Genomic DNA, 56,744 nt, shown 5'->3' with positions numbered 1-56,744 from the left:
CAATCACCTGGGCGATGTCAGTGGGCGTTGCACCCGCACGCGTCGTGAACACCGCGCTCCATTCGGCGCCCTCGGGGCCCGGCCCCTCGGCGTTGATCCAGATGCAGGGTGCCTGGATCGACATCAGGACGTGCCCCAGGGCGGCGATGTCCTGACTCCCCAGGACCAGCACGGCGCGGGGGCTCAGTCGTGCGAGGCGGGAGGCTGCCAGGTCTGGGGTCATGGCCAAGGCCGGGAGACTGGCCACCAGGCCCTCGACCTCGCGGTCATGGCCGCAATCGGTGGCGCCCAGGGCCACGGGGCCGACCTGGTTTGCCAGCTCGTGCAGCCAGTCGGTGGCTGCTTGCAGGGTGGCCCCTGGCGCCAGGATCAGAATGCGCCCACGGCTGTCGTCGGGGACGGAGCGGGCGGTGATCCAGGCTGACAAACGTGCGAACATGGCGGGCTGTTATCCGGTGGGCAGTAAGCGGCGCATTATACGAGCCGGTGTGCCGCGCCCGCCATGTCCGGGCTTTACGTCTTCAAGGGGAATCGCGCGATGCACTTACGCTGGATCATCGGGTTGGTGGCGATGGCGGTCATTATGGCTCTTGCGATGTGGGTCTATTCCAATCCGGGCGGGACGCGCACCCAGCAGTTCTCCGATCTGCCCTGGCAGATCGAGGTCGGTGATCGCCAGCGCACGCGGGTCATGGGGATCGTCCTTGGCGAGACCACGATGGCCGATATGATGGGCCGTCTGCCGGTGCCGGATATCCGCCTGTTCGTGGATGCCGACGGCTCGCGCTCGGTGGAGGCCTACTACTCGAACGCGCGTATCCCGCCGTTCGAGGCCAACCTGATCCTGCGCCCAGACCTGGACGAGGCGGCGCTGGACCGGATCGAGTCGGAGACGACCTCCGTGCGTCCGATGCCCAGCGGCGCCCGTCGCTACGGCCTCAGTGATGATGCCCTGACGTCGCTCGGCAATGTGCCGGTCGTCGAGATGAGCTACATCCCGCGAGCGCATTGGACTGAGGATGTGATCACCCAGCGTTTCGGCGAGCCGCGCGAACGCATGCGTATCGATTCCGATCACAGCTACTGGCTTTACCCCGAGTACGGGCTGGCCATTCTGGTCCCGCGGCGCGGCCGTGTGTTGATGCATTACGTCACCCAGGCACGCTGGGGGCAGACGGTAGAGCGCCTGCACGATGAGGGCCGTCGCCGTCTGGGCGAGGATCACGGGGATCATGAGTGAGCAACGCGCCCCGGGCCCGGACCGGCCATTCTGGGAGCGTCCCCTCGACACGCTGACGCATGTCGAGTGGGAGGCGCTCTGCGATGGTTGCGGGCGTTGTTGCCTGCATAAGTTGGAGGACGAGGACTCGGGCGAGCTGGCCTTCACCTGGCTGGCCTGTGATCTGCTGGATTGCGAAAGTGGCTACTGCTCGAACTACGAAAACCGCCGTGAGTTCGTACCGGATTGCATCCAGCTCACCCTCGAAGACCTGTCGCAGTACAACTGGCTACCGCCGACCTGCGCCTACCGGCTGCGCTTCGAGGGCAAGCCACTGCCCGCATGGCATCCCCTTCTCAGCGGCGATCCGGACAGCGTGCGCGCGGCGAGGGTCTCGGTGGCCGGTCGCGTGATCGGCGAGAGCGTGGCGCCCGATTTGCCGCTGATCGACTACGTGGTGGACTGGCCGGGACAGGAGCCGGAATCGGCTCGTCGCTGGACCCCAATGGTTCGCCAGCCGCAGGAGTAGCCGTGTCGCGGGTGGTGGACCTGTTCGTTTACGGCACGCTCAAGCGTGGCTTGGCGAATCACCGCGCGTTCTGCGCCGAGGCCGTGCGCATCCAGCCCGCGACGATCATCGGGCGGTTGTATCACCTGCCTGTGGGCTATCCGGCCGTGCAGATCCCGCCAAGCCAGGTCCTGCTGGAAGCTAGCCCCGACCCGGCGCGCGACGCGGGCCGACAGCACCGACCCCCTAAGCCTGCGTCTCCCGAGGCTCCGGAGGCCCACTGGGGTGCCATCCACGGCGAGTGGATTCGCCTGCCCGATCCTGCGCGGACCCTGCCGCCGGTGGACACCCTTGAAGGCGTGCGCCCCGATGGCCGCGGGGAGTACCGCCGGGCGCTGGTGTCGGCTCGAACCGAGGGTGGCCCGAGAGCCTTGTGGGTGTACTGGATGCCGCAGTTGCCATCTGGCGCGCGTTACCTTCCCGAAGGGACATGGCCGCCAAACGCCTGACCCGGTCGTGGCGCTTACCGCGTTCCCTCTTGATCCCGGCCGCCGGTGAACGGTGCGTCTCGCTTCCCTCGACCGCACCCTGAAACGCCGAAACAGGGCCTTCCTACCCGGCGGCGGCGAGGAGTTCGCGGGCGTGGGTCCGGGTGGTCTCGGTGAGCTGACTCCCACCGATCAGGCGCGCCAGGGCCTCCACACGGTGCTCGTCGTCCAGGGGCTGGATCGCGGTGCGGGTCCCGTTCTCGGCGTGGGTCTTTTGCACCTCCAACTGGTGATGCGCCTGCGCGGCGACCTGGGCCAGGTGGGTGACGCAGAGGACCTGATGGCGCTCGCCGAGGGTCCGCAGTTTGCGCCCAACCACCTCGGCCACCGCGCCGCTGATGCCGCTGTCCACCTCGTCAAAGATCAGGGTGGGCACGGTCTGTTGCTGACTGGCCAGAACCTGAAGGGCCAGGCCGATGCGCGAGAGCTCGCCGCCGGAGGCGACCTTGGCCATCGGCTGCGGTGCGCTGCCCGGGTTCGCGGCCACGCGGAACTCGATCTGGTCGAGACCGTGCGCCTGCGGCTTGTCGGCGGGTTCGATGCCGATCTCGAAGTGGCCGCCGGCCATGCCCAGTTCCTGCATGGTGTCGGTGACTGCCTGGCCGATGTGCTCTGCCGCGTGCTGGCGGGCTTGGGTAAGTGCCGTAGCGGCGGTGTCGAAGGCGCTGCGGGTCTCCTGTTCGCGCGCCTCCAGCGCCTCTACGGTCTGGCCGCCGTTCTCGAGGGCGTCCAACTCCGCCTGGAGTTCGTCGTACAGGCCTGGCAGGGTCTCGGGGTCTACGTGGTGCTTGCGCGCCAGGCGCAGGTATTCGCTGACCCGGGTGTCCAGCTCGGCCAGGCGCTCCGGGTCCAGCTCGACGCTGTCCGCGAGGCGTCGCAGGGTGTCGCCGGCCTCGTCGATCTGGATGCGGGCGGACTCCAATAGTTCGACTGCCGGCTGGATCCGTTCGTCATGTTGCACGGCATCCTGCAGGGCATGCAGGACCTGACTGAGCTGGGTGTCCAGCCCGCTGTCGTCCTCGATCTGCTGGCTGGCCGTTTGCAGGGCGGTCAGGACTTCGGTGCCGTGGGCGAGCTGGTTTTGCTCGCTCAGGAGCCGTGGGTACTCGTCGGCGACCGGCGCCAGTTCGGCCAGCTCGCCGGTCTGGAAGCGCAGCAGGTCGAGACGGTCGGAGGTGTCGGCCTGGGCCTCGCGTGCCTGTTCCAGCGCCCGGGCGGCCTCGCGCCAGGCGCGGTAGGCATCGCGCACGGTCGCGACCGGGTGGCCCTCGAGAAAGCCGTCCAGCCAGTGGCGTTGGGTGTCGCGCTGCAACAACTGCTGGTGGGCATGCTGGCCATGGATGTCCACCAGCCATTCGCCCAAGGTGCGTAACTGGCCAACGGCGACCGGGCGTCCGTTGATCCAGGCGCGGCTCTTGCCCTGGCGGGTGAGGACCCGGCGCAGAAGCACGTGGTCGTCCTCGTCGGCGCCCAGCTCCTGTTCGGCCAGCCAGGCGGTGGCCGGGCCCTCGTCGGGCAGGGCGAATTCCGCGGAGAGATCGGCCTGCTCGGCGCCCTCGCGCACCATGCCGGCGTCCGCGCGGTCGCCCAGCAGCTGCCCGATCACGTCGATCAGGATGGACTTGCCGGCCCCGGTCTCGCCGGTCAGGGCGCTCAGGCCCGTGTCCAGCTCCAGTTCCAGCTGGTCGATGATCGCGAAGTCGTGGATGCTGATCAGGCGCAGCATGAGATCAGGGTTGCTCGCCCCAGCGCAGCTTGGTGCGAAGCACGCGCAGGAAGTGATGTTCGCGGGGATGGATCAGCGTCAGCGCTTGCTCGCGGCGGTGGATGCGGAGCAGGTCGCCGGGGGCAAAATCCACGTTCTCCTGGCCGTCCAGTGCGATCTGGGCCGGCGAGCGGCTGCCACTGGACAGTCGGATCTCGATGGTGGAGCGACCGCTGACGACCAGCGGGCGATGGTTCAGGCTGTGCGGGCAGACCGGTACGAGCACCATCGCGTCCAGCTGTGGGGTCAGGATCGGCCCTCCGGCGGACAGGGCGTAGGCGGTGGAGCCGGTTGGGGTGGCCACCACCAGACCGTCGGCGCGCAGACGGCCGACATCCATGCCGTCGATGGCGGTGTCGAATTCGATGATGCGCACCACGCTCAGCACGTGCAGGACCACATCGTTCAGGGCGATGCCGCGGTGGATGGTGACACCGTCGCGGATTAGTTCCGCCTCCAGCATCGCGCGCGGTTCGCGCTCGAAGGCCCCATCGAGGACCTCGCCCAGCTCCTCGGGGGCCGTGTCGGGGGAGACGTCCACCAGGAAACCCAGTCGACCCAGGTTGATCCCCAGCAGCGGCGTGTCGGCGTCGGCCACCTCGCGGGCGGTGGCCAGCAAGGTCCCGTCGCCACCAATCACGATCAGCAGATCGACCGCCTGGGCCAGCTCTTCCAGGGGCAGCAGGTCGACGTGGCCCGGGCGCTCGAAGCCGTCGATCTCCTGTTCCATGAAGACCTGGCGTCCGCGTTCCTGCAGCAGGCCCACCAGCGTCGCGACCAGCGGCGCGGTGCGCGAATCGCTGGTCTTGCCGACCAGTCCGACCTTGTTGAAGTCTGGCATCATGCCGGCATTATCCGGAAAAGGGCCCGCGACTGCATCCGGGGTTTACAGGGACACATTAATCGGTGTTTCCCTTGACGTACTTCCGGCACCATCCAAGACTGTACCTTTGTAGCACTCGACCGAGTGGAGCGCTGACGATCCATGGAAAACGCAACGATCAATCTGGACGCCAGGGCCCGCACCCTGCTGCGGACCCTGATCGAGAGCTATATCCGGGATGGTCAGCCCGTCGGATCGCGCACCCTGGCCCGAACCTCCGGGCTGAGCGTGAGTGCCGCCACTGTGCGCAACGTGATGGCGGATCTCGAGGATATGGGGTTGATCCACTCGCCACACACCTCGGCCGGTCGTATTCCCACACCGGCCGGTTACCGGTTGTTCGTCGACAGCCTGCTGGAGGTGCGTAACCCGTCGCCGGAGGACATCCGTGCGATCCAGTCCGGGTTCGACCCGAATGCCAGCACCCAGGACCTGATGGATGCCACCAGTAACCTGCTCTCGAGGGTCACCCGCATGGCCGGGATGGTGCGTCTGCCTCGGCATCGCAACGTGGCGCTCAGTCAGATCGAGTTTCTGCGTCTCGGCGAGGGCCGCGTCCTCGCGATCCTGGTGATTGATGGTAAAGAGGTGCAAAACCGGGTCCTGGAGCTGGAGCGTGACTTCGACCAGGACGAGTTGCAGCGCATGGCGAACTACCTGAACGCCCATCTGGCCGGGAAGAGCCTGCATACGGTGCGGGCTGAACTCCTGCGCGAAATGCGCGAAGTGCGCGACGACCTCGACGCGATGATGCTGGCCGCGATCGACCTGGGCGAGAAGGCGGTCGGCGACGAAGATCCGGACGACGTGGTCGTGGCCGGCCAGACGCATCTGCTCGGCTACGAGGAGCTGGCGGATATGGCACGCCTGCGCCAGTTGCTGGAGGCCTTCAACGAGAAACAGGAGATCCTTGGCATCCTCGACCAGTGCATCCGCAGCGACCGAGTGCAGATCTTTATCGGTCGCGAATCAGGGCTCGACTGGTTCGAGAACTGTTCGGTGGTAACCGCTCCCTACAGCGTGGATGGTGAAGTGGTCGGCGTGCTGGGGGTCATTGGGCCCACGCGCATGTCCTATGACCGGGTGATCCCGATTGTGGATGTGACCGCCCGGTTGCTCGGTTCGGCGCTGGGCGATCCGGCCAACGATGCGAAGAAGTAGTTCCGCGCCCTTGAAACCACTACGCGTGCCCCCAAACTTCCGCTAGACAACCCGAATTCACCCTGCCTGCCGGTCGTACACCGGGCGGGCGGTCCCATTTTTTTCGATTCGCGAGGCCATCATGTCCGAACAGCGGGAACCCCAGGAACAGCCGGAAGAGCTCGAGAGCCGACACGAAGAGTCGCCCAGTGCCGATAGTAAGGGCGACGGCGGCACGGACGATCGGCTGCAGGAGCTTGAGGCCCTGGCCGAAGAGCGCCGCGATCAGGCCCTGCGCGCGCAGGCGGAACTGGAGAATCAGCGCCGGCGTTTCGAGCGAGAGCTGGAGAACGCGCACAAGTACGCGATGGAGAAGTTTGCCTCCGAGATGCTGGAGGTGTGCGACTCGCTGGAGATGGGCCTGCAGGCCGCGCGCGAGTCCAAGGATGTCGAGCGCATCATCGAGGGCGCCGAGCTGACCCTGAAGAATCTGACCCGCGTGTTCGAGAAGTTCGGCATCCAGTCCGAAGACCCGACCGGCCAGCGTTTCGACCCGGAACGCCACCAGGCGATGTCCATGCAGGAAGATCCGGAAAACCCGCCGAATACCGTGGTCGCCACCATGCAGAAGGGCTTCCTGCTGCAGGGCCGTGTATTGCGCCCGGCCATGGTGGTGGTCTCCAAGGCGCCGACCTCTCCGAATATTGACGAGAGCGCCTGACGCCGTGTTTCCGGGACGGGTTTCGGGGATATCGACACGGTCCCCTTGAAAACCCGGCCCGAGGCCCCAGATTCCCGTACAAGTTGGCAGACGAACACGTGCTGCCGGAAAAAATTTTTCGCATCAGGAGATTTCAGTCATGGGCAAGATCATTGGTATTGACCTCGGTACCACCAATTCCTGTGTCGCCGTCATGGAAGGCGATCAGGCCAAGGTGATCGAAAACGCCGAAGGCACCCGCACCACTCCGTCCATCGTCGCGTTTAGTGACGACGGCGAGGTGCTGGTCGGCCAGTCCGCTAAGCGTCAGGCGGTCACCAACCCACAGAACACCGTGTTCGCGGCCAAGCGCCTGATCGGGCGCAAGTTCGAGGAAGACGAGGTCCAGAAGGACATCAAGCTCGTCTCTTACAACATCGTGAAGGCCGACAACGGCGACGCGTGGATCGAGGTGCAGGGCAAGAAGATGGCCCCGCCGGAGATCTCCGCGCGCGTGCTGCAGAAGATGAAGAAGACCGCCGAGGACTACCTGGGCGAGACCGTGACCGAGGCGGTGATCACCGTCCCGGCCTACTTCAACGACTCCCAGCGCCAGGCGACCAAGGACGCCGGCAAGATCGCCGGGCTCGAGGTCAAGCGCATCATCAACGAGCCGACCGCGGCCGCACTGGCCTACGGTATGGACAAGCAGCGCGGGGATCGCAAGATCGCCGTGTATGACCTGGGTGGCGGCACCTTCGACGTCTCGATCATCGAGATCGCCGAGGTGGATGGCGAGCACCAGTTCGAGGTGCTGGCGACCAACGGTGACACCTTCCTGGGTGGCGAAGACTTCGACAACCGCCTGATCGACTACCTGGTCGAGGAATTCAAGAAGGATCAGGGCATCGACATCAAGGGCGACCCGCTGGCGATGCAGCGCGTTAAGGAGGCCGCCGAGAAGGCCAAGATCGAGCTGTCCTCCAGCCAGCAGACCGAGGTCAACCTGCCGTACATCACGGCCGACAACACCGGGCCCAAGCACCTGGCGCTGAAGATCACCCGCGCCAAGCTGGAGAGCCTGGTCGAGGACCTGGTCAAGCGCTCCATCGAGCCGTGCAAGGTCGCGCTGAAGGATGCCGGCCTGTCCGCCTCCGAGGTGGACGACGTGATCCTGGTCGGCGGTCAGACCCGTATGCCCAAGGTGCAGGAGGCGGTGCAGGCGTTCTTCGGCAAGGAGCCGCGCAAGGACGTGAACCCGGACGAGGCCGTCGCCGTGGGTGCCGCGGTCCAGGCCGGCGTGTTGGGCGGCGACGTCAAGGACGTGCTGCTGCTGGACGTGACCCCGCTGTCGCTCGGTATCGAAACGATGGGCGGTGTAATGACCAAGCTGATCGAGAAGAACACCACCATCCCGACCCGGGCCAACCAGGTGTTCTCCACCGCCGACGACAACCAGACCGCGGTGACCGTGCACGTGTTGCAGGGCGAGCGCGACATGGCCAGCGCCAACAAGTCGCTGGGCCGCTTTGACCTGCAGGACATCCCGGCCGCGCCGCGCGGTGTGCCGCAGATCGAGGTCACCTTCGACATCGACTCCAACGGCATCCTGAACGTCTCGGCCAAGGACAAGGCCACCGGCAAGGAGAACAAGATCGTGATCAAGGCCTCCTCCGGCCTGTCCGACGAAGAAGTCGAACAGATGGTCAAGGATGCCGAGGCCCATGCCGAGGAAGACAAGAAGTTCCAGCAGCTGGTCGGTGCGCGCAACCAGGCCGATGCCCTGGTGCACTCGGCCGAGAAGTCGCTGAAGGATTTGGCAGACCAGGTTTCCGACGAGGAGCGCACGGCGATCGAGTCGGCCGTGGCCGAGGTCAGGACCGCGATGGAAGGGGACGATCCCGATGCCATCGAACAGGCCACCCAGAAGCTGGCGGAGGCCTCCGGCGAGCTGGCCGAGAAGGCCTATGCCCAGGGTGCGGATGCCGCGGGCGAGGCGGGGGCCGAGCAGGCCGATAGCGGCCAGCAGACCGACGACGTCGTGGACGCCGAGTTCGAGGAAGTCGACGACGACCAGAAAAAGCAGGGCTGATGCCGCAGCCGGTGGGGCGCCGCGTCCCGCCGGTACTGCTCGGACGCCGCGCCCGGGGTACCAGGGAAACACTGATTAATGTACACACTCGCGTTGGCACCCCAGGTTTTCCGAGACAAGGCGCGTCGCGCAGCGGGTAGTGGTTCTACCCGCAAGCGGCGCAACGCAGGATCGGGGAACCTGGGGTGCCAACCCCACAAATCATCCAATGCAGGGGCTCGGCCGCTTTTGCGCGCGCACGGCGTTGCGGTTCCCTTGTGCAGAATGACTGCACGGCAGTCACCGCGCCTTGTTCGCACGCAAAAGCGACTCGAGCGCGAGCGTGTACATTAATCAGTGTTTCCCTCATGACCCCGGGCGTTTGCGTGAAGGCGTTGTGCGTTCGCGCAAACGATTTAGCAGGGAATGACCATGTCTCAACGCGACTACTACGAAGTGCTGGGTGTCTCCAAGGACGCCTCGGCCGCCGATATCAAGAAGGCCTTCCGTCGCCTGGCGATGAAGTACCACCCGGACCGCAACCCGGGGGACGAGGAGGCCGAGGCCAAGTTCAAGGAGGCGCGCTCCGCCTATGACGTCCTCAGCGACGATCAGAAGCGCGCGGCGTACGACCGCTACGGCCACGCTGGGGTGGATGGCAGTGCCGGCGGCTTCGGCGGCGGGGCTGGGGCCTCCAACTTCAGCGATATCTTTGAGGATATCTTTGGGGACATCTTCGGGGGTGGCGGGGGCGGCCGCGGCCAACGGGCCTACCGGGGCTCCGATCTGCAGTACAACCTGGATCTGAACCTGGAAGAGGCCGTATTCGGCACCGAGGTGAAGATCCGCATCCCGACCACGGTGAGCTGCGAGGCCTGCGACGGATCCGGCGCCGAACCGGGGACCTCGCCGGAGACCTGTCCGACCTGTAATGGTGTGGGGCAGGTGCGCATTCAGCAGGGTTTCTTCTCGGTGCAGCAGACCTGCCCGCGTTGTGAGGGCTCGGGCAAGATCGTCTCCAGCCCCTGCAAGTCCTGCCACGGCAAGGGCCGGGTGCAGGAGCAGAACACTCTGGATGTGAAGATCCCGGCCGGAGTGGACAATGGCGACCGGATCCGCCTGGCCGGCCAGGGCGAGGCGGGCATGAACGGGGGCCCGCCCGGCGATCTCTACGTGCAGGTGCGGGTTAAGCCGCACAAGCTGTTCCGACGCGACGGTTCGGACCTGCATTGCGAGGTCCCGGTCTCGTTCGCGACGGCCGCGCTAGGGGGTGATCTTGAGGTCCCGTCGCTGGATGGACGGGTCAAGCTCAAGGTTCCGGCGGAGACCCAGACCGGCAAGCAGTTCCGGGTTGAGGGCAAGGGCGTGAAGTCCGTGCATGGCGGCGGGGTCGGTGACCTGATCTGCCGCGTGGTGGTGGAAACGCCGATCAACCTGACCAAGGAGCAAAAGCAGCTCCTGCGCCAGTTTGATGAATCGACCCAGGCCGGTGGCACCAAGCACAGCCCGCAGGAGCAATCCTGGCTGGACGGCGTGAAAGGCTTCTTCGAAGACCTGAACTTCTGGTCGAAATAGCCCCTTCCCGAAATGCTCTCGCTGTTCCGCACGGGCCCCGGTTTCCGCCGGGGCCTGTTGCGTTGGGGTGCCTTCCAGGGCGGGGGCTCGTGGATACTAGGTCAAGGGCGGTTGGTTGACCACGAAGCGCACGAAGACACGAAGGAAGGGCTGAGGGCGAACTCACTATGGAGGACACGGAGTTCACGCAGAATGGCCGGGCTTGTAGTGGGGTGCTGGAGGTCAGTGCGAAGTCGGATACGAGAACCGTGACCGGCAAACGAGGTTCTTCGTGCCTTCGTGCGCTTCGTGTTGAACAGTCCTTTGCCCTTCTCCGTGTTCTCTGTGCGCTCTGTGGTGGAAAGTGGAGTGCGTGCGCGCGGGGCTCAGGTCGAGGAGAAGTCGAAGGTCGGTGCCGTCATGGGGGCCTGCAGGAAGTAGCCCTGGACGAGGTTCACGTTCAGGCTGTAGAGCACGGCCAGTACGCTGGCGTCCTCGACATAAGGGACGATGACCTGCTTGCCTTTGGCGTGCGCCGCCTCGGTGTATTCGCGGATGACCTGCTGGTTCTCGTCGCTTTCCGCCAGGTTCTTCACATAGGACGGGTCCAGTTTGATGTGGTCCGCCTCCAGGTGCTGCAGCAGCTGGAATGGGTTCAGGCCGTTACCGAAGTCGTCGATGCACAGGTGGCCGTGCATTTCCTGGAGCCCGCGAGCGACGTGCATGGACGGTTTGAGGTGGGTGACGACGGTTGGCTCTTTCAGCTCGACAACCACGTTGTCGGCCGGGACGCGCAGGGTATGCAGATCGTCGTGTAGCCAGCTGACGACCGAGGGGTCGCCCAGTGAGCCGGTGGTCAGCTTCAGGAAGAACTGAGTACCCGGATCCTGCTTGAGCTGTTCCGCCAGGACCTGCAGCGCCGTCTTCAGGATCCAGCGATCGATGGGGGTGGCCATGTCGGTACGTTCGGCGCTGGGCAGGAAGGCGTCCGGTTCGTGGACATGCCCTTCGGCATCACGCAGACGCACGAAGACGGAGTAACGCGGTCGATCGGCCCCGTGAAGGTTTACGATCGGCTGGTACAGCAGTTCCAGGCGGTTGTGATCCAGGGCATCCTGGATGCGCAGCTTCCACTGCTGGTCGGCCTGGGCCTGATTCATCTCGCCTTCCGCTGGGCGGAAGAAGCGGTGGGCTCCGCCGCCGACCTCCACGGCCTTCTGCAGCGCGCGGTCTGCCTGAGCGAGCAGTTCCTCGGCGTTCGCTGCGGCCTCGTCGGCGATCACGACCCCGGCCGACAGGGTGCAATTGGTGGAGGCATTGCTGAGTTCGAAGACGCGCCCGGTGACGGCCTCCATCAGTCCATGAATGCGGGATTCGACCTCGTTGCGGCGGGTGTCGGGAATCAGGATGCCGAAGTGCTCGCCATCCAGGCGGGCCGCGATCGCGGGTTCGGCGAAGTGGTCCTCGATCAGCTTGCCGATATCGGCCAGTAGTAGGTCACTGGCGGACATCCCGACGTTGGCCCGGATATCGGTGAATCGGTCCACCGCCAGGGTCACCAGGGCAAATGGTTTCTCCGACTGGGCGGCCTGGGTCTGAGCGGCCTCGATCATCCCGGTGAAGTGCTGACGGTTGTACAGCCCGGTGACCAGATCGCGTTGCGACAGGTAGTCGATCTTTTCCGCCAGCTCCGGATCTTCCTGGGCCGAGTCCAGCAGGACCTGAGTGCAGGCCTCGCCCTCGACGCTGGCGGTGGACAGGCGCAGGTTGGCCTCGAACGGGGTGCCGTCAAACGACTGCAGCTGGAAGGCCTGGTGCGCCTGCTCGCCCTCCTCGCCATTCTGGAAGCGTCGCAGCAGGGCCTTCAGTTCGTCCCGGCTTTCCGGGGCGATCAGGTCCATCAGGGGGAGGCCGTCAATCTCTTCGGGATCGGCAATCCCGAACCGCTCGCGCCAGGAGGCATTCGCGTAGATGTGCATGCCCTCATGCACGTAGGCGATCGCGTCGCGCGAGTTATCCAGCAAAAGCTGACAGCGGCGCTCCGATTCCTGCAACGAGGTGTCGATACGCGCCATCTGCTGGCGCAGCTGGAATTGCTCGGCGGCGCGAACGGTAAGGATACTGGCGAGCTCGTTCAGTTCGTGGTCCACAACGGCATAGGCACCCGCCTCGTAATCATCCAGCCGCTCCGCCTCAGCGCGTTCAGTCAAAACGATGACGGGCGTGCGGCGGCCGGAGGCCAGCAGGGCCTCGTCGATGTGTTCCCGGGTCAGGCCGAGGCCAGGTTCGATGAGTACGAGTACATCGAAGCGCCGGTTTTCCAGCGCCTCGGCCAGGGCGTCCGTAGTAGAGACCTGTTCCGGGCGAATCGCGTTACCGCGAGTGCGTATGTTGCTGATGACCTCTTCCGCCCGATTGGGGTTGCTGGTGACGAAGAGGGTGCGAATGGTCTCGTTCATGGGGCTTGATCGTCGCGGTTGCGGGTCGTGAATGGCGGTCCGTCGTCATTCTCGAGGGCGGGTCCGTTGTTGACCCCAAAATCCTCGTCGGGCGGCTTGGTGACCTCCAGGGCGGTCATACGGCAGCCCACTTCGGTGAACAGCGTAGTGCCTGTGCGCTCATTGTCCAGCTCGAGGACACGTGCGCGGCCGTTCAGCCAGCAGACGACGTGTTTCTCATGGTCGAACACCTGCGCCGGGAGGAACAACGCGGCCCCTTCGGCATCGGTGCGTTGTGGGGCAAAAAGGCCGGGGTGCGGTACCCCGGCGGCAATGCCATTGCGGTAGTCCTGAATCTGCATCGGCAGGCAACGGTTGGCCAGGTGCTCCACGCCGATGCTGATACGGGCACCACTGTCGTTGTCGGGGGCGTCGTCGTAACGGATCCAGCGCAGCACGCCCACCGTCCAACGGTGCCCGTCTACCGCGCGCAGTCCGACCAGGTCGCCGATTAGCAGGGGTTGCTGGGGCGCGTCCAGGTTCAGGCGAACACCGCCGGCACCGACGTCGTCGACCCGCCAATGTTCCGGGGGGTGGCGCTTGGTGATCGGACCCTGTGGATCGTTCCGCGAAGAGATCTCGAGCCCCCGACTGACGTCTTCCCAGGCCGTGGCGCTGCCGCTTGGGGTGTCGTCCATCAGGGGGCGAAGGTCCTGGGTACGACCGGTTGACTGCGGGCTGTCGGCCAGCGCGAGATCCGAGCCGCGCAAGGCCGCCTGGGACATCGCAAAGACGCTGACCCCGCGGTCGCGTTGTTGCAGAGATTGTGGTCGACCCTCATCCGGATCGCCTTCTGTGGGCGCTTCCCGTTCCTGGCGCTGGGTCTCCATGTCGGCCAGCAGGAAACCGTGGATCCGCTCCAGCCCGAGGACACAAACCCGTTGCTGATCCTGGGTGCGTTCACGGCTGTGACGGCGGGTGGGCAGATGCGACCACAGTCGAAGGAGGTGCTCAGCCAGGGGGCTTGCGTCCTGGTGGGTACCGGGTTCCAGGCGATCCGGATGTTCGCGCAGCTCTTCCAGAACCGGCGCCAGTTCGACGAAACAGGCGGAGTCGGTCGGGGGGCTGCTGCGCAGGACCAGGCCTGGGGCATGGTCGCGATCGAGATCGCAGCGCAGAACCGGGAGTTCCGGATGCTGAGTGGGGTCAGGGGCGGCGCGGCACTGCATCGGGAGCTTGTCGATCCAGTGGGCCAGGATGTCGATCTCACCCATCTTTAGGGCGTTCGTGTCCGTGTTGCTCAATACCATCAGGCGTGCCACCACGCTCTCGATGGTGTCGACCGACAGGGGGCCAAGACGTTTCTGCGTGGCGGCCGCTTCGTTGGCCAGACCCTGGGATCGGGCCAGCCGCAGCAGGTCGAAGAGTTGTTGCCAATGCCCCGAAGGCATTGGCTGGTACAGTCGCCAATAGTGCACGCTCAAGGCGGCGAGCAGGGTGACGGCCGCTTGCAGGTGGGGCGCCACCCGCTCGCGATGGCGAGCGTCGACGGTGTCGATGCGTTCGCGTACGACCAGCAGCTCGGCCTGGACCAGGGCATGGAGCACGGTACTGTGGCTTTCGGCGCGCTCCCGGCTGCGGTCGCCTAGCGGGAGTGGACGCTGGCGCAGCAGGCGCTCCAGCGCCGGCAGCAGGGGCAGTAGATGGTCTTCCAGGATCTCCAGCAGCGAGGCCCGCAGACCGGGGCGCAGGGCGGTGGCGTTGAGTGTGTTCACCGCGTCCCCCAGCTGTCGGATGCCGAGCTCGGGCTCGCTGCCGGGTAGCGCTTCGCACCAGGCCCTCAGCGCCTGCGGGGTCTGGTGAGGAAAGCTGCCAGGACCGGCCGGTTGGGCGGGCAGCTCGGGCAGGGCTTGCAGCATGGGCATATCCAGTGGTTGCTGGGAAGATGCTGGCCTTAAGGTCTTCGCGGGCATGAGAGACGATAAAGCTGGCGCTACTTTAGCAGCAAACCGTGCAAACGGTGTGGTCGCTGATGAGCTTCATTCACGACCGGGAAACGGTGCCAGGAGCGTCTTTCCGGGGGCGCCGGAGATCTCGCGCGCCAACCGAGGAACCAGGTAGCCTGGCAGGCGGGCGTGCAGTGCCTGGTACAGCGCGTGGGCGCGCGCGTCCGGGACCTCGAAGTGCGCGGTGCCGCGGGTGCGATCGAGCTGGTGCAGGTAGTAGGGAAGCACGCCGAGGCGAAAACCGGCCTCCTGGAGTTCGACCAGGGTCTCGACATCGTCGTTGACCCCCGCGAGCAGGACGGCCTGGTTGAGCAGGGTGATCCCGGCCGCCTGCAGTCGCCGCAGGGCCGCATCCGCCGGTGCGGCGAATTCGCGCGGGTGGTTCGCGTGCAGCACCAGGATGTGCTGCAGGCGCCCCTGCCCGAGCCAGGTCAGCAGGGCGTCGTCTACTCGCTCCGGCAGGACCACGGGCAGACGGGTGTGAATGCGCAGACGCTGGAGGTGGGGGATGGCGGCCAGGCGTTCGGCAAGGCGCTTTAGCCGGACGTCACTAAGCGCTAGCGGGTCTCCGCCGCTGAGGATGATTTCGTGGAGTTCCGGATGGCCCGCGATATAGTCCAGCGCGGGCTCCCAGTCGTCCTGGGCAGGATTGTGTTCGGCGTAATCGAACTCGCGGCGGAAGCAGTAGCGGCAGTGGATGGCGCAGGCCCCAGTGGTTAGCAGTAGGGCCCGGCCATGATATTTGTGCACCACGCCCGGCGCCGCCAGGGCATCGTGATCCCCCACCGGGTCGCTGACGAAGCCGGGAAGCTCATGGGTCTCTTCGTTGCGCGGCATGGCCTGCCGCAGCAGCGGGTCATCCGGATCGCCCGGACGCATGCGCGCCAGGTAACTCTCCGGGATGCGGGTGCGGAACAATCGATGCCCCGCCTGCGCGCCCGGCAGCGACGTGGAGGGTAGCCCGAGCCTTTGCAGAAGCGTCTCCGGGTCCTTGATCGCGCGTGCCAGCGCCTGTTGCCAGAGCGGTGTGGTGCGCGGCCCGGTCGTTGTGGATGACTGGGTTCCGCGCGGCGCGCGCGTTATCATGACGGGCTTTGTGGGCATGGATCGTTTCCGGACGGGGCGGCGTGTCCGCGCCACGCATCTTTGAGGACAGCGCGCAATGGCAACCTACAGTACCAACGAATTCAAGGCCGGTCTCAAACTCCTGTTGGATGGCGATCCGCAGTCCATTGTCGAGAACGAATTCGTCAAGCCTGGCAAAGGGCAGGCCTTCAACCGGGTGAAGCTGCGCAATCTGCGCACCGGCCGGGTACTGGAGAAGACCTTCAAGTCCGGTGAGTCGGTTGAGGCCGCCGACGTAATGGATACCGAGATGCAGTATCTCTACAACGATGGCGAGTTCTGGCACTTCATGGTGCCGGACACCTTCGAGCAGTACGCCGTTGGCGAGGCCGCGCTGGGGGATTCCGGCCAGTGGCTGAAGGAGCAGGACACCTGCACGGTGACCCTGTGGAACGGCGAACCGCTCTCGGTGGTGCCGCCGGCCTTTACCGAGATGAAGATTACCCAGTGCGATCCGGGTTTGCGTGGGGATACCGCGCAGGGCGGCACCAAGCCGGCCACGCTGGAGAGCGGGGCAGTGGTCAAGGTCCCGTTGTTCGTGGAAGAAGGCGAGACGATCAAGGTCGATACCCGCAACGGCGAATACGTCTCGCGCGCCTGACGTCGCCGGCCCCAACGGTATGCGCGACTGGCGTCCGGGTGCGGCCGAGGCCCGCACGGCCCGCGCCCGCCTGCTGGCCGGGCTGCGGGCATTCTTCGCGGAGCGCGAGGTGCTTGAGGTGGAGACCCCGATCCTGAGCCGAGGGGCGCCCCTGGACCCGATGCTGGAGAGCTGGGAGGCACAGGCCCCTGGCGGTGAGCGGGGCTATCTGCAGACCTCGCCAGAGTTCCCGATGAAGCGCCTGCTCGCGGGCGGGGCCCCGGATATTTACCAAATCGCTCGGGTCTTCCGCGGCGGCGAAACGGGTCCCCGCCACAACCCCGAGTTCACCCTGCTGGAGTGGTACCGCCGAGACCTGGACCACCATGCACTGGCTCGCGAGGTGGTCGCGCTGATCGTGGACCAGGCGTCCCGGTCACCCGACTGGCGGGCACCCAGCGGCTGCGAAGAGATCGCCTACGCGGACCTGTTTCGTACCACCCTGAATGTGGACCCCGTGCGCGCGGATGCCGCGGAACTGGAACGGGTGGCGGTGGATCACGGGCTCAGCATTCATGGTGGCCTGGACCGGGATGGCTGGCTGGATGCCCTGATCAGTCTGGTCATCGCACCACGATTCCCGCCGGACCGGCTGACGATCTTGTTCGACTACCCCGAGAGCCAGGCCGTGCTCGCACGCCCCTGCGTCGACCGGCCGGACTACGCCGCCCGTTTCGAGCTCTACTGGGGCGACCTGGAATTGGCCAACGGCTATTTCGAACTGACAGATCCCGAGGTGTTTCGCCTTCGCCGGGAGCGGGATATGGCGATCCGGCGCGAGCGCGGCCAGACGCTCCCGCCACCTGATCGGCACCTGGAGGCGGCCCTGGATGCCGGTCTTCCAGACTGTGCCGGCGTGGCCCTGGGTGTGGATCGCCTGCTGATGTGTCTGCTGGGTGTTTCCCGCATTGACGAGGTGCTCGATTTCCCCTGGTCACGGATGTAAACGGGGCTTGTCGGGGAGGGCGCTTGAGACCAGTATAGGAAGCTGTTCATCACGCCTTCTCAGGATGGTTCGCCGCATGTCTCCGTATCGCTCTTTGTGTCGCCAGGGCCGCCCTTGGGGGCGCTGGTTTTTGGGTGGTGGTTATCTGTGGTGGGTTGCGCTGTTTTGGTTGGCAGCGCCGGTTGCACAGGCCCAGTTCGAACATCTGCCCGGTCCGTTGCAACAGGCGATCGAAAGCCAGCGGCTGCCGCCGGAGAATGTCGGGTTGTGGGTCCAGCGGATGTCCGATGGTGCGGTGCTGGCGCGCCTGAACGTCGATCAGTCTTACAACCCCGCCTCCACCATGAAGCTGGCGACTTCGCTGGCCGCCCTGCACGAACTGGGCCCGGATTACACCTGGACCACCGAGGTATGGGCGACGCGTCCGGTGCGCGACGGTGTGCTGGGGGGCGATCTGGTGATTCGAGGGACCGGCGATCCCGGCATGGTCAGCGAGGAACACTGGCGCATGCTGGGACAGCTGCGCCAGACCGGGCTCCGGCGCATCGAGGGCAATGTCATCCTCGACGCCTCGCATTTCGAGCTAGCCCCCGAGGATCCGGCGGCGTTCAATGACCAGCCGCTGCGCGCCTACAATCAGTTGCCCTACGCCCTGCATGTGAATGCCAACGCCCAGCGCTTTCGGGTTCGCCCCGAACGTCGCGGGGACGGCATCGACGTGACCGTCGATCCGCCCCTGCCCGGGCTGGAGATCGTGAACCGCTTGCAACCAACCCGTGGCAGCTGTGGGGCCTGGCAAAGGGGGATCCGCTTCAACGCCAACCCAGAGGCGCAGCGGGTCACCCTCGCTGGCGAGTATCCGGTCAACTGTGGCGACTACGAAATGCTGCGCTCGGTGCTGTCGCCGGAGGCCAATCACGCCGAGATGTTCCGCCTGCACTGGGAACAATGGGGCGGTGAGTTGACCGGCGAGATTCGCCCTGGTGTCCTGCCCGTCTTGTATGACGAGCCGATCCTGCGCCATACCTCGCGGCCGCTGGCGGATCTGATTCGGGTCTCCAACAAGTGGAGTTCCAACGTGATGACCCGCCACCTGCTCCTGACCCTGGGGGCTCGCCATTTCACCCCGCCCGCGACCCTCGAGAAGGGGCGTGAAGCGTTGCTGGAATCGCTGCGAGGCATGGGGGTTGATGTGGGGGGTATGGTGGTCGACAACGGTTCCGGCCTGAGTCGGAACACCCGGATGACGGCACGCCAGTTGGGCGGCATCCTGGAGGCGGGCTGGAAGCACCCCCACCGTCCAGAGTTTCAGTCCTCATTGGCGCTGGCGGGGCTGGACGGGACGCTTCGCAACCGTTTCCGTAATGGCAGCCAGCGCGACTTACGCGGGCAGATGCACCTGAAGACCGGGCATCTGAACGAGGTCTCGACGGTCGCCGGCTATGTGCGCACTCAAGGCGGAGATGACCTGGCCGTGGTCGTGCTGGTCAACGATCCACGTGCCCATCTCGGCATGGGCCGAAACCTCCAGGATGCGGTCCTCGAATGGGCCCACCGCCTCTGACCCACCCGCGGGCCTCCATGGCAAGGACCTTTAAGGAGACGCTGGTTTAATCGCACGTCCGCGTTGGTGCCCCCTGTTTTCCGAGACAAGGCGCGTCGTGCAGCGGGTGGTGGTTCTACCCGCCCGTTTCTGATGGATTCGGGGCGCAACGCAGGATCGGGGAACAGGGGGCGCCAACCCCACAAACCATTGGAAGCAGGGGCTTGGCCGCCCGTTGTCGATCAAAAACGGGCGCGCGCACAGCGTTGCGGTTCCCTTGTGCAGAATGACTGCACGGCAGTCACCGCGCCTTGTTTGCACGCAAAAGCGACTCGAGCGCGGACGCGCGATTAAACCAGCGCCTCCTTAAAGCAAAAAGCATCGACAGGAAGGCAAGAAGATTGGGAGAGGGGTAGTGATTTAGTAGCGGAACCCATCGCTGCCGCCCTCGTTGCATTCCTTCCGGTCTTCGAGCCTGCCTGTAAATGAATTTCAGGTTTTAGGGAGGCTCTACGTGCCAGTTGGAGAGGATTGGGGGGCGCGAGACGTCGATCTCCAGCGCCTGTAGCCAGCGGGCGACCATGCGGTTGGAATTGTTGAGTAGTGTGTAGGACTCCGGGTGTTCGACGAAGGCCATGTCCCACTCGGTGGACTGCGCCCGGTCGTCGTTGCCGGTCTCCCAAATGGCCTCCAGTTCCTCCCGCAGCCGTGTGACCCGTTCCCGAGTGACGATTAGCGGATAGAGCTCTTCCAGTGGCACCCGAAGTTGATGCTCCACCGCGCCCGCCAGTTCGGGCCCGGTGAGCGTCTGGCGTCCCAGTCCGCCACGTGTCGGCAGGAAGAGCCCGGCCAGGCCGACCAGGGGGCCTGTGCGCCGTTCAACGTAAAAGGCCCAGTCACCATAGGAATAGCGGCGCCAGATGTCGGCATTCTCGGTTGGCAGGACCAGGCTGGAATGACGGCCATGGTCCAGAAGCGCGACGGTCACGGGGTCGTCCGGTTCCGGTGGCGCCTGCACCGTGACGGCGGCGCAGCCCTGGATCAGCGACAGAGTCAGTGTAACCAGTGCCAGGCGGAGGGCCAGCGCTCCGCGAGGGGCGGGGAGGCGCTGATGAGCGGGTGGCCGCATGGGCGGATCAGTGCTGCTCGAGCTTGCCAAGCTCTGCAAGGATAGAGAGGACCAGTGATTCGCCCTGGGCGCCCATACCCCGGCACAGCGTCTCGGGGTCGCGCTCGCCGTCCACCAGGCGCTTGGTAATGCCACCGAGGAGAGCCATGTCACCGCCAGCGCGGCTCATCTGCTCGGCCATCTGCGACAGCCAGTGCAGGGACTGGACATCGCCGCGGGCCGCACCGTGAATCATCTGTGCGAGGCCGGGCGCCGCCTGCGCGGGGTCGCCGCTTTGCTCGGGGTCGGGCAAGGTAGACGGGTCCTGCAGTCCGGACAGGATTGCTGTCAGGATCACAGTGTCTTCATCGTCCAGGCCGTGCAGCAGGGCCGGGTCGCGTTCGCCTTCAAGCACGCGGCGGATGCGCAGGATCAGGTCGCCCCATCCGGCCTCGTGCGCCTGGTTCAGTACCGGCTCCAGTTCACGGCGCGTCTCGGGGTTCTGCGTGGCCTGTACAACCAGGTTGATCAGGCCGGCCTGCGCCTGACGGATTTGTTGCGCGTGTTGCGGGTCAATCATGTTGGGACGGGCTCGCTCATGCTGGGACGAATGGTTCGAATGCAGGACATTGCTGCGACGTCCGGCTTCGTTCTTGAGGCGAGGTTAGCATGCCCGGAAGTGCGTTCGACCAGGGGCTGCGGCACAATGGCCCTTACATTTTCAGAGGATGTCGTGGTGGAAGAGCAGACAGCAGTCGGACTGTGGGTGGCCCTCGGGATTCTGGCAATCGTGGTGGCCGGCCTGGTGGGGTTCTGGGTCGGTCGCGTGACCAGTGACGAGCGCAAGCTGATCCGCGAACTGGAAGAAGAGCTGGATAGGCGCATGCAGGAGCTGACCCGCTACCGCAGCCAGGTCAACGACCATTTCGATCGCACCGCCACGCTTTTCGCCACCATGGCGGGGTCCTACCGGGACCTCTACCACCACCTCGCACAGAGTGCGGAGGAGCTGGCGGACAAGCCGACCCGGGACCGCCTGGAGGACCGCGCGGGTCAGTTGTTATCCCACATGACGCGTAGCGACTATGGCACCGGCCCCGGCGAGGCCGCCGGTGGCGCCAACGAGTCGGACGCCCAGGACGACGAGCCGGCGGGCAAGGGTTCTGGAGACGCGCCCCGCAAGCCGGACGATCGCCCGCGCGCCGACTGACCGCCGCTACTGAAAAAATCTGTCATCACCACGAAGCCCACGAAGGCACGAAGAAAACCCGCTCTGAAGGGCCTCTACAGGAAGGGGAGAAGACCGGAAGACCGCAGGGGCACGCAACCCATGTGGCGTACGTTGCCTTGCAAGCCATCTTCCAGTCTTCGCATCTTCCTGTGAGCGCTTTTCGGGTTTTCTTCGTGCCTTCGTGGGCTTCGTGGTGAAAAGGCCCTTGCCCCTGGAGCCCTCCGCGCCGGGGTGTGCCCGACGCGGGGCGGGATCAGAGGGCGGAGAGCTGGGCGCGGATCTGGTTGTCCAGGTTCTGGATCCAGTTGTTGTAGTTCGGGTGAATGTTGCCGTCCGCGTAGTCCAGGTTGGAACTGTCCTTGTAGCGGATGCTGTATTCGCCCGCGGCGTACGGGATCTCTACCACGGCCACGTGGTCACGCAGGCTGAGTCGGCCCTCCAGCAAGCCGTCTTGGGTCTCTTCCATGCGCCAGCCCAGCGAGGCACCGGCGGTGCGGATGGCGCGTTCCATCTGTTCGGCACTGGGGCGCTCGCCGTCGACGTCGGTGACCGATGTGTCGCTGATGTTCTGAACTGGCACGGTCCCGCGGCAGCCTGCCAGGGCGACGAGTGCCACCATCAGAATGACCAGCAAGGTCTTGGTGTGCATGGTGTTTTCCTCCTCTGGGTATTGGCGTGTGGGAGTGTAGACAGGTCCGCTCGCGCTTTCCACGCCGGTTGGTATCAAGGTCTACGCAGGGATCGCCACAGCCCTGCGGGCCGCATCCCGCGGCGCAGCAGGTGGCTGGCCACCATCGCGATAATCCGCAGGGTGTCGGCAGTGGGTCGGTAGTGGCTGGGGCGGCAGTCCTCCGGATAGATGCAGCGCACCGGGACGACCCGCACGGGAAACCCGAGGCGTTCGGCGACGATCAGTGCCTCGGATCCGAACACGAAGCCACGGGACCGGTGGTGGCGCAAATCCAGGCGTTGCAACAACGCGGACGGATAGAGGCGGAAGCCCGATTGCGAGTCCTGCAATGGCTGTCCGGATGCCCAGGCGATCCAGAAGTCCGCCATTCGATTACCAAACAGGCGCAGCGGAGGCGTGTGTTCGCGGCCCTTCAGGCGCGCGCCCAGGATTAGCCGGTTCGGGGTCTCTTGCCAGGCGGCGATCAGTGCGGGGATCTCGCGGGTGTCGTGCTGTCCATCGGCATCCAGGGTTACGACCGCATCCGCACCAGTGGCCAGGGCGTGCTGCATGCCGGCCCACAGGGCGGCGGCCTTGCCGCCGTTTGTGTTCTGTCGCAGGACCTCGGCCTGTCCCTCGGCCCGCTTGGCCGTATCGTCGTCGGAGCCGTCGTCGACCACGATCACGCGGTCGACATGGGCGCGGGCACCGGCCACCACCGCCTCGATGGTGGCGGACTCGTTGTGGGCCGGGATCAGGGCGACGACGGCGGTCATGGCGCGATCAGGCGAGGGCGCCGTTGACGCCGATCACCTGGCCGGAGACATAGCTGGCCGCCTCGCTGGCGAGGAAGCCGACCACGTTCGCGACTTCCGCGGGTTGGCCGGCGCGGCGCATCGGGACCATGCTGCGGACGGTGTCGGCATCAAAGCTGGATTCGCTCATCGGGCTCTCGATGATCCCGGGCGCGACCGCATTGGCGGTGATCCCGCGTGAGGCCACTTCCTGGGCGAGGGAGCGGATCGCGCCGTGGAGCCCGGCCTTGGCCGCGGCGTAGTTGGTCTGGCCGCGGTTGCCGATCTGCCCGGCGACCGACGAGATCGCAATCACCCGCCCCCAACGAGTTGTAATCATCGGCAGTAGCAGCGGTTGGGTAACGTTGTAGAAGCCATTCAGCCCAACATTGATTGGGCGATCCCATTGTTCCCGGCTCATCCCGGCCAGCGGGGCGTCATCGTGGATTCCCGCGTTGTGGACCAGGATCTGAATGGGCTGTTCGGCCGCCAGAGGCTCCAGGGTTGCGCGGCAGGCAGCCTCGTCGGTGATGTCGAATACCTGCACCTGGGCTTGCCCTCCGGCCGCCCTGATGGCCTGCGCCGTTGCCTCGGCCGTTGTGGCATTGCGATGGGCGTGCAGGATGACCTCATGCCCGGATACGGCCAGGGCCTCGGCAATCGCGGCGCCGATCGCGCCGCTGGCACCGGTGATCAGGGCGCGGATGGTCATGACGTTGGTTCCTCGTCGGCGGGTTGCAGGATGACCGTCGCGCGGGCGCTTAGCACGGCCTGCGTGCCCGCGGTGACCCGCAAGTCGTATATGGAGCTGTTGGCATCCGACAGGATGCGCTCGGCCTCGATCGTCAGCGGGGCCTCCAGGTCGTCGAGTCGTTGAACCGGCAACTTCAGGTCGCGGACGGCGGCCAGGTAGCCGGCGCGGGGCGGCCCGGCGTCGGCCAGCAGCGCGCCGTGCACGGCCATACCCTGAGCTCCGTATTCCAGCGCGGCCAGGGCGTGTAGCCCGGCCTCCCCGCGCAGCGGGTTGGTCGGGTCGCGGTGGTGATCGGCACGACAATGGATAATGGTGTCGGACCAGTCTTCCACGGAATCCAGCAGACACATGGCCCCGGCATGCGGCAGCAGCCGGCAAATGGCCTCGTGATCCAGGCTTTCGGGTCGGGGTGGCATACGCGGGATCTTCCTGATCCGGGCGGACAAATCAGGGCTCGATCTGGATGCTCAGGGATCGGCCCAGTGGAGCCTGCAGCGTAACATGGCCGGGGGTCCCCCGAGCCAGCTGTTCCAGCAGGGGCAAGGCCCGCGCGGCGGGGTTGCTATCGCGCAGGGCCTCCAGCTCGTCGACACGGCAGCGATCGGCCGGGACATCCCCCCCGAACGCTAGTTGCAATCGCCACGGCGCCCCTTCGGGCGGCCCCAGACGCAGGGCCACTGCAAAGGGATGGTGGATGGGCCGCACGTGGGCGAAGGTCTCCATCGACGGCACGTCGTAGCAGGCCAGAAGTACCTCGCCGCCCTCGGTCAGTTGCAGGGTGGCGGCCTCCAGCAGGCCGGTCGCAAGGCTCGCGGTGTAGCCCGAAAGCGCGGTGGCCGGGGCCGGGTTGCGGGTGGCGATGGACCAGTTGCCGGCCGGGGCGTTGTGTACTGAGTTGTGGAACTGCACCGGCGAGACCACGGGTTCCGGATGGGTCAGGGCGTCGCAGATGCGATCGATGATGTCCATGTCGCCGGAGGACGAGGCAAACACGCTGCGCAGCTGGCTGCGATCCGCACCTTCGGTGGCCTCTTCCGCGACCTTCAATGCCAGACGGATAGTCGCCGTAGTACGGCGACGCTCGTTGGCCGGCAGCAGCCCCGGCGGCGGGATCTGCACATCCCGGCTCGTCAGCGGCGCCTCGCCGGCCAACACCGGCCGGGCACTCTCGAAGTCCTCCAGGCCCGGGCCCAGCAGGCCCACGGCGTACAGGCCGATCGGGTTCATGGGGCCGCCTCCAGGAGCAGGCTGCAGTTGTTGCCACCGAAGCCGAAGGCATTCACCAGGACCCGCTGCACCGGTCGCTGTTCGACGTCGGCGCGGGCATCCAGGTCCAGTTCCGGGTCCAGGGTCTGCAGCCCGGCGGTGGGCGGGATGAATCCCCCGGCAAGGCTGGCCAGGGCCTGTGCGACGCCGACCGCGCCGGCGGCCCCCAGGGTGTGCCCGGTCAGGCCCTTGCTGCCGACGGCGCGGCACCCCGTTCCCAGGCTGTGCGTCAGGGCACGGGCCTCGGAGCGGTCGTTGGCCGGGGTGGCCGTGGCGTGCATCAGCACGTAATCGACCGCTTCGCCATGGCAACCCGCGCGCCCCAGGGCTTGTTGCATGGCCGTCGCGGCCCCCAGGCCTTCAGGGTGGGGCGCGGACATGTGATGGGCATCCGAGGATTCGCCGTGACCGATCAGGCGCGGGCCGGGGATGTCGGCGGTGGCGCGTTCCAGCAGGAAGTAGCCGGCGGCCTCGCCGATGGAGATCCCGTTACGGTCGCGGTCCAGCGGATTGCACGGCTGGGCGGCCACCAACTGCAGGGCATTGAAGCCGTACAGCGTCATGCCGCACAAGCTGTCCACGCCACCGACCACGGCCGCGTCGCACAGCCCTGCCGCGATGAAGCGCTGGGCGTCGGCAAAGACCTTGGCACTGGAGGAGCATGCGGTGGAGATCACCATGGCCGGGCCGGACAGGCCAAAGCGGGTGGCGACAAAATCCGCCAGCGAGAACATGTTCTGGGTGTGCTGGTAGTCGTAGTACGGCGGTAGTACCCCGGTCTGCGGATCGCGCCGGTGGTAGGCGGCCTCGGTGGCGGCGATCCCGGAGGTGCTGGTCCCCAGCAGGACCGCGACCCGGTCCGGGCCATGGCGTTGTGCCGCGGCGGTCACCGCCTCGGCAAAGCCATCCTGGCGCAGCCCCAGCTCGGCGAGCTGGTTGTTCCGGCACTGGAACGGAGCCAGGCGCCCCTCCAGGGTGATGGCCTCCACGCCGGGCACGCGACCGATGTAGGTCTCCAGGGTGACGGCATCCAGGTCACTGGGGCGCAGTCCACTGGTCCCGTGTTTCAGGGCCTCGGTATTCGCGGCGATGCCGGTGCCGGCAGCGCTTGTCAGGGTATGGGCAGTGATGACCAGGGGGTCCATGGAGCGGCGTGTCTGCGGGTTGTAGCCGGAGGGATCCCCGGGTGAGTGGTGTCCGTGTCGTGTCAGGCGGCCGCTTGTTGTCCCGTCTCGGGGGCCAGCAGCGCTGCAGCGAAGAAGGAAAATACCACGCCGAGCACCACGGTGAGACCCATGGCCTGCAAGACCGGAAGACTGGAAAGGGATAACAGGCCGAAGACCACCAGGGTGGACAGGGCACAGACGCTGACCGAACGCAGATTGCGCAGGCGTGCGGCGGCCTCGCGCAGCGGACGGCTGAAGAACACCGCGTAGTCCAGGCACAGACCGGTGATCAGCAGCAGCGCGATCAGGTGGAATAGCGACAGCTGCACGCCCATCAGCACCAGCGTCGCCACCGTCAGCAAGAGCCCGGTACCCACCGCGGTCAGGATGCGCAGGCTGCGACCCGGCGCCCCGGTCACGGCCAGCAGCAAGAGTGCGACTGCGAGGATGCCCAGGGCCAGGCGTTCCAGGGCCTCGTTGCGGAAACCGATGACCAGCTCCTCCGAGGCGCGGAAGAAGTCGATGTACTGGAGCGCGGTGTCGTTGCCGGTGGATATATCGTCGGCCCATTGGGCCAGGGCGTCTGGGTCGTGGACCCCTTGCAGGCGGACCCAGGCGATCCAGCCCGTACCGTCTTCACGCGCCTGCAGGAGCGGCTCCAGAGCATTGCGCAGGGGACCCTCGGGCAGCGCTTCTGGGGTCAACAGGCTCTGCTGGCGGGCGTTCTCGATGTCGGCCACGAACGGATCAAACGCCCCGTCACGAAAGCCCAGTCCGGTGCTGGCGGCGCCCAGGCGTTCGCGCAGGGTATCGGGTGTTGGCAGGGCGACCTGACGTTCTTTCTGCCGCGCCTGGCTCGGCAGCACATCGGCGGCATGGTCGTAGTCCCCCAGGGTGCCCGCGGTCTGCAGGGCTGCCAAGCTGATTTCCAGGGCCTCGCTGGCTTGCAGGACCTGCTCGGGGGTCTCGCCGGTGATCAGCAACGCATGCCGGACATCCGGTAGACCCAGGGCTTCGCGCAGCTCCTGGTCCAGCGCGACCTGGTCGTCCGGCACCGGATGCAACGCGGACAGCCGGTCCTCCCACGGGAAGGGCTCCGTGGTCACGATCACGACGACGGCCGCCAGGGTCAGCCCGGCCATCCCCCAGCGCGCCCAGACTGGGGGATGGGCGAGGCCGGAGGGTAGTGGCAGGCGCAGGGGCGGAAGCCCCTCATTGCGCAGTCGGGCGGGGAACAGTGTAGGCAGGATCCAGCGCGTTACCAGGGCCGCCACCGCCACCCCCGTGAGTACGAACAGTCCCAGCTGCGCCATGCCCGAGAAGCCGGTCATCGCCATCAGGGCGTAGACCAGCACGGTACTCCCGGCCCCGAGGGCGATGGCCGGCCACAGCTCGCGCGCGATGTCCGGGATGCTGGCGCTGCGCGGTCGCTGGGCATGGGCGAACAGGTGCAGCGGATAGTCCAGGGCAATCCCCAGCACCGTAATGCCGAACGCCAACGCGATGCCGTGCAGGTGGCCGAATACCAGGGTGACGGTCGCCGCGGCGACCAGGATGCCGCTGGCCAGCGGGACGGCCGCCAGCCAGACCGGGTGGGGATGGCGGAACACGGCCAGTAGCAACGCGGCAAGGGCCAGACTCGCACCGGCGGTGATCCAGGTCACCTCGCCGCGGATGGTGGCGCGGGATTCCACGGCCATCACCGCCGGTCCCGCGATCCGTAGATGCAGATCCGGCGTATCCAGCTCGGCGAAGGTTGCCTGCGTGCGCTCGATCAATGTCGCCTGGGCGTCCAGGTCCATGCCGTCGGCGCCGCCGCGGAGTACCAGCAGGGCCCGCTCCCGATCCGGGTCGATCCAGATACCCTGGGGCCCGGTGGTGGCACGCCCCCCGCCGGCGGCAAGCTGTTCCAGCACAGCGGGGATCTCGGCAGTGGGGTCGCGCGGGATCAATTCCCGCGGCAGTTCCGGGACGCTGCTGGAGAGGTCGTCGCGACGGGCCTCCAGGTGCTCTGCAAGACGAGCCTCCTCGAAGTGTTCGGCGTTGACCCTTGGGCTAAGCAGATAGCGATGTTCGAGCAGGAAATCCAGCGCCGGGTCGTCAGGGTTCAGGCGCCCGTTGTGGATGCCGGCCACATCGGTTTGGTCCTCCAGGGCGGCGACCAGGGCATCGCTTGCGTTCGCTCGCGCACGGGCGTCGCCGCCCTCGATGGCCAGTAGCAGGATCCGCCCGGCCGGGCCGGCGCCCGGGTCCAGGGGGACCCCGCCCTCGCTGATGGGGTCCGGGGCGAAGCCCTGCAGATCGGTGACCAGCTCGCCGCGCAGGGTGAGCGTTAGCGCGGCCAGCAGCAGGGCAATCAGCCAGAGGCCCAGGGCAATGCGGGAGGTGAGGCCGTGCAAGTGTCAGTCTGCGTACTGGGATGGTTCGAAGCGCATGCGGCTTTGGTGGCCGCCCGACTCAATGGTGACCAACTCGCGCAGCTCTCCATCCGTGCCGCTCAGGGTCAGTTCCGGGACCATGCGGCGCAGGGCACGGTCGCGCGGGACCAGCTCCAGGGTCCAGGCGTCGGCATCCCCCGAGAGATCGATCTCGAAATCGCCCTCCAGCGTCTCGCGATCATCGGTCAGCAGGGCCCGGAACAGTCCGGCCAGGGTTGCCAGCGCAGGCTGTTCGCTGAGGTCGATCTCGCGGCTGGAGCCGCGCCGCTCCAGGGTCAGGGTGTCGCCCTCGATGTGGACCTTCTCGCCGCGTGGGCCGTCGACCTGGCGGATCAGGGTATCGGGGGGCTCGAAGGACAGACTGCCCGAGCGGGTCTCGGGAAACTCCAGCATCGGGTCGTCGCGGCGCTCTTCGAATGCGAGCGTCGCGTCACGATCGGTGGCCAGCCCCGCCAGGATGCGGTCCAGCGTGTCGCCAGCGGTGGCATCGGCCGGAACCAGCAGCGCGATCATCAGCAGTATCAGGGCCGGGAGGGGGGTTCGCCCGATACCGCTAGCGCGATGTGTCGTCCCAGAAGTCATAGAAGTTGAACCAGTTGTAGGGGGCCTCGCGTACCCGTGCCTCGAGGCGGCTGGCGTAGCGTTGTACCCACTGTGCCAGGGCTTCGTCGCGCTGGCCGCGCGGGGCGTCGATGGTCTCGGCGAAGGGTTCGAAGACAATATCGTAGCGGTTGCCGCCGCGATAGAGCCCGAAACACAGGATAACCGGAACCTTGAGCACCGCGGCCAGCAGGAGCGGACCCTGCGGGAATAGCGCGGTGTCGCCAAGGAAGTCGCAGGCGACCATCTTGTCGCTCTCGGCCACACGATCGCCCAGGGTCGCAATCAGTTCGCCCCGGTCCAGGCACTCACGGGCCTGGATCAGGGTCTCGGTGCGCCCCAGCGGGATGACCGACGCGGCAACTTCAGGGTTCAGGGCCTCCAGAAACTGGGTGATGCTCTGGTTGTGGTCGTTGTACATAAGGACCCGCACCGGGAAGTCGTACTTGCCGACCGCCAGTGCCCGCAGGGCCTCGAAGCTGCCGAGGTGGGCGCCCAGTAGGATCGCGCCCTGACCGCTGTCGACGTGTTCGAGGAAGACCTCGCGGTTGTGCACCTGGATATCCAGGCGGTCGTCCTGACCGGCCAGCAGGAAGACTCGGTCCAGGATGACCGCCGCGAAGCAGTGCAGGTGTCGGGCCTGGTCCATCAGGCGTGGCTCGCGCCCCAGCACGCGCCGCAGGTAGTTGCGGCTGTGGCGCCGCGATTGCGGCGCGAACAGCAGGAAATAGGCGGTGATCGGGTAGAGCAGGGCGCGGCTGGCGCGGCGGCCGACATTCAGCGCCACCCAAAGGATGATGCGCAGGGCCAGTGGCGAGCCCCGCTCCTTCTGCTGGAACCAGGCGCGGCTCATGCGGCCGGAGTGTCGTGGGTCGTGCGCAGTTGCCCGGAACAGAAGGTCACCGGGGCGTCGGCGGTGTCGGCGACCACGCGGAAGGCCTGGCGACCGCCGCGTCCCGGTGGGTCGATCTCCACGCGAAAGTCGACATCCGGCTTCAGCGGGGCCAGGAACTTGACCTGGGGCAGGGCCTCGATCGGGCCCAGGCCATGCGCTTGGGCAACGGCGGCGACCTGGTCGAGGATGACCACGCCGGGCACGACCGGGTGCCCTGGGAAATGCCCCGGCAGCGACGGATGATCGGCCGCGATACGGCGCACGCTGGACTGGACGGGGGAAAACATGGGCAGGGCGCGCGTCAGGCGCACTCGCCGTGGCGTGCGAGGAGATCCAGCAGGACCTGACGCGGCAGCTTGCCGGTTGCCGAGCGCGGCAGGTGGTCGACGTGGACCAGTGGGCGCGGCAGAAACAGGGGGTCCAGGCATTCGGCCAGCGTGGCCTGGATCTCGGCCTCGCTGCGCCCAGGTGCTACCACCAGCGCGGCCAGGCGTGTTACGCCGCGGGCGTCGGTGCTCGGCTCCGGCGGGATGAAGACCCCATCGAGGACGCCGGGGATCGCGTTCAGGCGCCGGTTCAGGTCGGCCAGGGAGGCCCGCTTGCCGGCAATGTTCAATTGGTCGGCCAGACGTCCCTCCATGCGGAAATGGTGGGCGTCGCGGGCTTCGATATGGTCCGGCAGCGGGACCGCTGCGGGATGCTGCGGCCCCTGGACCTGGACGATGCCGTCATCTTTGGCGTGGATCTCCACCCCGGGGTAGGTGGTCCAGTCGCTCTCGCGGGTGGTGCGCCGGGTCGCGATGGCCCCGGCCTCGGTGCAGCCGTAGATCTCGTCCAGGCGGCAACCGAATACACGCTCGGCCGCGCCCGCTGTCTCCGGGTCCAGTGGTGCAGTTGCGCAGAGGATGCGTTCTGGTTGCGGCCATTCCAGTCCCGCGCGCAGGCAGGCATTCAGGTGAAAGGGTGTGGTGACCAGTACGGCCGGGGCGCAGGCCGCCAGCGCGGCGCGCACGTCCTCGGGATAGAACGGCCGCTGGCTCAGCAAGGTCGCATGGCCCAGCAGGGCATACAGGATGGTCGATTCCAGGCCGTACATGTGCTGCGGCGGGACTGTCCCCACCAGGGTCGGACCGGCCCCGTCCTGCAGGCCGAAGCATTCCAGCGCCTGATGGGTGACCGCATGCAGGGCGCCCCAGCTCCGCGCATGGACCGTGGGCGTGCCGGTGCTGCCCGAAGAAAAGGCGAGGATGGCGGTCTGGTCGCTGGGGATTGTCGGGATTGGCTCCGCGCTCTCCCCGGCCTCGCCGCAGGCGGATACCCGCAGGACCGGGATCGCGATCTCGGCATCCGGTCCGTCGACCAGGGCGGGGGCGTCCGGGTACTGGCCGGCGATCTCCGCCAGGGTGGTGCGCCCGCGGTTCGGCGGCAGCAGGTTGATCTGGCGGCGCAGCAGGATCGCGGCGAAGGCGACTGCAAAGTGGTAGCGGTCCTGGCACAGGTTGAAGGCGGCCCGGGCTTGCGGCAGGCGCGCGGCCAGGGCCTGCACATCGGCCAGGAATGCAGCGCGCGAGACCGTCCGCTCGCCGATACGGGCCAGGGGCGCGGGCGTGTCGGCCAGCAGCGGCAGGATGTCCTGCGGGTGGTCTTGGGTCCCGGTCATGGTTGTTTCAGCATCCGCTGATGATCCACGTGGGCGAGTTCGACGAGGTAGGCAAGAAAGCCGCGCCGGGGCTCGTTATGCAACAGCCAGCGCCGTAGTGGGTACTCCAGCAGGAACAGAGCGGTCAGTAGCAGATAGTTCACGCCGTTGGCGAACAAGGCCCAGGTGGTCGCGGAGGCGAACACGGCCAGCAGGCCGGAGGCGACCGCCAGGGTGCCGCACAGAAGCGCCCAGGCCAGGGTGAGGTTGCGCGTGTAGCGGTGTACCGGGGGGGTGTCGGAGGCGCCCATCGCCAGAGCGTAGCGGGTGATTAGCGGTGTGGAGCCGCGGCGCAGCGAGCGCGCGAACAGCCACGCCAGCAGCCCCATGATCAGTACCGGCATCGCGTACAGCAACCAGGTTCCGGCGCCGAGCGTCAGTACGAGCGCGATGGCGGCAACCAGCGCCGCGACCAGCGCGGTCCGGCCCGCGGAGCCCAGGGAGGCCCAGCTTGCCACCAGGATGAGGGTAGCCAGGATCGCCAGCGGCAACAGAGGGACATCGAAGGTCACGCCGAGTACAACCGCGACGGGATAGCTCAGGGCCACGCTGGCGGCGAGGGGGGTGTTCACGACGCGGCTCGGTTCGCCTCGATGTGGGCGCTCAGGGCACGCAGGGACTGAAAGATCTGGCGGTTGTTCTCGTCGTCGGAACGGATTTGAACGCCGTAGGCGCGCGAGATCGCAAGGGCCAGTTCCAGGGCATCGATGGAGTCCAGCCCCAGCCCCTCGCGGAACAGGGCATCTTCGGGTTCGATCTCTTCCGCGGCTACGTCCTCCAGATTGAGGCTGTCGACGATCAATTGGGCGACTTCCTGCTCGAACGTTGTTTGCGATGCCACGTGTTCCCCCGGGATGTGGTGATGTGCGGTTTTGTGACCCCCCGCGAACTTCCGGTTCGCGTGACGGTCACCCTGCTGGGCGCCGATGATACCCACACCTTGGGGGTCGTGGTACCCTCGCGACCAGTTCGGGTCGCCGTTTTGGGTTCCCGGATGGCAAGCGGAGACTGCATTTGAGACACGCGGGAGAGAAGGCGGTAACGGACGGCCGCTGCCAGGTGCTGGTCATTGGCGGCGGTCCGGCCGGTTCCACGGTCGCTTCCCGACTGGCGCAAAAGGGTCGCGACGTGGTGCTGTTGGAGAAGGCTCGGCACCCTCGCTTCCATATCGGCGAATCCCTGCTACCGATGAACATGCCGCTGTTCGATGAGCTGGGCATTAGCGACGCCGTGGCGACCATTGGCATCCCCAAACACGGGGCCGAGTTCACCATCCCCGAGGCCCCCGATGAGCCGCGCACTTATTACTTCGAGCGTGCCCTGAACGAAGACACCCCGGCCTCGGCCTACGAGGTTCGGCGTTCGGAGTTCGATCACCTGCTCCTGGAGAACAGCGCGCGCCTGGGGGTTCGGGTCCTGGAAGAGGTTACGGTCTCTGATGTGGCTCTGACCGATCCCGCCAAGGGCGGTACCCAGCAGGTCACGGCTCGCGATGCGGCGGGCCACTCGCTGGAGTTCGAGGCGGACTTCGTGGTCGACGCCTCCGGCCGCGACACCTTTCTGGCCCGGCGCCTGGATCTGAAGGCGCGCAACCCCGAGCACAACAGCGCCGCGATCTTCGGCCACTTTAATGATGTGCCGCGTCGCGCGGGGCGGGATGCGGGCAACATCAGCATCTACTGGTTCCAGCACGGCTGGATCTGGATGATCCCGCTGCGCGACGGGGCGATGAGCGTAGGTGCTGTCTGTTTCCCGGAATACCTGAAGACCCGCAAGAGCAAGCCGGAGGTGTTCCTCTGGGACACGCTGAAGCTATGCCCGCCCGCCTTCGAGCGCATGCAGGGCGCGACCCTGGCCGGTCCCGTCAATGCGACCGGCAATTTTTCTTACCGCTCCAGTCAGGCCTACGGGCCGGGCTATCTGCTGGTCGGTGATGCCTTCACCTTTGTCGACCCGGTGTTCTCCAGCGGGGTGTACATCGCGATGTCCGGCGCCTTCCGGGCAGCCGACGCAGTGGATCAGTGCCTGGATCGGCCGGCGCGAGCCGGTCGTTACCTGCGCGCCTTTGAACGCGATGTCCGCCGCGGGGTCCGCCGCTTCTCCTGGCTGATCTACCGCTTCAACAGCCCGGTGATGCGCAAGCTGTTCATGGGGCCGCGCAACACGCTCGGCATGGAACAGGCGGTGATCTCGCTGCTGGCCGGGGATGTCTATCGCAATACCCGCGTGCAGTGGTCCTTGCGGGCCTTCAAGGCGGTCTATTACACCCAAATGGCGCTGAATCTGCCCCGCGCGCTGCATTTCTGGTCCCGCCGTCGCCGCAATGCCCGGTTGCGCTTCACCGGCGGCACCACCCCGGAAGACGAGGCCTGACGGGGTCGCCATGGGTACGCCGCGGGTTGGACTTCGGCGCATCGGCCCGGACGGCCTGGCCACCTTCGCGCTTTCCAATCTCCTGATCCTGGCGACCGGTGGCCTGTCCTGGCTGCTGCTGTGGGGCTACACCCTGCGCTGGTCGCGGGGCCTCCGCTGCCCGGGTCGTGGCCATTGCATTCTGGTGTTGGGGCAGCAATTGGTGGCTGGGGTGCCGGGGCCGGGCTATCGCCTGCGTCTGCTCCGCGCAGTGCGGCTGGCGCGGCGTAATCCGCAGGCCCGAATCCTGGTGCTGGGTGGACAGACCTCGGAACAGGGGCCGACCGAGGCCGCTGCGGGCGCCGAGTTCTTGCAGCAGTACGGCATCGCCCGCGAACGCATCCAGACCGAGGATGCCTCGCTGCATACCCTGGAGAACCTGCGCAACGCGCGCGACTTGCTGGTGGGGCAGCAGGATGCGGACGAGCCCCTGGTCCTGGTAACCAGCCGCTTTCATCTGGCACGTGCGGTCGCCATCGCGCGGGGCGTGGGGTTACAAGTATGTCCCTGTCCGGCGGAGCCGGGCGCGCAGGTATCCGCGGCCCGCCTGGCCCGCGAGGCCTGGATGCTGCACTGGTATCACGTGGGCCGCGGCTTCGCCCGCCTCATCCGCCACCGCGGCATGCTCGAACGCATCAGCTGAGTTGTTCACCACGAAGCGCACGAAGGCACGAAGAGGGGCAAGGTCAAGAGCTTATTACCACAGAGGACACGGGGTTCACGGAGAAAATCGAAAGGTCCCCAGCGGGATAGATGCGTTCCGCGGTATTCAGGCCCGCTCCAGGATGGGGCAACGCCCCCGCGACTTCCCGGCCCGAACCGTCCTTCCTCCGTGTCCTCTGTGTGCTCCGTGGTGAAAAAGGTTTTTCGCCCCTGACCTTCTTCGTGTCTTCGTGCGCTTCGTGGTGAATACAGGCCCTTACATCGCGCGGATGCGTTCGCGCTGGGCGGCGAGTTGGTCGCGGGTGGCGTGCATTTCGGCGACGCGATCGCGTTCTTTTTGCACCACGTCGGCTGGGGCGCGGTCGACGAAGCTCGCGTTGGACAGGCGCTTTTCGCTTTGCTCCAGGTTCTTGTCGAGCTTGCCGATTTCCTTGTCCAGACGGGCCAGCTCGGCATCCTTGTCGATCAGCCCGGCCAGCGGGATCAGCAGCTGCATCTCGTCGACCAGGGCCATCGCCGATTCCGGCGCCTCGTCGGCGGCGTCGAGCCAGGTGACGCTTTCCGGCTTGGCCAGGAATTCCAGCAGGCCGCGGTGGCGGGTGTAGCGTTCCTGATCGGTGTCGGTCCAGTTCTTCACCAGCACCGGCAGTGGCTTGCCCGGGGCGATATCCATCTCCGCGCGGATGCGGCGCAGCCCGGTGATGAAGTCCTTCACCCAGTCGAGTTCGGCCGTTGCGGTCTCGTCGCGCGGGAAGCCGTCCTGGGTGGGCCACGGGCGCTGCACCAGGAACTCGATGTCGTCGCTGATGCCGGCGTGTGGCTTCACGTTGGTCCAGATCGCCTCGGTGATGAACGGGGTGACCGGATGCAGCAGGCGCAGCAGGGCCTCCAGCACGGTGACCAGGGTGTTGCGGGTGGCACGTTTGACTGCCTCCGGGGTGGCCTCGTCGTTCAGGACCGGCTTGGTCAGCTCCAGGTACCAGTCGCAGTAGTCGTGCCAGGTGAACTCGTACAGCGTTTGCGCGGCTAGGTCGAAGCGGTAGGCATCGAGCTGCTGCGTGGCGGTCGCGGCGGTGGCGGCCAGGCGGTCGAGGATCCAGCGATCGGCCAGGGTGCGGTGTTCCGCCGTGTCGGTGGCCGCCGAGCAGTCGTGGCCCTCGACGTTCATCAGCACGAAGCGCGAGGCGTTCCACAGCTTGTTGCAGAAGTTGCGGTAGCCCTCGATGCGGCCGAGGTCGAACTTGATGTCGCGCCCGGTGGTGGCGAGCGCCGCGAGGGTGAAGCGCAGGGCATCGGTGCCGAACGCGGGGAAGCCGTCGGGGAAGGCCTTGCGCGTGGTCTTCTCGATCTTCGCGGCCATCTGCGGCTGCATCAGGCCCTGGGTGCGCTTGGCCACCAGGTCGTCGGCGCTGATGCCGTCGATCAGGTCAATCGGGTCGATCACGTTGCCCTTGGACTTGGACATCTTCTGGCCTTCCGAGTCGCGGATCAGGCCGGTGACGTACACCTCGCGGAAGGGCACGTCGCCCATGAAGTGCTCGCCCATCATGATCATGCGGGCGACCCAGAAGAAGATGATGTCGAAGCCGGTGACCAGCACGCTGGTCGGGTAGAAGTCGCGCAGCTCCGGCGTCTGTTCCGGCCAGCCGAGGGTGGAGAACGGCCATAGCGCGGAGGAGAACCAGGTGTCGAGCACGTCCTCGTCCTGGGTCAGCACCACATCGGCCGCCAGGCCGTGCTTGTCGCGCACCTCGTCCTCGGAACGGCCCACAAAGACGTTGCCATCGCGGTCGTACCAGGCCGGGATGCGGTGGCCCCACCAGATCTGGCGCGAGATGCACCAGTCTTCGATGTTGCGCATCCATTCGAAGTAGGTCTTCGACCAGTTCTCCGGCACGAAGCGGATGCGCCCGTCCTCCACCGCCTGGATCGCCGGCGCGGCCAGCGGGCCGGCCTTCACGTACCACTGGTCGGTCAGATAGGGCTCGACCACGGTGCCGGAGCGGTCGCCGCGCGGGACCATCAGCTTGTGGTCGTCGATCTTCTCCAGCAGCCCCAGGGCGTCCAGGTCGTCGACGACCTTCTGCCGCGCCTCATAGCGGTCCAGGCCCTGGTAGGCCTCCGGCACGTTGTCGTTCAGGCAGGCGTCGATGGTCAGGATGTTGATCACCGGCAGGTCGTGACGCTGGCCCATCGCGTAGTCGTTGAAATCGTGCGCCGGGGTGATCTTTACGCAGCCGGAACCGAACTCGGCCTCGACATAGTCGTCGGCGATGATCGGGATCTCGCGCCCGATCAGCGGCAGCTTGATCGTCTGGCCGATCAGGTGCCGGTAGCGCTCGTCTTCCGGGTGCACGGCGACGGCGGTATCGCCCAGCATCGTCTCCGGGCGCGTGGTCGCAACGGTCAGGTGCCCGGAGCCGTCGGCCAGCGGGTAGCGGAAGTGCCACAGGTGGCCGTTTTCCTCCTCCGACAGCACCTCCAGGTCGGACAGCGCGGTGTGCAGCACCGGGTCCCAGTTGACCAGGCGCTTGCCGCGGTAGATCAAGCCCTCCTCATGCAAGCGCACGAAGACCTCGCGCACCGCGGCGGACAGGCCCTCGTCCATGGTGAAGCGCTCGCGCGACCAGTCCACCGAGTCGCCCAGGCGCCGCATCTGGCGGGTGATGGTGCCGCCGGACTGGCCCTTCCAGTCCCAGACCGCCTCGAGGAACTTCTCGCGCCCGAGGTCGTGGCGGCTCTTGCCGTCGGCGGCGAGCTGGCGTTCGACCACCATCTGCGTGGCGATCCCGGCATGGTCGGTGCCGCCCTGCCACAGGGTGCGATCGCCGTGCATCCGCCGGTAGCGGATCAGGGTGTCCATCAGGGTGTGCTGGAACGCATGCCCCATGTGCAGCGTGCCGGTCACGTTCGGCGGCGGCAGCAGGATGCAGTAACTGGCCTCGCCCGACTCCGGCGGCGCGAAGATGTTCGCGGCCTCCCAGCGTTCGTACTGGGTCTGCTCGATGCTCTTGGGGTCGAAGCTCTTGTCCATGATCGCGGGCGCGCTCGGGTCAGAATGGGGAAAGCCGCGCATTATAACGGCGTGGCCCGCTCGCCGCCCGGCGGTTTTCAGCCAGCTACCCCTGGGGCATGGGGTGGGAGTGGGGCCTTGAAATTACTATTGGGCAAGGGGGCATTGTGGTGGAAGCGGTTGGATTGCTTTAGCTGACAATCCGATAACAAGGCTCGTAGGCCGCGCCGCCGGGGAGTTTCATGCGGTTCTGGGCGACGAATCGGCGCAGGAGCTGGTCGAGGGCTTCCATGATGTCGGGTTCGCCGTGAATCTCGAAAGGGCCGTGCTCACGGATGGCGCGCACGCCCTGAGGTTTGACGTTGCCGGAGACGATGCCGGAGAAGGCCCGGCGCAGGTTGGCCGCGAGATGGTGCGGCTGCAGCTCGCGCGAGATTTCCAGCGACCGCATGGCCGCATGGCTGGGCTCGAAGGGCTGCTGGAAATCCGGGTGGATGTCGAGCAGCCAGTTGAAATAAAAGGCGTCGTTGACATGCACACGCCACTCCCGGACTTGATCGATGCCGCGGGTCATCTCTCGAGCCACGGCGACCGGATCATCGATGACGATGCGGTAGATCTCGCGTGCCCGGTCGCCCAGGGTCAGGCCGATGAATCGATCGATCTCCTCGAAGTAGTCGCGCGAGGACTCCGGGCCGCTGAAGATCAGCGGAAACGGTGCTTCGCGGTTGGCCGGATTCAGCAAGATGCCGAGTATGAACAGGATCTCTTCGGCCGTGCCCACGCCGCCAGGGAACACAACGATCCCGTGGCCCAGGCGGACAAAGGCCTCGAGGCGCTTTTCGATGTCGGGCAGAATGACCAGCTCGTTGACGATCGGGTTGGGCGCTTCGGCGGCGATGATCCCCGGCTCGGAGACGCCGACATAGTGGCCCGGCAGGGTGCGCTGCTTGGCGTGGCCGATGGTCGCTCCTTTCATCGGGCCCTTCATGGCTCCGGGGCCGCAGCCGGTGCAGATGTCGCGGCCGCGCAGGCCCAGCTGGTAGCCGACTTCCTTGGTGTAGTCGTACTCCTCACCGCTGATCGAGTGCCCGCCCCAGCAGACCACCACGTTGGGTTCGCGCTGGGCGTCGAGCAGACGGGCGTTGCGCAGGATTTCGAAAACGGTGTTGGTGATGCCTTCCGGTTCGGCCAGATCAAAATTGGGGTTGGACCCGATCTCGGTGTGGAAGTAGACGATGTCGCGGACCACGGCCGACAGCAGTTCGCGAATCCCGCGAATCATCTTGCCGTCGACAAAGGCGCAGGCCGGTGCGTTTTCCAGGTCGATGCGCATGCCTCGATTGACCTGGTGGACCTGGATGCGGAAATCCTCGTAGGCGCGCAGCATGGATTCGACATCATCGCCCTGCTCGCCCGAGTTGAGCACGGCCAACGCGCACTGGCGCAGAACTTCGCCAACTTCTTCAGTGGCATCTGACAAGCGCGCGACTTCCTCGCGCGAGAGCATGTTTAACGTCCCGGCCGGATAGACCCGGGTCGATATCTTGGTACCGCCGAAGGGCGTGCCTGCATTGGTATGATCATCCATAGGCGGCATTATCTTCGATCCGTTGCGAGGGTACGAGACTCCGAGCGAAGGCACTGGGAGAGAAACACAAACGGCCAGCCGATGCGGGCTTGTTGCCGGTGTCCAGCGAAGGCCCGTCCCCGGCTGGTTCCAGTCCAACCGCGCGCCAGTCGTCCCGCCCCGCCCAGGCACGGTCTCCCTCGTGATGCGAGGACGCTCCGCCGGGCGGTATCAACCCTGAGTAGCGGGCGCGAGTGTCCCGCTTTTCCCGCATTCGTCCCTGGCAACTGGGGCGCCGCTGACTCAGGTTGTGGTGGGCTGGTCGAGGAGGGCTCGGTAGCCTGTTTGGTAGTCGGGGTACTGGAGGTGGTAGCCGCTGGCGTGCAGGCGTGCGTTTCCGCAGCGCTTGCCGTGGACTGCGCCCTCCGGCATGGGGGGTGTGGTGCCGGGCGTGTCGAGGCCCATCTCCTGGGCCAGCCAGGCGAGCAGTTCGTGACGTAGGACCGGAGCGTCGTCGACGCCGAGATAGATCGAGTCCGGGTGATCCAGGTGGAATAGATGGGTCAGTAGGCCGACGCAGTCGTCGCGGTGGATGCGGTTGGTCCAGACCGGGGGTTCGTGTAGGCCTCGGATGCCTTCGCGCACCTTGCGCAGGTGGTAGTCGCGTCCTGGGCCGTAGATGCCGCCGAATCGTACGACGACGCCGGGGACCGGGCTATCGGACAGTAACTGTTCGGCTTCGCGCAGGCAGCGGCCGGAGAAGCGGGTGGGTTCGGTGGGGCTGGTCTCGTCCACCCAGCGTCCGTCGTCGGCACCGTAGACGGAAGTACTGGACACGAACACGATCCGGCGCGGTTGTTGCTGTGCACGTTCCAGGTTGGTCAGGGTGTTGCGCAGGCCGTCGACATAGGCGCGGCGATAGGCGGCCTCGGTGAACTCGCCCGGGGTTGCGATGAAGTAGACGGTGTCGAGTGTCGGGGGCAACTCCGGTAACCCGTCGGCCCGGGCGAAGTCGCCAGCCAGAGGGCGGATCGGCTCCGGGATCGCTTGCGGCTGGCGACGCAGGCCCCAGACGGTGTGGCCGGCGTGGGCGAGTCGCGCGCCGATGGCACAGCCGAGGTCGCCGCAGCCCATGATCAGGATGTTGGCCATTGTTCCCTCCACGCGGTGCATTCGAACGCTACCGTTTCCTTGCGTGAAAGACCAGCCCCCAAGTGGGGGTTCGACGGGGGCGATCGCCTGCGGCATGCTCGGTCTCGGGAACGGAAAGGAGAGCTCGATTGGGCAAGTCCCGTCGTAAACAGGGAGACGTCTGCGCTTGCGGTTCAGGTCACAACCGCGCGGCCTGCTGCGGGCCGTATCTGGATGGCGGGGCTTCGGCGCCGACGGCGGAGGCCCTGATGCGCTCGCGTTACACCGCGTTCGTGGAAGGGCGCGAGGGCTATCTGCGGGCGACCTGGGCGGCGGAAACGCGCCCGGAATCGCTCACGCTGGATCCCGATCAGCGCTGGCTGGGACTGGATATCCGCGCGACGGAGGCGGGTGGGGCGGAGGACGCCGAAGGCTGGGTGGAGTTTGTTGCGCGTTCCCGTGTGCAAGGTCAGGGCGTGCGGCTGCACGAGCGGAGCCGCTTTCGCCGCGAGGCTGGGCGCTGGGTCTATGTCGACGGGGTGTTTCCGGGGGTATGACGCATGGGCCGGACAGCGTCGACTCGCCGGTGGATGCGGCGCTGTTGGAGCGGGTGCTGGAGTGCCTGCGGGTGCAGCCGTCCGGGCTGACCGAACACGCCCTGATCGGGCAGTTGCGCGCCGCGGGTGTGGAGCCGTTTGCGGGGGCGCGGCTACAGGAGCCCTTGAGTCTGTTCCAGACCCACTTCCTGCTGTTCCACTGCCTGTACCGGCTGCGCGATCACCTGCTGGGGCAGGGCGAGTGGGTGAGCATCCACTGCCTGGATATCGGGATCGAACGGGCAAGTGGCGGGCCGGGGGCTGGTGCGGCGGGTTTGCCGGCGCACCGCGATCCGCTGCGGACCTATTACCTCGACCTGACGCAACTGGAGCGGATGGATACGGCGGCGGTGGAGGCACTTCTGGGCGAGTTCTGGCTGCGGCTGGGCCGCGATCAGCGGCGTGAGCAGGCCCTGGCGGTGCTGGATCTTGCGGATCCGGTGGATGCGGATACCGTGCAGCGTCAGTACCGCAGGATGGCACAGCGCCATCACCCCGACCGGGGTGGTGACACGGCCACCCTGCAGCAGATCAATGCGGCTCGATGGGTACTGCTCGCCGACCGCTGAGGCGTTTTTTAGGGCTCAGTCGTCCGAGTCGGACATCGTGGTCACGAAGGCCTGTTCCACGGTGAAGGTGCCCACGCCCTTGTAGTTGGTCTGGACCCAGCCGTGTTCGGTCAGCCACTCACTCATCTCGCGGTTCATCGCGGGGTTGCCGCAGAGCATCACGCGGTCATGTTCCGGATCCGGGGTCGGTAGCTCCAGCACCCGGCTCAGTTCGCCGGAACGGAACATGTCTGCGCCGCGCTGGTTGTTGTCATACGGCTGTTGCGCGATTGGGCAGGCGAAGTCGTGGTTCTCGCGGGTCACCGTGGGCACGTAGCGCAGGCGGTTACTGATGCGCGATTCGATTTCCTCGCGGTAGGCCAACTCTTCGACCGTACGGACGCTGTGCACCAGCACCGCGTTGTCGAAGTGTTCGAGCAGCTCCGGGCTGCGGATCAGCGAGATGAACGGAGCCAGCCCGGTGCCGGTGGCAATCATGTACAGGGTGCGACCCGGCTGCACGTAGTCGAAGGTGAGCGAGCCGGTGACCTTGGTGTTGATCCAGATCGAGTCGCCCGGTCCGGCCTCGGCGAGTCGGCTGGTCAGCGCGCCGTCCGGTACGTGGATGCTCAGGAACTCCAGTTCCTCGGCCTCGGGTTCGGAGACGATCGAGTACGCGCGCGGGACCAGCTTGCCCTCGGGGCGCAGCCCCAGGGTGACAAACTGCCCGTTCTTGAACTCCAGGCCCTCCGGTCGCGTGGTGGTGAAGCTGAAGGTCTTGTTCGACCAGCGTCGCGTGGAGGTGATGCGTTCTTCCGAATACGGCATGGGTGCGAGGCTTCCCTGTTTTTGTTCGCCGTTACGCTATCAAGTCCCTACCCCGACCGCGAAAGCGCAGGCAAAAACCAAGGAAAACACTCAGAAAATGGCGCGCCTGAGAGGGCGGCGCGAAGGACAAGCTTCAGGTGATCGTTGTGGCCATCAGATCTCCCTAGCGGGCGGCAGGAGCTGTTCCAGCGGCGCCGGTTCGGACAGGTAGAACCCCTGCACGAAGTCCAGCCCGATCCCGCGCAGGTGTTCCATGGTGGCCTCCGACTCTACACACTCCGCGACGGTCCGCAGGCCCAGCACGTGGCCCACGCGGTGGATGGCCGTGACCATCGCCGAATCCACCGCGTTGTGGGCGATATCGCGCACAAAACTGCCATCGATCTTGATCAGGTCCACGGGCAGGTTTTTCAGGTAGCCGAAGGACGACAATCCGGTGCCGAAGTCGTCCAGCGAGAAGCGGCAGCCCATGTAGCGCAGGGTGCGGATCAGGCTTTGCGCGCGGTCGTGGTGGCTGATGGCCGCGGTCTCGGTGATCTCGAACACGATGCAGTGTGCCGGGATCGCGTAGTGCTGCAGGCGCTCGGTGATGAACCCCAGCATGCTCTCCTGGGCCAGGGACTGACCGGAGAGGTTGATCGCGATGCTGGGTTCGCCGGAGGCATCTTCCCGAGTCCCGCGGTGCCGGGCCAGCACGGCCAAGGCATGGTCGATGATATGGCGATCGATCTCCGGCATCAGGTGATAGCGCTCGGCGGCGGGGATGAAGGCGCCTGGGGAAACCATGTTTCCGTCTTCGTCCAGCAGGCGCATCAGGACCTCGATGTGCGCCAGGCCTGGGTCGGTGGGGCCGAGTGGGTGCACGGCCTGTCCGAACAGGGTAAAGCGTTGTTGTTCCAGCGCGGTCCGGATGCGGCCCACCCATTCCATCTCCCCGCGCCGGCGACGCAGGGCCTGGTCCGTGGGTTTCCATACATAGAGGCGGTTGCGGCCTTCCTCTTTTGCGGCGTAACAGGCGGAGTCGGCCTGGCTGAGGATTTCGGGGAGGGTAGGCGCGGGGCTGGCGACTGGCACCAGGCCTATGCTGACGCCGACATCGAAGCGGCGTCCTTCCCACTCGAAGCGCAGGGCCTGTACCGTATTCAGGATCTTCCCGGCAATCGCCTCGGCGCGCTCTGGAGGGCAGTGGCACAGCAATAGCCCGAATTCGTCACCACCCAGTCGTGCCAGGGTGTCGTTCTCGCGGATCAGGTGTCCCAAGTGCTCGGAGAGTTCGCGCAACAGCTCATCGCCCGCCTGGTGGCCACAGGTGTCGTTGATGATCTTGAACTGGTCCAGATCCATGTAGAGCAGCGTATGTGGGGTCTGGCCCTCCTCCAACGTGTGCAGGGCCTCCTGGAGGCGGCGTTCGAATTCGCGGCGGTTGCACAGCCCGGTCAGGTCGTCGTGCGTCGCCTGGTGGTTGAGCTGCTGGGTCATTCGCCACAACTCGGTATGGTCGTGCAGCACGATCACGACGCCCTGGGTCTCGCTGCCGGGCCGTTGCAGGGGCGAGGCCAGCAGTCGCACCACGCGCGTGCCGCCGTCGGCTCGATGCAGCACGCGCTCGGGTGATTCCACCGTGCCCCCCAGGCTCAGGCACTGCTCGACCGGGCGGTGTACGTTACTTCCGGTGCGCGTGTCTTCGAGTTCCAGCAACTCGTCCACCAGGCAGCCCTGCGCCTGGGTGGAGTCCATCCCCAGAAGCGCCTGAGCAGCCGGATTGAGATAGGTCAGGCGCCCGCGGATGTCGGTGGTAATGACGCCGTCATTGATCGATTGCAGCGTGGTTAGCAGTCGGTCGCGTTCCGCGCCGGTGGCCGCCTCGGCGACGCGCAGGGAGGTGACATCCCAGGCGACGCCCAGCACCCCGGCGTCCTGGGCTTTGAGGTCCATCCAGCTGACCCGGAGATGGTTGCCCTGTATGCGGACCTCGTCCTCGAAGGTCTGCCCGGCCAGCGCTCGGTCCAGGGCTGCGAGGATCTCCGGGTGGTCCGCGTAGACCTCGCGTGCGCTACGACCGACGACCTCGCCGGGCTCCAGTCCCAGAACCTTCAGTCCAGCGCCCTCGGACAAGGTGAAGCGGCCGTTGGAGTCGAGCGCGAACAGGATCAGCGGGGCATTGCGGATGGTCGCGCCCAGGCGCGTCTCGAGGGTCCTGAGGGCCTGTTCCGACTGGTGTTCACGGGTAATGTCGCGCACGGTCGTGAAGACTTCCAGCTCCCCGTCGGTGCGGATGGCATTGATGAACACCTCTGCCGGAAATTCGCTGCCGTCGCGGCGTCGGTAACGGCTCTCGAAGTGGGCCGGGAGGCGACGCTCGGGGTCGGAGTGGGCCTGTTCGACGTCGGCCTGGGTCGCCTGCAGGTCGAGATCAGTGATATGGACCCCGGCGGTCAGCTCGGCCTCGGTGTAACCCAGCAGGTCGCAGGCGGCGTGGTTGGCCGCGACGATGCCACCACTGCGGCTGAGGACCAGGTGGGCCTCGGGCGCCTGTTCGAAGATCCTTTGATAGCGCGTGGCGTCCGGGTAGTCGGGCATGGCGGCTGGCTCGGATCCATTGGGTGACGGGCGGCAAGCCGCGCGAGGTCACCTGATCATGGTTGTACGACTCGCGCGAACAAGCATGGAGTGTCGCCGGTCACAAAGTCCCTGGCAAGCTCAGGCCGGGGCTTGGGTGAGCCGGGCAAACGTTGCAGCCGGTTCCTGCCGCTCGGGTTCCCGCAGCCGCGCGCGGGCCCAGGCCACGTGCTCGCGCACCCGTTCCGAGTCATGCTCGGCGCGCGTCGCGAGGGCCGCCTCGGCCGCTGGTGTGGCCGGGCCGTTGCCCAGGGCAACGGCGATGTTGCGCAGCCACTGGATGTGCCCGATGCGTCGGATGGCCATGCCTTCGGTCCGAGCCAGGAAGGTGGCTTCGTCCCAGGCGAACAGCTCCGCCAGACTGGCGGCATCCAGCCCGTGACGGGCGATGAAATCCGGTTCCGCGCTGACCTCGGCGAAGCGATTCCACGGGCAGACCAGCTGGCAGTCGTCGCAGCCGTAGATGCGGTTGCCGATCAGCGGGCGCAGGTCCTCGGGGATGGAGCCCTTCAGTTCAATGGTCAGGTAGGAGATGCAGCGCCGGGCATCGAGGTCGTAGGGTCCGCGAAAGGCCTGCGTGGGGCAGATGTCCAGGCAGGCGGTGCACTGGCCGCAGTGTTCCCCAACCGGCTCGTCCAATGGCAGCGGGAGGTCGGTGAAGAGTTCCCCGAGGAAGAACCAGGAGCCACTCTCGCGCGCCAGCAGGTTGGTGTTCTTGCCAATCCAGCCGAGCCCTGCGCGGGCGGCCAGGGCCTTCTCCAGGATGGGGGCGCTGTCGGTGAAGGCGCGGTAGCCGAACGGGCCGATCTCGGCCTCGATCCAGCGCCCCAGCGTGGTCAGGCGTTTGCGCACCAGCTTGTGGTAGTCGCGGCCCAGGGCGTAACGGGAGATGTAGGCGCGCTCGCCCGCGGCGAGCTGGATGGCCGGGCGGCGGGTGGCCGGCGGGAAGTAATCCATGCGTACACTGATGATGCGTTGTACGCCGGGAACCAGCGCATCCGGGTCATGGCGAAGGGGGGCGCGTTCGGCCATCCAGTCCATGTCGCCATGCGAGCCTTGGGCCAGCCAGTCATCCAGATGCTGGCGATCCGCCGCCGGGACTTCGGCCGGGGCGATGCCGACCGCCTGAAAGCCCAGGTGCTGGGCCCAGCGGCGGATGCGCTCGGCCAATTCGGCGCATTGGCGTGGATCGAGGCGCTCAGGCACGATTTCGGCTTCCGCGAAGGAGATTGATGGCGTGAATCATGAACCCGACCCCCAAGCCTTGACCAGCGCACTGTTCGACAATGCGGGCATGCGTGCCCTGGATGCCGCCGGTCTGGCCCTGCCCGGCATGGCGCCGGGCGAGCTGATGGAGCGCGCCGGCCAGGCCCTGCTGGAGGCCTTGCAACGCCACTGGCCGCTGGCCCGGCGAATCGGGATCCTCTGCGGGCCCGGCAATAACGGTGGTGATGGCTATGTGCTCGCGCGTCTGGCCTCCGCGGCGGGACTGGAGGTGGTGGTGCATGGTGGCCCGTCGCGGGCGCGCCCCGAGTCCGATGGTCGGCGGACCCATCGCCGCTGGCAGGAAGGCGGCGGCGCCGTGCATGCACTGGAGGGTTTTGATCCGGCCGCCGCCGAGGTCTGGGTGGATTGCCTGTTCGGGATCGGGCTGGAGCGTCCGCTTACCGATGCCTATGGGGCGTTGATCAAACAGCTGAATGCAAGTGACCGGCCGGTACTCGCGGCGGATGTGCCCTCGGGCGTGGATACCGATACCGGCCGGGTGCTGGGTGTGGCCGTGCGTGCCGAGCACACCCTGACCATGATCGCCGACAAGCTGGGGCTGCATACCGGCGCGGCGGTGGACTGTGTCGGACAGGTGGAAGTGGCCCCCCTGGATCTCCCCACGACCGTAGCGGCGGGCATCGCCCCGGTCGCCCGCCGGGTAGGTCCGGACGACTGGCGCCACCGCCTGCCGATCCGGCGCAAGGGGGCGCACAAAGGCGACTTCGGTCACGTGCTGGTTGTGGGCGGGGCACCCGGTTATTCGGGGGCGGCTCGGCTGGCGGCAACGGCGGCCCTGCGCGCCGGCGCCGGGCGCGTGACCCTGGCCACGCATCCCGATCATGCGGCCTCGGCCAACCTGGAACGCCCGGAGCTGATGGTGCGCGGAGTATCCAGTTCCGGGGAGCTGCAGGCCTTGATGCGTCAGGTGGATGTGGTGGCTGTGGGGCCGGGCCTGGGGCAGGACGCCTGGGGCCGGGGCCTGTGGCTGGCGGCCGCCGATGCCGGTCTGCCTCGCGTCGTTGACGCCGATGCGCTGAACCTGCTGGCCGAGGCCCCGCGCCGGGGCGAAGACTGGGTGCTGACCCCGCATCCTGGCGAAGCGGCTCGCCTGCAGGGTGTGGAGGCGGCGGCCATCGAGGCCGACCGTCCGGCCCACGCCCGCGCCCTGGCCGAACGCCTGGGGGGTGTGGTGCTGCTCAAGGGAGCGGGCACGCTGGTCGCCGGCTCGGAGTCGGGTCCGCTCGCCTGTGTCACCGGCGGGCACCCCGGTATGGCAACTGCCGGCAGCGGCGACGTACTGACCGGTATCATTGCGGCCCTGCGTGGGCAGGGGGCCGATGCCCGCACCGCGGCCGAGGTCGGAGCCGCCTGGCACTGCGCGGCGGCTGGTATCGCTCGCGATTGGCTGGGCGGTGGGCGCGGCATGCTGGCCGGCGACCTTGCCGCAGCGCTTCCGGCGGCCGCTGGAGCCCAGCCATGACGGGTCCTGGATCCGCGCTGCTGTTGCCGCGTCTGGAGGCGACCGAGGCGGCCGGGGCGCTGCTGGCGGAGATGAAGGCGCCCCGGATCGTCTACCTGGAGGGCGATTTGGGCGTCGGCAAGACGACCTGGGTCCGCGGCCTGCTGCGCCGACTGGGACACGAGGGCGCCGTGCGCAGCCCCACCTATACCCTGGTCGAGCCCTATGTGCTTGGGGGCCGCGAGGTCCTGCATTTCGATCTCTACCGCCTGGGAGACCCTGAAGAGCTGGAGTATCTCGGTGTGCGCGAGGACTTTGGCGGGGAGGTCCTGTGGCTGGTGGAGTGGCCCGAACGCGGGCAGGGCTGGCTGCCTACGGCAGATTTGGTGGTGCGTCTGGGCCATCGTGCGGATACGGCCGAGGGCCGCGAATTGAATCTGGAAGGTCCGCTGGCCGCGGCCTATCGCGAGGCGTTGCTTGAGCGCGGTGTCGTGGCGGACGCGTAAAAGTTGCCCTTCCACGCGCAAAAACCGCGATATCTCGCTCATAAGGAACGAAAATCACTATTGCTTTTCCAGAAAAAGCGTCCACAATGTAATCAGAACCCCTGATTACAAAGGGAATCACCGTGGGCCGACCAACACCTCCGAATCTGCGCCGCCGTCAGTTGCTGTGCGCCATGACTGCCCTGGGGCTGGTCGGGATGCCTTTGCCGGCCCTGGCCCGGACCGGGGTGCAGCGCGTGCGCATGTCGGTGGACGGCGATACGACCCGTCTGGTGTTCGACATGGACGGCGAGGCGGAGTACTCGATGTTCCACCTGCAGTCTCCGGACCGCCTGGTCGTGGATATCGAGAACGCCAGGGCGGTGGAAGACCTCAAGATTAGCGACAACCCGCGCTCGGCGATCAAGGCCGTGCGCCATGCGGCACGCAATGGCTCGGATCTGCGGGTGGTCTTCGATCTGCGCAAGCCGGTGGAGCCGCGCAGTTTTGTGTTGATGCCGGCACAGGGTTCGCCACATCGTCTGGTTCTTGACCTGACGAGCGGGGATGCGCCGGCGGCGCCGCGCTCGGCCGAGGACAACGGGTCGCGCCGTGGGCGTTCGCAGGAGAACCTGCGCGATGTCGTGGTGGCGATCGACCCCGGCCATGGTGGACACGATCCGGGTGCGATTGGCCCCGCGGGCACGCGCGAAAAGGATGTGGTCCTGCAGATCGCCAAGCGTCTGGCCGAACGGGTAGACAACGAACGCGGCATGAAGGCCGTGATGACCCGCACCGGCGACTACTTCCTGCCGCTGCGCGAGCGCATCGAGCGGGCGCGTAAGGCGGATGCGGACATCTTTGTGTCGATCCATGCCGATGCCATTGCCAACCGCAACGTGCAGGGGTCCTCGGTGTACATGCTTTCCGAGCGCGGGGCTTCCAGTGAGGCCGCGCGGTTCCTGGCCCAGCGCGAGAATCAGGCCGACCTGAGCCTGGGTGGCGTGCCGATCAACGGCAAGGATGACTCCCTCACCAACGTACTGCTGGACCTGGCGCAGAGCGGGAGTCTGGAGGCCAGCAATACCCTGGCCGAGCGGATGATTTCGGAGCTGCACCGGGTGGGCAAGGTGCGCAAGCCGGAGGTGGAGCGGGCCAACTTCGCGGTGCTGCGCGCGCCGGATGTCCCGTCGATCCTGGTCGAGGCGGCATTTATCTCCAACCCCTCCGAGGAGCGCAAGCTTCGCAGCACCAGTTTCCAGGAGTCGCTGGCGGACGCCATGCTGACCGGTTTGCGGTCGTACTTCTCCACCCACGCTCGGCCCGGAACGCTGATCGCCGACGGGCAGCCGGACCAGCACATCATCCGCCCGGGCGAGACCCTCTCCGGGATTGCTGATCGCTACAGCCTGTCCGTGGCGGACCTGCGCTCGGCCAACGACGTGAGTGACGACCGCATCTTTGCAGGCCAGGTCCTGCGCATCCCGCGCGACGGCTGAAGGCGCCGATACGCGGGCAGCCCGTCACGCCTTGCGTCAACCGTCCACCCTTCGGCTAGGCACTCCGGCACCGCCCCGGTTAGGCTAGGGATCCCGTTTTTCCCAGGTCCTGCCCGTGGCGATCGCAAAGCTCTCCGAACAACTGATCAACCAGATCGCGGCCGGCGAGGTGATCGAGCGCCCGGCCTCGGTGGTCAAGGAACTGCTGGAGAACGCCCTCGACGCGGGCGCGACGCGGGTGGACGTGCGCCTGGAGCAGGGCGGCATCCGGCTGATCCAGATCAGCGACAACGGCGGCGGAATCTTCCGCGACGAGATGCCGCTGGCCTTGTCGCGCCACGCCACGAGCAAGATCGCCTGCATGGATGACCTCGAGGCTCTGCATACACTGGGCTTTCGTGGCGAGGCGCTGCCATCCATTGCCTCGGTCTCGCGGCTGTCGCTGACCTCCATGGTCGAAGGCGAGCGCAATGGCTGGCGTTTGACCGGGGACGGCTCCGATATCTTCCGCGAGGCCGCCCCGGCCGCGCACCCGGTGGGTACGACGGTCGAAGTCCGCGACCTGTTCTTTAATGTCCCGGCGCGGCGCAAGTTCGTGCGCACCGAGCGTACCGAGTACAACCATTGCGAAAACGTGATCCGCACCCAGGCCGCTTGCTGCCCCGAGGTGGCCTTCAGCCTGCGCCACAACGACCGCGTCACCCTGGACCTGCCGGCCGCAGGTGATCCGGGCGAGCGGGTTCGCGCGCTGCTGGGCGATGCCTTCATGGAGCATGCGACCCCGGTGGACGAGCAACGGGCCGGCCTGACTCTGTCCGGCTGGCTGGGTTCGCCGACCCAGTCGCGGGCCCAGCCCGACCAGCAGTTCTTCTTTGTGAACGGACGGGCGATCCGCGACCGCGTGCTGGCGGCGGCGGTGCGCAAGGCCTACCAGGATGTGCTCTACCACGGGCGGCATCCGATGTTCGTTCTGGAGCTGGAGCTGGATCCGACCCAGGTGGACGTGAACGCGCATCCGACCAAGCAGGAGGTGCGTTTCCGCGAGTCGCGCATGGTCCACGATTTCATCTTCCATGCCCTGCACAAGGCCCTGGCGGCATTGCGCCCCGGAGATGCCGGGCATGCCGCGGCGGTTCCCGGCATGGGCGCATCGGCTCCCCGCGAGCGCGGCGGCGCCTGGCCGGAACAGCAGGATCGCCCGTTGTCGGGGTTAGACGGGCCGAGCGCGGGTGGTTACGCCCCGGCACGTGAACCACGCCCAGCGTCCGGTAGCCGCGACCCTGGGTTTGGCGCCGCCTGGGCGGAGTTTCGCGGAGGCGCGTCCGTCGCCGAAGCCCGGCCCGCCGGTTATGCAGCCACAGCGTACGAGGCCGCGGCCGTTACGGCGGCCTCCACCGCCCCCGAGCCCCCGGCCGATGCCGACGGCATGCCGCCCCTGGGGTTCGCGCTGGGCCAGGTGGCCGAGACCTTTATCCTGGCTGAGAGCGCCCAGGGCCTGATCGTGGTCGACATGCACGCGGCCCACGAGCGCATTACCTACGAGCGCCTCAAGCGTGAGTGGGAGGGGGCGCGGGTGACCTCGCAGCCGCTGTTGGTGCCGGAGACGCTGGAGGTCACCCCGGCCGAGGCCGAGCTGGCCGAGGAGCATGCGGGTCTGCTGGGCGAGTTCGGCTTCGAGCTGGACCGCGCCGGCCCCGAGACCCTGACCCTGCGGGCGGCCCCGGCCCTGCTGCGCGATCAGGATGTCGCCCAGCTGGTGCGTGACGTGCTCGCCGACCTGGCGAGCGTTGGCTATAGCCACCGTGCCGAGGGGGCGATGAACGCGGTGCTCGGCACCATTGCCTGTCACGGCTCGGTGCGTTCCGGGCGCCGGCTGACCCTGCCCGAGATGAACCAGCTGCTGCGCGACATGGAGGCCACCGAGCGCAGTGGCCAGTGCAATCACGGGCGCCCGACCTGGGTGGAGCTGGACCACCAGGCACTCGATCGGTTGTTCCTTCGGGGGCGTTGATGGGCGCATTCGGACCCGGCCGGCCGCCGGTGGTGATGCTGGCCGGTCCGACCGCCACGGGCAAGACCGCGCTTTCGCTGGAACTGGCCGAGGCCCTGGACGCGGAGATCGTCAGCGTGGACTCGGCGCTGGTTTATCGTGGCATGGATATTGGCACCGCCAAGCCGGATGCCGCGGAGCGCGCCCGGGTCCCGCACCACCTGCTGGACATCCGCGACCCGGAGGACACCTACAACGCCTCCGACTTCGCCCGCGATGCGCAGGCCGCGATCGATGCCATCCACGCGCGTGGTCGGGTGGCCCTGCTGGCGGGCGGTACTCTGCTCTACCTGCGGGCCTTGCTGGATGGCTTCGACCCGATCCCGCCGGTACCGGATGCGGTGCGCGAATCCGTGCGTGCCCGTCTGGAGCAGGAGGGGGCCGGGGCCCTGCACGCCGAGCTCGCGACGGTGGATCCGGAGGCCGCCGCGCGCATCCACCCGAACGACCCGCAGCGCATCCTGCGGGCCCTGGAGGTCTTTGCCGCCAGTGGCCAGCCGCTGTCGGTGTTTCAGCGGGGTGCGGGAGCCACCGTTCCCGCAGGCTGGGTGTCGCTGGCGTTATGGCCGGAGGATCGTGAGCGGTTGCGGGCGCGGATTGCACAGCGCTTCGACGCGATGCTGGAGGCCGGTTTCGTCGATGAATTGATGGCCCTGACCCGGCGCGCGGGCCTGACCGCGGAGCACCCCTCGCAGCGTGCGGTCGGGTATCGCCAGGGCTGGCAGTGGCTGGCCGGCGAATATGATCTGGCTACCTTCCGCGAGCGGGCGATCGCCGCGACTCGCCAGCTGGCCAAGCGCCAGCTGACCGGCCTGCGCCGCTTCCCGTTGCATGCCCGGCTGAACGCCGAGAACGCGGATCTGTCGCAGGCCCTCGAAGCGATTCATGCGGCGTCCATCGCACCCACCGAACGTAAGACGTCACCGAATAACGCCGACCTTGCACCTTGAGCGGCAATGTCGAGCCGGTATGCTACGCTTCAAGAAGGCCCGCCCAACCGCTGGATCGGCATATGCCGAGCGGGCGTCGAGCCAATAATAACGATCAAGGAACGCACTGATGGCCAAAGGGCAAATGTTGCAGGAACCCTTCCTGAATGCGCTGCGTCGGGACCGGATCCCGGTCTCCATTTATCTGGTGAACGGGATCAAGCTGCAGGGGCAAATCGAGTCGTTCGACCAGTTCGTGGTGCTGCTTCGCAGCACGGTCTCGCAGATGGTCTACAAGCATGCGATCTCCACAATCGTCCCGGCTCGCCAGGTGAACATGAACCTCGAGGGCGAGGCCGCCGCCTCTGCGGAGGCCGAGTCTTGATGACGACGGGTCCCCGGCTTGTTTGAGCGTCCGGAGAGTGGCGGCGAGGCCGCCGTTGGCAATGGCGCGATCCTGGTCGCGCTGAACATTGGGGACAACCCCGATATCGAGGCCCAGGTTCAGGAGTTCGATGAGCTCGTGCGCTCGGCCGGCGCCGAGGTCCTGGCGGTGGTGCGCGGCTCGCGCGATCGGCCGCATCCCAAGCTGTTCGTCGGTGCCGGCAAGGCCGATGAGATCCGCGACGCGGTGGAGGCCTCCGCGGCAGACGTCGTGATCTTCAATCACGCCCTGTCGCCCAGCCAGGAGCGCAATCTCGAGACCCACCTGAAATGCCGGGTGCTGGACCGCTCCGGCCTGATTCTCGATATCTTCGCCCAGCGGGCCCGTTCCCACGAGGGCAAGCTGCAGGTAGAGCTGGCCCAGTTGCGCCATATGTCCACGCGCCTGGTGCGCGGCTGGACTCACCTGGAGCGGCAGAAGGGCGGGATTGGCCTGCGCGGTCCGGGGGAGACCCAGCTGGAGACCGACCGCCGCCTGCTGGCGGGGCGTATCAAGCACATCGAGCGGCGCCTGGAAAAGGTCGAGCGTACCCGCGAGCAGGGCCGCCAGGCGCGTCTGCGTAACGAGATCCCTACGGTGTCGCTGGTCGGCTACACCAACGCCGGCAAGTCGACCCTGTTCAACCGCCTCACGCACTCGGATGTCTACCAGGCGGACCAGCTGTTCGCGACCCTGGACCCGACCCTGCGCCGTCTGGATCTGGCGCCACACCAATCGCTGATCCTGGCGGACACCGTCGGCTTCGTGCGCGACCTACCACACGAACTGGTCGCGGCGTTCAAGGCCACGCTCACCGAGACCCGCGAGGCGGCCCTGCTGCTGCACGTGATCGACGCCGCAGACCCCGAGCGCGAGGCGCGCATCCGCCAGGTCGAGGAAGTCCTGGAGGAAATCGGCGCCGAGGACGTCCCCTGCTGGCGGGTTTACAACAAGATCGACCAGTTGGAAAACCCTGCCGAAGACCCGGACGACCGCTTCGGGCTGGCGGACGATGCCTTCTGGCTGTCGGCACACACGGGTGAGGGCGTTGAGCGCCTGGAGCAGCGCCTGGCCGAGACTTTTACCGAATCCATGGTCCAGGGCTGGGTCGAGCTTCCGCCTTCCGCTGGCCGGCTGCGCGCGCGCCTCTACGAGGAAAAGGCTGTGGAGTCCGAACAGACCACGTCGAATGGCTCGATCCAGCTCCGCGTACAGTTGCCGCAGCGGCGCTTCGAGCAGCTCTTCCGCGCGGCTGGGCTGGATCCCGAGACGAGCCTTCTGCAGCCGGAAGATTTGGGGGCAGTCGCCGCCGGACGCTGAGAGGGCCGCAGCCGCGCGCCCCCGCGCGAATCGAGGACGGCGGCTTCAGGGTTTGGATCAGGTTTCGCCGGTGGCGACGGAGTCGAGGTCGGCGCTGGCGAGATACAGGGTCAGGGTCTCGCCAGCGCGAATGCCATCTCCATTGAGGCTGTTCCAGCGCCTCAGGTCGCCGATGCTGACCTGGTGGCGGCGGGCGATTCCGGACAGCGAATCACCCGGCTGAACCTCGTATTCGACGCGCTGCCCATCGGGCCCGCGGTCGGGGTCGCTCTGCACCACCTTGAGCGTGTCGCCCGGACGCAGGATGGCATCTGCCTCAAGGTCGTTCGCGGCGCGTAGCTCGCGAATCGTCATGCCGGTGTGCTGGCTGATGTGCCATAGGCTGTCGCCAGGCTGGATCTCGTAGTCTTCGGTGATCGCACCATTGTCGCTGGCGACCGGCAGCGAGTCGTCATGGTCGGGTGCGCTGGCGGGGAGGCGCAAGGTCTGTCCGGCGCGGATCATGTCACCGCTCAGGTCATTCATGTCACGCAGTACCGCAACCTGGGTACCGGCGCGTTCGGCGATCTGGCCCAGGTTGTCTCCACCGCGTACGGTGTACTCGCGAAAGCGAATTAGAGGCTCGTCGTCACGGTCTTCCAGCGCTGTTTCGAGCACTGGTACGACCTCCCGGGGGACGAACAGGTGTTGCGCCCCACCGGGGTGGGTGGCATGGCGGCGGTAGCCGGGGTTGAGCGCCTTCAGGGTTTCGGGATCCAGCTCGACCAGTTCCGCGATCAACGCGAAATCCGCCTGGCGGCCCGGTTCGATCATCTCCAGGGCCGGTTCGTTGGCAATCGGCGTAAGGGCAACGCCGTGGGCGTCGGGATCCATGAAAAGGTGGCGCAGGGCCAGCAGGCGCGGAATATAGGCGGTCGGTTCTGCCGGGAGGTCCAGGCTCCAGTAGTCGGTGGGCTCACCACGTGCCGCGTTGTGGTTGATCGCGCGCTGGATGTTCCCCTGGCCGTAGTTGTAGGCGGCCAGAGCCAGATACCAGTCGTCGAAGCGTCGGTGCAGTGCCTGCAGATAGTCCAGGGCTGCCAGCGTCGACTTGTAGACATCGCGGCGCCCGTCGTACCAGTCGTCGCGTGACAGGTCGAAATGGTCCCCGGTCGCCGGCATGAATTGCCAGATCCCGGCGGCGCGGCTGCGCGACGTCGCATGCGCGACAAACCCGCTCTCCACAATCGGCAGCAGCAGGAGCTCGGCGGGCATGTCGCGCGCTTCAATCTCGGACAGAATGAAGTAGGCGAAAGGCTCCGCGCGGCGCGTGGCATGCTCGATGATGCGGGGGTGGTCGCTGTAGTGCTTGATGTAGCGTTCGACGCGCTCGTGGTCCAGCGCGTCATTGAAGCCGAAGCCCAGGCGTGCACGCTCCCACAGGTCGTCGGTCTCGGCGGCGCGCTGCGAGGCCTCTCGGTCTTGCCGTTCCATCGCGGCCTGCACGTCCTCCGTGGTGCGCGGTTCGACGATCGGCTGACCCGCCGCCGAGGTATCCAGTGTGCGCTCGGAGTCGTGTAGGCTACAGGCAGAGGCGAACAGGGCCGTCAGGCCGAGGGTCAGGGCGGTCGTGAGCCGCGATTGGAGGCGTGGTTTCATGGCGCTGGAGGATAAACCAGAGATGGAGGATTACCAAGACCCGTTTCTGAACTGGTTGGCGCAGTGGTATGCCCAACCGCAGGGGCGACAGGTCCGAGAGCGCTTTCTGGAACGCATTCGGCGCTATGGCGAACCAGGCCCCGGCGACCTCGCGGTGGAGCTGGCCCCGATCCCCATACTGGAGGATTGCGATGCGCTGCAGGCCCCGCTGATCCGGATTGCCTCCCCGAACCCGATGCTGCGTATGGATCCGGAGGCTTGGCCGCTGGAATCCGCCTGCGCGCAGCGCGTCGTGCTGGCCCATCCCGGTGCCCAGAGCCCGCACCCGGCCGCGGTCGTGGCCGAAGCGGCGCGAGTGCTGGAACCGGAAGGGCGTATCTTCCTGTTGGAGGGGAATCGCCTGCAACGGGCGGGGCGCAACGGGGTGCGGGCATCCGCGCTTCCTGAAGGTCTGCGCCGGCGCCAGTACCGCGAGCTCCTGGAAGGGGCGGACCTGGAGGTGCTGGATCAGTGGAGCCTCAGCCTGTTGCCGCCGGGGTTGCCGGCGGCCTGGCAGAAGCGCCTGGCGGCCATGGATGCCTGGA

Annotated in this window: 51 protein-coding genes (2 of these 51 cut by a window edge); 23 read left to right on the top strand and 28 right to left on the bottom strand. The window is 66.8% G+C overall.

Translation table 11 applies throughout. The features are described from left to right. Positions 1 to 439, bottom strand: the 5' portion of a protein-coding gene (locus tag D002_RS0111300; protein WP_018142038.1) for a hypothetical protein. 692 nt of this gene lie to the left of the window's left edge; 439 of the gene's 1,131 nt are visible here — the first part of the coding sequence; the start codon lies at positions 437 to 439; its stop codon lies off the left edge, out of view. 99 nt (positions 440 to 538) lie between these two features. Between D002_RS0111300 and D002_RS0111295 the strand changes: the two genes are divergently transcribed. From D002_RS0111295 to D002_RS0111285, 3 genes are read left to right on the top strand one after another with little or no spacing between them, the layout of a single operon-like run. Continuing rightward, positions 539 to 1,240, top strand: a complete 702-nt coding sequence (locus tag D002_RS0111295) for a hypothetical protein (protein WP_026181680.1) — start codon at positions 539 to 541, stop codon at positions 1,238 to 1,240. Then, the gene (locus D002_RS0111290; RefSeq protein WP_018142036.1) at positions 1,233 to 1,748 is read left to right on the top strand and encodes a YcgN family cysteine cluster protein; all 516 of its coding nucleotides are present in this window, start codon (positions 1,233 to 1,235) and stop codon (positions 1,746 to 1,748) included. The genes D002_RS0111295 and D002_RS0111290 overlap by 8 nt, the downstream gene beginning before the upstream one ends. A 2-nt stretch (positions 1,749 to 1,750) precedes the next feature. Further along, positions 1,751 to 2,236 carry a gamma-glutamylcyclotransferase gene (locus tag D002_RS0111285; RefSeq protein WP_018142035.1) on the top strand — a complete coding sequence of 162 codons (486 nt, stop codon included), beginning with the start codon at positions 1,751 to 1,753 and terminating at the stop codon, positions 2,234 to 2,236. Positions 2,237 to 2,339: 103 nt separating this feature from the next. Here D002_RS0111285 and recN read toward each other — a convergent pair whose 3' ends face one another. Together recN and D002_RS0111275 are read right to left on the bottom strand one after the other, a co-directional pair. Then, a complete protein-coding gene (gene recN, locus D002_RS0111280) occupies positions 2,340 to 4,001 on the bottom strand; it encodes a DNA repair protein RecN (RefSeq protein WP_018142034.1) in 1,662 nt (553 codons plus the stop codon). A gap of 4 nt (positions 4,002 to 4,005) precedes the next feature. Beyond that, positions 4,006 to 4,884 carry an NAD(+) kinase gene (locus tag D002_RS0111275; RefSeq protein WP_018142033.1) on the bottom strand — a complete coding sequence of 293 codons (879 nt, stop codon included), beginning with the start codon at positions 4,882 to 4,884 and terminating at the stop codon, positions 4,006 to 4,008. 141 nt (positions 4,885 to 5,025) lie between these two features. Here D002_RS0111275 and hrcA point away from each other — a divergent pair, with 141 nt between their 5' ends. The 4 genes from hrcA (at position 5,026) to dnaJ (ending at position 10,409) form a co-directional block, all read left to right on the top strand. Next, on the top strand, positions 5,026 to 6,084 hold the full coding sequence (gene hrcA, locus D002_RS0111270; protein WP_018142032.1) for a heat-inducible transcriptional repressor HrcA: 1,059 nt from the start codon (positions 5,026 to 5,028) through the stop codon (positions 6,082 to 6,084). 121 nt (positions 6,085 to 6,205) lie between these two features. Next, entirely contained in the window at positions 6,206 to 6,784 is a 579-nt protein-coding gene (gene grpE / locus D002_RS0111265; protein ID WP_018142031.1) for a nucleotide exchange factor GrpE, read from the top strand. Between the two features lie 139 nt (positions 6,785 to 6,923). Continuing rightward, positions 6,924 to 8,855, top strand: coding sequence for a molecular chaperone DnaK (gene dnaK, locus D002_RS0111260; protein WP_018142030.1), 1,932 nt, complete (start codon positions 6,924 to 6,926; stop codon positions 8,853 to 8,855). Between the two features lie 405 nt (positions 8,856 to 9,260). Beyond that, the gene (gene dnaJ, locus D002_RS0111255; protein ID WP_018142029.1) at positions 9,261 to 10,409 is read left to right on the top strand and encodes a molecular chaperone DnaJ; all 1,149 of its coding nucleotides are present in this window, start codon (positions 9,261 to 9,263) and stop codon (positions 10,407 to 10,409) included. Between the two features lie 365 nt (positions 10,410 to 10,774). Here dnaJ and D002_RS0111250 read toward each other — a convergent pair whose 3' ends face one another. The 3 genes from D002_RS0111250 to epmB form a co-directional block, all read right to left on the bottom strand. After that, positions 10,775 to 12,847 (bottom strand): EAL domain-containing protein, encoded by a 2,073-nt coding sequence (locus D002_RS0111250; protein WP_018142028.1) that lies wholly within the window; start codon positions 12,845 to 12,847, stop codon positions 10,775 to 10,777. Beyond that, a complete protein-coding gene (locus tag D002_RS0111245; protein ID WP_018142027.1) occupies positions 12,844 to 14,745 on the bottom strand; it encodes a hypothetical protein in 1,902 nt (633 codons plus the stop codon). The genes D002_RS0111250 and D002_RS0111245 overlap by 4 nt, the downstream gene beginning before the upstream one ends. Positions 14,746 to 14,865: 120 nt before the next feature. Beyond that, positions 14,866 to 15,918, bottom strand: a complete 1,053-nt coding sequence (gene epmB, locus D002_RS0111240) for an EF-P beta-lysylation protein EpmB (RefSeq protein WP_018142026.1) — start codon at positions 15,916 to 15,918, stop codon at positions 14,866 to 14,868. 76 nt (positions 15,919 to 15,994) lie between these two features. Between epmB and efp the strand changes: the two genes are divergently transcribed. The 3 genes from efp to dacB all read left to right on the top strand — a co-directional run bounded on the left by efp (position 15,995) and on the right by dacB (position 19,107). Next, the gene (gene efp / locus D002_RS0111235; protein ID WP_018142025.1) at positions 15,995 to 16,558 is read left to right on the top strand and encodes an elongation factor P; all 564 of its coding nucleotides are present in this window, start codon (positions 15,995 to 15,997) and stop codon (positions 16,556 to 16,558) included. Positions 16,559 to 16,577: 19 nt separating this feature from the next. Then, positions 16,578 to 17,543, top strand: a complete 966-nt coding sequence (epmA, locus tag D002_RS0111230) for an EF-P lysine aminoacylase EpmA (protein ID WP_018142024.1) — start codon at positions 16,578 to 16,580, stop codon at positions 17,541 to 17,543. Positions 17,544 to 17,619: 76 nt separating this feature from the next. Further along, complete coding sequence (gene dacB / locus D002_RS0111225; RefSeq protein ID WP_018142023.1) at positions 17,620 to 19,107, top strand: D-alanyl-D-alanine carboxypeptidase/D-alanyl-D-alanine-endopeptidase; 1,488 nt, start codon at positions 17,620 to 17,622, stop codon at positions 19,105 to 19,107. 478 nt (positions 19,108 to 19,585) lie between these two features. Here dacB and D002_RS0111220 read toward each other — a convergent pair whose 3' ends face one another. Both D002_RS0111220 and D002_RS0111215 read right to left on the bottom strand, forming a co-directional pair. Next, on the bottom strand, positions 19,586 to 20,215 hold the full coding sequence (locus tag D002_RS0111220; protein WP_018142022.1) for a DUF2459 domain-containing protein: 630 nt from the start codon (positions 20,213 to 20,215) through the stop codon (positions 19,586 to 19,588). 7 nt (positions 20,216 to 20,222) lie between these two features. Next, positions 20,223 to 20,774 carry a hypothetical protein gene (locus D002_RS0111215; RefSeq protein ID WP_018142021.1) on the bottom strand — a complete coding sequence of 184 codons (552 nt, stop codon included), beginning with the start codon at positions 20,772 to 20,774 and terminating at the stop codon, positions 20,223 to 20,225. Positions 20,775 to 20,930: 156 nt separating this feature from the next. On the opposite strand from D002_RS0111215, the gene D002_RS0111210 reads away from it, so the two are divergent. Further along, a complete protein-coding gene (locus D002_RS0111210; protein WP_026181677.1) occupies positions 20,931 to 21,404 on the top strand; it encodes a YhcB family protein in 474 nt (157 codons plus the stop codon). 274 nt (positions 21,405 to 21,678) lie between these two features. Here the strand turns inward: D002_RS0111210 and D002_RS0111205 are convergent, their stop codons facing one another. From D002_RS0111205 to D002_RS0111145, 13 genes are all read right to left on the bottom strand, one after another. Continuing rightward, complete coding sequence (locus D002_RS0111205; RefSeq protein ID WP_018142019.1) at positions 21,679 to 22,074, bottom strand: hypothetical protein; 396 nt, start codon at positions 22,072 to 22,074, stop codon at positions 21,679 to 21,681. 74 nt (positions 22,075 to 22,148) lie between these two features. Then, positions 22,149 to 22,871, bottom strand: a complete 723-nt coding sequence (locus D002_RS0111200; RefSeq protein WP_018142018.1) for a glycosyltransferase family 2 protein — start codon at positions 22,869 to 22,871, stop codon at positions 22,149 to 22,151. A 7-nt stretch (positions 22,872 to 22,878) separates the two neighbouring features. Beyond that, positions 22,879 to 23,601, bottom strand: coding sequence for a 3-oxoacyl-ACP reductase FabG (gene fabG / locus D002_RS0111195; RefSeq protein ID WP_018142017.1), 723 nt, complete (start codon positions 23,599 to 23,601; stop codon positions 22,879 to 22,881). Further along, positions 23,598 to 24,059: a hypothetical protein gene (locus tag D002_RS0111190; RefSeq protein WP_018142016.1), complete on the bottom strand. Its 462-nt coding sequence runs from the start codon at positions 24,057 to 24,059 to the stop codon at positions 23,598 to 23,600. Before D002_RS0111190 ends, fabG begins: the two co-directional genes overlap by 4 nt. Before the next feature lie 31 nt (positions 24,060 to 24,090). Then, entirely contained in the window at positions 24,091 to 24,870 is a 780-nt protein-coding gene (locus tag D002_RS0111185; protein WP_018142015.1) for a beta-ketoacyl synthase chain length factor, read from the bottom strand. Continuing rightward, positions 24,867 to 26,054, bottom strand: a complete 1,188-nt coding sequence (locus D002_RS0111180; protein ID WP_018142014.1) for a beta-ketoacyl-ACP synthase — start codon at positions 26,052 to 26,054, stop codon at positions 24,867 to 24,869. Before D002_RS0111180 ends, D002_RS0111185 begins: the two co-directional genes overlap by 4 nt. A 62-nt stretch (positions 26,055 to 26,116) precedes the next feature. Beyond that, a complete protein-coding gene (locus tag D002_RS0111175) occupies positions 26,117 to 28,474 on the bottom strand; it encodes an MMPL family transporter (RefSeq protein WP_018142013.1) in 2,358 nt (785 codons plus the stop codon). Between the two features lie 3 nt (positions 28,475 to 28,477). Further along, a complete protein-coding gene (locus tag D002_RS0111170) occupies positions 28,478 to 29,026 on the bottom strand; it encodes a LolA-related protein (RefSeq protein WP_018142012.1) in 549 nt (182 codons plus the stop codon). Positions 29,027 to 29,066: 40 nt separating this feature from the next. Continuing rightward, positions 29,067 to 29,966, bottom strand: a complete 900-nt coding sequence (locus D002_RS0111165) for a lipid A biosynthesis acyltransferase (RefSeq protein WP_018142011.1) — start codon at positions 29,964 to 29,966, stop codon at positions 29,067 to 29,069. After that, positions 29,963 to 30,295, bottom strand: a complete 333-nt coding sequence (locus D002_RS0111160; protein ID WP_026181675.1) for a hypothetical protein — start codon at positions 30,293 to 30,295, stop codon at positions 29,963 to 29,965. Before D002_RS0111160 ends, D002_RS0111165 begins: the two co-directional genes overlap by 4 nt. A gap of 14 nt (positions 30,296 to 30,309) precedes the next feature. Continuing rightward, complete coding sequence (locus tag D002_RS0111155) at positions 30,310 to 31,668, bottom strand: AMP-binding protein (protein WP_018142009.1); 1,359 nt, start codon at positions 31,666 to 31,668, stop codon at positions 30,310 to 30,312. Beyond that, positions 31,665 to 32,279, bottom strand: coding sequence for a hypothetical protein (locus D002_RS0111150; protein ID WP_018142008.1), 615 nt, complete (start codon positions 32,277 to 32,279; stop codon positions 31,665 to 31,667). Before D002_RS0111150 ends, D002_RS0111155 begins: the two co-directional genes overlap by 4 nt. Further along, positions 32,276 to 32,548: a phosphopantetheine-binding protein gene (locus D002_RS0111145; RefSeq protein WP_026181673.1), complete on the bottom strand. Its 273-nt coding sequence runs from the start codon at positions 32,546 to 32,548 to the stop codon at positions 32,276 to 32,278. Before D002_RS0111145 ends, D002_RS0111150 begins: the two co-directional genes overlap by 4 nt. Before the next feature lie 218 nt (positions 32,549 to 32,766). Between D002_RS0111145 and D002_RS0111140 the strand changes: the two genes are divergently transcribed. Both D002_RS0111140 and D002_RS0111135 read left to right on the top strand, forming a co-directional pair. After that, positions 32,767 to 34,080 carry an NAD(P)/FAD-dependent oxidoreductase gene (locus D002_RS0111140; RefSeq protein ID WP_018142006.1) on the top strand — a complete coding sequence of 438 codons (1,314 nt, stop codon included), beginning with the start codon at positions 32,767 to 32,769 and terminating at the stop codon, positions 34,078 to 34,080. Between the two features lie 10 nt (positions 34,081 to 34,090). Then, positions 34,091 to 34,762 carry a YdcF family protein gene (locus D002_RS0111135; RefSeq protein WP_018142005.1) on the top strand — a complete coding sequence of 224 codons (672 nt, stop codon included), beginning with the start codon at positions 34,091 to 34,093 and terminating at the stop codon, positions 34,760 to 34,762. Between the two features lie 276 nt (positions 34,763 to 35,038). Here the strand turns inward: D002_RS0111135 and D002_RS0111130 are convergent, their stop codons facing one another. The 3 genes from D002_RS0111130 to D002_RS0111120 all read right to left on the bottom strand — a co-directional run bounded on the left by D002_RS0111130 (position 35,039) and on the right by D002_RS0111120 (position 40,517). Continuing rightward, on the bottom strand, positions 35,039 to 37,816 hold the full coding sequence (locus tag D002_RS0111130; protein WP_018142004.1) for a valine--tRNA ligase: 2,778 nt from the start codon (positions 37,814 to 37,816) through the stop codon (positions 35,039 to 35,041). A gap of 169 nt (positions 37,817 to 37,985) precedes the next feature. Continuing rightward, on the bottom strand, positions 37,986 to 39,386 hold the full coding sequence (ppnN, locus tag D002_RS0111125; RefSeq protein ID WP_018142003.1) for a nucleotide 5'-monophosphate nucleosidase PpnN: 1,401 nt from the start codon (positions 39,384 to 39,386) through the stop codon (positions 37,986 to 37,988). Between the two features lie 282 nt (positions 39,387 to 39,668). Next, positions 39,669 to 40,517 (bottom strand): SDR family oxidoreductase, encoded by an 849-nt coding sequence (locus D002_RS0111120; RefSeq protein WP_018874366.1) that lies wholly within the window; start codon positions 40,515 to 40,517, stop codon positions 39,669 to 39,671. A 128-nt stretch (positions 40,518 to 40,645) separates the two neighbouring features. Between D002_RS0111120 and D002_RS0111115 the strand changes: the two genes are divergently transcribed. Together D002_RS0111115 and D002_RS0111110 are read left to right on the top strand one after the other, a co-directional pair. Then, positions 40,646 to 41,053 (top strand): YchJ family protein, encoded by a 408-nt coding sequence (locus D002_RS0111115; RefSeq protein WP_196800122.1) that lies wholly within the window; start codon positions 40,646 to 40,648, stop codon positions 41,051 to 41,053. Next, positions 41,050 to 41,661, top strand: a complete 612-nt coding sequence (locus tag D002_RS0111110; protein WP_018142000.1) for a DNA-J related domain-containing protein — start codon at positions 41,050 to 41,052, stop codon at positions 41,659 to 41,661. The genes D002_RS0111115 and D002_RS0111110 overlap by 4 nt, the downstream gene beginning before the upstream one ends. 15 nt (positions 41,662 to 41,676) lie before the next feature. On the opposite strand, the gene D002_RS0111105 is transcribed toward D002_RS0111110, so the two are convergent. The 3 genes from D002_RS0111105 to queG form a co-directional block, all read right to left on the bottom strand. After that, complete coding sequence (locus D002_RS0111105) at positions 41,677 to 42,468, bottom strand: ferredoxin--NADP reductase (protein WP_018141999.1); 792 nt, start codon at positions 42,466 to 42,468, stop codon at positions 41,677 to 41,679. A 153-nt stretch (positions 42,469 to 42,621) separates the two neighbouring features. Then, complete coding sequence (locus D002_RS0111100; RefSeq protein WP_018141998.1) at positions 42,622 to 45,048, bottom strand: EAL domain-containing protein; 2,427 nt, start codon at positions 45,046 to 45,048, stop codon at positions 42,622 to 42,624. A gap of 120 nt (positions 45,049 to 45,168) precedes the next feature. Beyond that, positions 45,169 to 46,293, bottom strand: coding sequence for a tRNA epoxyqueuosine(34) reductase QueG (gene queG / locus D002_RS0111095; protein ID WP_018141997.1), 1,125 nt, complete (start codon positions 46,291 to 46,293; stop codon positions 45,169 to 45,171). 58 nt (positions 46,294 to 46,351) lie between these two features. Between queG and D002_RS0111090 the strand changes: the two genes are divergently transcribed. The 7 genes from D002_RS0111090 to hflX all read left to right on the top strand — a co-directional run bounded on the left by D002_RS0111090 (position 46,352) and on the right by hflX (position 54,522). Then, the gene (locus D002_RS0111090) at positions 46,352 to 47,836 is read left to right on the top strand and encodes an NAD(P)H-hydrate dehydratase (RefSeq protein ID WP_026181672.1); all 1,485 of its coding nucleotides are present in this window, start codon (positions 46,352 to 46,354) and stop codon (positions 47,834 to 47,836) included. Continuing rightward, on the top strand, positions 47,833 to 48,321 hold the full coding sequence (tsaE, locus tag D002_RS0111085) for a tRNA (adenosine(37)-N6)-threonylcarbamoyltransferase complex ATPase subunit type 1 TsaE (protein WP_018141995.1): 489 nt from the start codon (positions 47,833 to 47,835) through the stop codon (positions 48,319 to 48,321). The genes D002_RS0111090 and tsaE overlap by 4 nt, the downstream gene beginning before the upstream one ends. A 173-nt stretch (positions 48,322 to 48,494) precedes the next feature. Next, positions 48,495 to 49,799, top strand: a complete 1,305-nt coding sequence (locus D002_RS0111080; RefSeq protein ID WP_018141994.1) for an N-acetylmuramoyl-L-alanine amidase — start codon at positions 48,495 to 48,497, stop codon at positions 49,797 to 49,799. Positions 49,800 to 49,914: 115 nt separating this feature from the next. Continuing rightward, a complete protein-coding gene (gene mutL, locus D002_RS0111075; protein ID WP_018141993.1) occupies positions 49,915 to 51,810 on the top strand; it encodes a DNA mismatch repair endonuclease MutL in 1,896 nt (631 codons plus the stop codon). Further along, complete coding sequence (miaA, locus tag D002_RS0111070; protein ID WP_018141992.1) at positions 51,810 to 52,799, top strand: tRNA (adenosine(37)-N6)-dimethylallyltransferase MiaA; 990 nt, start codon at positions 51,810 to 51,812, stop codon at positions 52,797 to 52,799. Before mutL ends, miaA begins: the two co-directional genes overlap by 1 nt. A gap of 109 nt (positions 52,800 to 52,908) precedes the next feature. Next, positions 52,909 to 53,163 carry an RNA chaperone Hfq gene (gene hfq, locus D002_RS0111065; protein ID WP_018141991.1) on the top strand — a complete coding sequence of 85 codons (255 nt, stop codon included), beginning with the start codon at positions 52,909 to 52,911 and terminating at the stop codon, positions 53,161 to 53,163. An 18-nt stretch (positions 53,164 to 53,181) separates the two neighbouring features. Then, the gene (hflX, locus tag D002_RS0111060) at positions 53,182 to 54,522 is read left to right on the top strand and encodes a ribosome rescue GTPase HflX (protein ID WP_018141990.1); all 1,341 of its coding nucleotides are present in this window, start codon (positions 53,182 to 53,184) and stop codon (positions 54,520 to 54,522) included. 57 nt (positions 54,523 to 54,579) lie between these two features. Here hflX and D002_RS0111055 read toward each other — a convergent pair whose 3' ends face one another. Continuing rightward, on the bottom strand, positions 54,580 to 56,160 hold the full coding sequence (locus D002_RS0111055; RefSeq protein ID WP_018141989.1) for a LysM peptidoglycan-binding domain-containing protein: 1,581 nt from the start codon (positions 56,158 to 56,160) through the stop codon (positions 54,580 to 54,582). Here D002_RS0111055 and D002_RS0111050 point away from each other — a divergent pair. Continuing rightward, positions 56,159 to 56,744, top strand: the 5' portion of a protein-coding gene (locus D002_RS0111050) for a hypothetical protein (protein WP_018141988.1). 182 nt of this gene lie beyond the right edge of the window; the window shows 586 of its 768 coding nt (coding positions 1-586); the start codon lies at positions 56,159 to 56,161; its stop codon lies off the right edge, out of view. The genes D002_RS0111055 and D002_RS0111050 overlap by 2 nt on opposite strands.

The organism is Thioalkalivibrio sp. ALJ7 (assembly GCF_000376865.1).
In the GTDB taxonomy this organism is placed as follows: Bacteria; Pseudomonadota; Gammaproteobacteria; order Ectothiorhodospirales; family Ectothiorhodospiraceae; genus Thioalkalivibrio.
This window is presented reverse-complemented; position numbering and strand designations above follow the sequence as displayed.

Bases quoted from the DNA above. Each gene is read 5' to 3' on its own strand.
- dnaJ (WP_018142029.1), top strand. From the start codon at position 9,261: ATGACCATGTCTCAACGCGACTACTACGAAGTGCTGGGTGTCTCCAAG.
- D002_RS0111200 (WP_018142018.1), bottom strand. From the start codon at position 22,871: ATGACCGCCGTCGTCGCCCTGATCCCGGCCCACAACGAGTCCGCCACC.
- D002_RS0111170 (WP_018142012.1), bottom strand. From the start codon at position 29,026: ATGATCGCGCTGCTGGTTCCGGCCGATGCCACCGCTGGCGACACGCTG.
- D002_RS0111275 (WP_018142033.1), bottom strand. From the start codon at position 4,884: ATGATGCCAGACTTCAACAAGGTCGGACTGGTCGGCAAGACCAGCGAT.
- fabG (WP_018142017.1), bottom strand. From the start codon at position 23,601: ATGACCATCCGCGCCCTGATCACCGGTGCCAGCGGCGCGATCGGCGCC.
- D002_RS0111295 (WP_026181680.1), top strand. From the start codon at position 539: ATGCACTTACGCTGGATCATCGGGTTGGTGGCGATGGCGGTCATTATG.
- grpE (WP_018142031.1), top strand. From the start codon at position 6,206: ATGTCCGAACAGCGGGAACCCCAGGAACAGCCGGAAGAGCTCGAGAGC.
- hfq (WP_018141991.1), top strand. From the start codon at position 52,909: ATGGCCAAAGGGCAAATGTTGCAGGAACCCTTCCTGAATGCGCTGCGT.
- epmB (WP_018142026.1), bottom strand. From the start codon at position 15,918: ATGATAACGCGCGCGCCGCGCGGAACCCAGTCATCCACAACGACCGGG.
- D002_RS0111180 (WP_018142014.1), bottom strand. From the start codon at position 26,054: ATGGACCCCCTGGTCATCACTGCCCATACCCTGACAAGCGCTGCCGGC.
- D002_RS0111205 (WP_018142019.1), bottom strand. From the start codon at position 22,074: ATGCACACCAAGACCTTGCTGGTCATTCTGATGGTGGCACTCGTCGCC.
- D002_RS0111220 (WP_018142022.1), bottom strand. From the start codon at position 20,215: ATGCGGCCACCCGCTCATCAGCGCCTCCCCGCCCCTCGCGGAGCGCTG.
- D002_RS0111100 (WP_018141998.1), bottom strand. From the start codon at position 45,048: ATGCCCGACTACCCGGACGCCACGCGCTATCAAAGGATCTTCGAACAG.
- D002_RS0111190 (WP_018142016.1), bottom strand. From the start codon at position 24,059: ATGCCACCCCGACCCGAAAGCCTGGATCACGAGGCCATTTGCCGGCTG.
- D002_RS0111055 (WP_018141989.1), bottom strand. From the start codon at position 56,160: ATGAAACCACGCCTCCAATCGCGGCTCACGACCGCCCTGACCCTCGGC.
- D002_RS0111185 (WP_018142015.1), bottom strand. From the start codon at position 24,870: ATGAACCCGATCGGCCTGTACGCCGTGGGCCTGCTGGGCCCGGGCCTG.
- D002_RS0111080 (WP_018141994.1), top strand. From the start codon at position 48,495: ATGACTGCCCTGGGGCTGGTCGGGATGCCTTTGCCGGCCCTGGCCCGG.
- D002_RS0111120 (WP_018874366.1), bottom strand. From the start codon at position 40,517: ATGGCCAACATCCTGATCATGGGCTGCGGCGACCTCGGCTGTGCCATC.
- tsaE (WP_018141995.1), top strand. From the start codon at position 47,833: ATGACGGGTCCTGGATCCGCGCTGCTGTTGCCGCGTCTGGAGGCGACC.
- recN (WP_018142034.1), bottom strand. From the start codon at position 4,001: ATGCTGCGCCTGATCAGCATCCACGACTTCGCGATCATCGACCAGCTG.
- D002_RS0111160 (WP_026181675.1), bottom strand. From the start codon at position 30,295: ATGTTTTCCCCCGTCCAGTCCAGCGTGCGCCGTATCGCGGCCGATCAT.
- efp (WP_018142025.1), top strand. From the start codon at position 15,995: ATGGCAACCTACAGTACCAACGAATTCAAGGCCGGTCTCAAACTCCTG.
- hrcA (WP_018142032.1), top strand. From the start codon at position 5,026: ATGGAAAACGCAACGATCAATCTGGACGCCAGGGCCCGCACCCTGCTG.
- D002_RS0111215 (WP_018142021.1), bottom strand. From the start codon at position 20,774: ATGATTGACCCGCAACACGCGCAACAAATCCGTCAGGCGCAGGCCGGC.
- epmA (WP_018142024.1), top strand. From the start codon at position 16,578: ATGCGCGACTGGCGTCCGGGTGCGGCCGAGGCCCGCACGGCCCGCGCC.
- D002_RS0111250 (WP_018142028.1), bottom strand. From the start codon at position 12,847: ATGAACGAGACCATTCGCACCCTCTTCGTCACCAGCAACCCCAATCGG.
- D002_RS0111135 (WP_018142005.1), top strand. From the start codon at position 34,091: ATGGGTACGCCGCGGGTTGGACTTCGGCGCATCGGCCCGGACGGCCTG.
- ppnN (WP_018142003.1), bottom strand. From the start codon at position 39,386: ATGGATGATCATACCAATGCAGGCACGCCCTTCGGCGGTACCAAGATA.
- D002_RS0111110 (WP_018142000.1), top strand. From the start codon at position 41,050: ATGACGCATGGGCCGGACAGCGTCGACTCGCCGGTGGATGCGGCGCTG.
- dnaK (WP_018142030.1), top strand. From the start codon at position 6,924: ATGGGCAAGATCATTGGTATTGACCTCGGTACCACCAATTCCTGTGTC.
- D002_RS0111130 (WP_018142004.1), bottom strand. From the start codon at position 37,816: ATGGACAAGAGCTTCGACCCCAAGAGCATCGAGCAGACCCAGTACGAA.
- dacB (WP_018142023.1), top strand. From the start codon at position 17,620: ATGTCTCCGTATCGCTCTTTGTGTCGCCAGGGCCGCCCTTGGGGGCGC.
- D002_RS0111290 (WP_018142036.1), top strand. From the start codon at position 1,233: ATGAGTGAGCAACGCGCCCCGGGCCCGGACCGGCCATTCTGGGAGCGT.
- D002_RS0111165 (WP_018142011.1), bottom strand. From the start codon at position 29,966: ATGAGCCGCGCCTGGTTCCAGCAGAAGGAGCGGGGCTCGCCACTGGCC.
- D002_RS0111105 (WP_018141999.1), bottom strand. From the start codon at position 42,468: ATGCCGTATTCGGAAGAACGCATCACCTCCACGCGACGCTGGTCGAAC.
- D002_RS0111155 (WP_018142009.1), bottom strand. From the start codon at position 31,668: ATGACCGGGACCCAAGACCACCCGCAGGACATCCTGCCGCTGCTGGCC.
- miaA (WP_018141992.1), top strand. From the start codon at position 51,810: ATGGGCGCATTCGGACCCGGCCGGCCGCCGGTGGTGATGCTGGCCGGT.
- D002_RS0111245 (WP_018142027.1), bottom strand. From the start codon at position 14,745: ATGCTGCAAGCCCTGCCCGAGCTGCCCGCCCAACCGGCCGGTCCTGGC.